Origin of the sequence: Eubacterium sp. 1001713B170207_170306_E7 (assembly GCF_015547515.1) — a bacterium.
Taxonomy (GTDB): Bacteria; Bacillota; Clostridia; order Eubacteriales; family Eubacteriaceae; genus Eubacterium.
The window spans coordinates 1-57,671 of the sequence record NZ_JADMVE010000012.1; the positions used below are offsets into that span (position 1 = coordinate 1).

At 51.1% G+C, this 57,671-nt stretch carries 55 protein-coding genes, 1 other RNA gene and 2 riboswitches (1 of these 58 running past the window's edge); of the genes, 51 read left to right on the forward strand and 5 right to left on the reverse strand.

The genetic code is table 11. From position 1 onward, the window contains the following. Positions 1-127 precede the first annotated feature (127 nt). From I2B62_RS19610 to I2B62_RS19660, 11 genes are all read left to right on the forward strand, one after another. Positions 128-979, forward strand: coding sequence for a class II fructose-bisphosphate aldolase (locus I2B62_RS19610; RefSeq protein WP_195270719.1), 852 nt, complete (start codon positions 128-130; stop codon positions 977-979). 11 nt (positions 980-990) lie between these two features. Next, a complete protein-coding gene (locus I2B62_RS19615) occupies positions 991-1,929 on the forward strand; it encodes a PHP domain-containing protein (protein ID WP_195270720.1) in 939 nt (312 codons plus the stop codon). A gap of 8 nt (positions 1,930-1,937) precedes the next feature. After that, positions 1,938-2,594, forward strand: coding sequence for an HAD-IA family hydrolase (locus I2B62_RS19620; protein ID WP_195270721.1), 657 nt, complete (start codon positions 1,938-1,940; stop codon positions 2,592-2,594). A 24-nt stretch (positions 2,595-2,618) separates the two neighbouring features. Next, the gene (gene deoC, locus I2B62_RS19625) at positions 2,619-3,338 is read left to right on the forward strand and encodes a deoxyribose-phosphate aldolase (RefSeq protein ID WP_195270722.1); all 720 of its coding nucleotides are present in this window, start codon (positions 2,619-2,621) and stop codon (positions 3,336-3,338) included. A gap of 37 nt (positions 3,339-3,375) precedes the next feature. Next, positions 3,376-4,095, forward strand: coding sequence for a deoxyribose-phosphate aldolase (gene deoC / locus I2B62_RS19630; RefSeq protein WP_195270723.1), 720 nt, complete (start codon positions 3,376-3,378; stop codon positions 4,093-4,095). 46 nt (positions 4,096-4,141) lie between these two features. Next, positions 4,142-4,861, forward strand: coding sequence for a deoxyribose-phosphate aldolase (gene deoC / locus I2B62_RS19635; protein ID WP_195270724.1), 720 nt, complete (start codon positions 4,142-4,144; stop codon positions 4,859-4,861). A gap of 34 nt (positions 4,862-4,895) precedes the next feature. Then, entirely contained in the window at positions 4,896-5,615 is a 720-nt protein-coding gene (gene deoC / locus I2B62_RS19640; RefSeq protein ID WP_195270725.1) for a deoxyribose-phosphate aldolase, read from the forward strand. A 91-nt stretch (positions 5,616-5,706) separates the two neighbouring features. Continuing rightward, positions 5,707-7,227 carry an FGGY family carbohydrate kinase gene (locus I2B62_RS19645; protein ID WP_195270726.1) on the forward strand — a complete coding sequence of 507 codons (1,521 nt, stop codon included), beginning with the start codon at positions 5,707-5,709 and terminating at the stop codon, positions 7,225-7,227. Positions 7,228-7,287: 60 nt separating this feature from the next. Next, complete coding sequence (locus I2B62_RS19650; RefSeq protein ID WP_195270727.1) at positions 7,288-8,652, forward strand: sn-glycerol-1-phosphate dehydrogenase; 1,365 nt, start codon at positions 7,288-7,290, stop codon at positions 8,650-8,652. Between the two features lie 122 nt (positions 8,653-8,774). Further along, positions 8,775-9,509, forward strand: a complete 735-nt coding sequence (locus tag I2B62_RS19655) for a GntR family transcriptional regulator (protein WP_195270728.1) — start codon at positions 8,775-8,777, stop codon at positions 9,507-9,509. Between the two features lie 150 nt (positions 9,510-9,659). Continuing rightward, complete coding sequence (locus I2B62_RS19660; RefSeq protein WP_195270729.1) at positions 9,660-10,883, forward strand: M20/M25/M40 family metallo-hydrolase; 1,224 nt, start codon at positions 9,660-9,662, stop codon at positions 10,881-10,883. A gap of 35 nt (positions 10,884-10,918) precedes the next feature. Here I2B62_RS19660 and I2B62_RS19665 read toward each other — a convergent pair whose 3' ends face one another. After that, positions 10,919-11,641, reverse strand: coding sequence for a DUF5131 family protein (locus I2B62_RS19665; RefSeq protein ID WP_195270730.1), 723 nt, complete (start codon positions 11,639-11,641; stop codon positions 10,919-10,921). A gap of 74 nt (positions 11,642-11,715) precedes the next feature. Further along, on the reverse strand, positions 11,716-13,377 hold the full coding sequence (locus I2B62_RS19670) for a L,D-transpeptidase family protein (RefSeq protein WP_195270731.1): 1,662 nt from the start codon (positions 13,375-13,377) through the stop codon (positions 11,716-11,718). A gap of 206 nt (positions 13,378-13,583) precedes the next feature. On the opposite strand from I2B62_RS19670, the gene I2B62_RS19675 reads away from it, so the two are divergent. Then, complete coding sequence (locus I2B62_RS19675; protein ID WP_195270732.1) at positions 13,584-14,258, forward strand: energy-coupled thiamine transporter ThiT; 675 nt, start codon at positions 13,584-13,586, stop codon at positions 14,256-14,258. Positions 14,259-14,477: 219 nt separating this feature from the next. Here I2B62_RS19675 and I2B62_RS19680 read toward each other — a convergent pair whose 3' ends face one another. After that, positions 14,478-14,798, reverse strand: a complete 321-nt coding sequence (locus tag I2B62_RS19680; protein WP_013382165.1) for an energy-coupling factor ABC transporter substrate-binding protein — start codon at positions 14,796-14,798, stop codon at positions 14,478-14,480. 1 nt (position 14,799) lies between these two features. Continuing rightward, positions 14,800-15,552, reverse strand: coding sequence for an energy-coupling factor ABC transporter permease (locus I2B62_RS19685; protein WP_195270733.1), 753 nt, complete (start codon positions 15,550-15,552; stop codon positions 14,800-14,802). A 165-nt stretch (positions 15,553-15,717) separates the two neighbouring features. Beyond that, positions 15,718-15,847, reverse strand: a riboswitch (cobalamin riboswitch). A gap of 419 nt (positions 15,848-16,266) precedes the next feature. Between I2B62_RS19685 and I2B62_RS19690 the strand changes: the two genes are divergently transcribed. The 23 genes from I2B62_RS19690 to I2B62_RS19800 all read left to right on the forward strand — a co-directional run bounded on the left by I2B62_RS19690 (position 16,267) and on the right by I2B62_RS19800 (position 48,531). Beyond that, entirely contained in the window at positions 16,267-17,112 is an 846-nt protein-coding gene (locus tag I2B62_RS19690) for a leucine-rich repeat domain-containing protein (RefSeq protein WP_195270734.1), read from the forward strand. 36 nt (positions 17,113-17,148) lie between these two features. Next, positions 17,149-17,311: riboswitch (cobalamin riboswitch) on the forward strand. 112 nt (positions 17,312-17,423) lie between these two features. Further along, complete coding sequence (locus tag I2B62_RS19695) at positions 17,424-18,104, forward strand: TetR/AcrR family transcriptional regulator (RefSeq protein ID WP_195270735.1); 681 nt, start codon at positions 17,424-17,426, stop codon at positions 18,102-18,104. A 643-nt stretch (positions 18,105-18,747) separates the two neighbouring features. Continuing rightward, positions 18,748-19,389, forward strand: coding sequence for a CpXC domain-containing protein (locus tag I2B62_RS19700; protein ID WP_195270736.1), 642 nt, complete (start codon positions 18,748-18,750; stop codon positions 19,387-19,389). Positions 19,390-19,702: 313 nt separating this feature from the next. Further along, positions 19,703-20,491 carry a hypothetical protein gene (locus I2B62_RS19705; RefSeq protein ID WP_195270737.1) on the forward strand — a complete coding sequence of 263 codons (789 nt, stop codon included), beginning with the start codon at positions 19,703-19,705 and terminating at the stop codon, positions 20,489-20,491. A gap of 71 nt (positions 20,492-20,562) precedes the next feature. Continuing rightward, positions 20,563-24,054: an FIVAR domain-containing protein gene (locus tag I2B62_RS19710; RefSeq protein WP_195270738.1), complete on the forward strand. Its 3,492-nt coding sequence runs from the start codon at positions 20,563-20,565 to the stop codon at positions 24,052-24,054. 123 nt (positions 24,055-24,177) lie between these two features. Further along, positions 24,178-27,300 carry a dockerin type I repeat-containing protein gene (locus I2B62_RS19715; protein WP_195270739.1) on the forward strand — a complete coding sequence of 1,041 codons (3,123 nt, stop codon included), beginning with the start codon at positions 24,178-24,180 and terminating at the stop codon, positions 27,298-27,300. Positions 27,301-27,317: 17 nt separating this feature from the next. Continuing rightward, on the forward strand, positions 27,318-29,489 hold the full coding sequence (locus I2B62_RS19720) for an FIVAR domain-containing protein (RefSeq protein ID WP_195270740.1): 2,172 nt from the start codon (positions 27,318-27,320) through the stop codon (positions 29,487-29,489). 86 nt (positions 29,490-29,575) lie between these two features. Further along, positions 29,576-33,604: an Ig-like domain-containing protein gene (locus I2B62_RS19725; protein WP_195270741.1), complete on the forward strand. Its 4,029-nt coding sequence runs from the start codon at positions 29,576-29,578 to the stop codon at positions 33,602-33,604. Then, positions 33,601-34,545, forward strand: a complete 945-nt coding sequence (locus I2B62_RS19730; RefSeq protein ID WP_243259632.1) for an ECF transporter S component — start codon at positions 33,601-33,603, stop codon at positions 34,543-34,545. The genes I2B62_RS19725 and I2B62_RS19730 overlap by 4 nt, the downstream gene beginning before the upstream one ends. Before the next feature lie 33 nt (positions 34,546-34,578). Then, positions 34,579-35,670, forward strand: coding sequence for a DUF4430 domain-containing protein (locus I2B62_RS19735; RefSeq protein ID WP_195270742.1), 1,092 nt, complete (start codon positions 34,579-34,581; stop codon positions 35,668-35,670). A gap of 345 nt (positions 35,671-36,015) precedes the next feature. After that, positions 36,016-36,954 carry an energy-coupling factor transporter transmembrane component T gene (locus I2B62_RS19740; protein ID WP_195270743.1) on the forward strand — a complete coding sequence of 313 codons (939 nt, stop codon included), beginning with the start codon at positions 36,016-36,018 and terminating at the stop codon, positions 36,952-36,954. Further along, positions 36,951-39,050: a leucine-rich repeat domain-containing protein gene (locus tag I2B62_RS19745; protein ID WP_195270744.1), complete on the forward strand. Its 2,100-nt coding sequence runs from the start codon at positions 36,951-36,953 to the stop codon at positions 39,048-39,050. The genes I2B62_RS19740 and I2B62_RS19745 overlap by 4 nt, the downstream gene beginning before the upstream one ends. A 23-nt stretch (positions 39,051-39,073) precedes the next feature. Further along, entirely contained in the window at positions 39,074-40,768 is a 1,695-nt protein-coding gene (locus tag I2B62_RS19750) for an ABC transporter ATP-binding protein (RefSeq protein ID WP_195270745.1), read from the forward strand. Next, positions 40,747-41,628 carry an ECF transporter S component gene (locus I2B62_RS19755; protein ID WP_195270746.1) on the forward strand — a complete coding sequence of 294 codons (882 nt, stop codon included), beginning with the start codon at positions 40,747-40,749 and terminating at the stop codon, positions 41,626-41,628. The genes I2B62_RS19750 and I2B62_RS19755 overlap by 22 nt, the downstream gene beginning before the upstream one ends. A gap of 201 nt (positions 41,629-41,829) precedes the next feature. Further along, a complete protein-coding gene (locus I2B62_RS19760; RefSeq protein WP_243259634.1) occupies positions 41,830-42,711 on the forward strand; it encodes a leucine-rich repeat domain-containing protein in 882 nt (293 codons plus the stop codon). 39 nt (positions 42,712-42,750) lie between these two features. Beyond that, positions 42,751-45,087 carry a preprotein translocase subunit SecA gene (gene secA / locus I2B62_RS19765; protein WP_195270747.1) on the forward strand — a complete coding sequence of 779 codons (2,337 nt, stop codon included), beginning with the start codon at positions 42,751-42,753 and terminating at the stop codon, positions 45,085-45,087. A 372-nt stretch (positions 45,088-45,459) separates the two neighbouring features. Next, positions 45,460-45,879, forward strand: a complete 420-nt coding sequence (locus I2B62_RS19770; RefSeq protein WP_243259636.1) for a hypothetical protein — start codon at positions 45,460-45,462, stop codon at positions 45,877-45,879. A gap of 132 nt (positions 45,880-46,011) precedes the next feature. Beyond that, positions 46,012-46,482: a phage antirepressor KilAC domain-containing protein gene (locus I2B62_RS19775; RefSeq protein ID WP_195270748.1), complete on the forward strand. Its 471-nt coding sequence runs from the start codon at positions 46,012-46,014 to the stop codon at positions 46,480-46,482. Then, a complete protein-coding gene (locus tag I2B62_RS19780; RefSeq protein WP_195270749.1) occupies positions 46,479-47,102 on the forward strand; it encodes a restriction endonuclease subunit S in 624 nt (207 codons plus the stop codon). The genes I2B62_RS19775 and I2B62_RS19780 overlap by 4 nt, the downstream gene beginning before the upstream one ends. After that, positions 47,099-47,299: a hypothetical protein gene (locus I2B62_RS19785; RefSeq protein WP_195270750.1), complete on the forward strand. Its 201-nt coding sequence runs from the start codon at positions 47,099-47,101 to the stop codon at positions 47,297-47,299. The genes I2B62_RS19780 and I2B62_RS19785 overlap by 4 nt, the downstream gene beginning before the upstream one ends. Positions 47,300-47,308: 9 nt before the next feature. Next, entirely contained in the window at positions 47,309-47,935 is a 627-nt protein-coding gene (locus tag I2B62_RS19790; RefSeq protein ID WP_195270751.1) for a sigma-70 family RNA polymerase sigma factor, read from the forward strand. A gap of 88 nt (positions 47,936-48,023) precedes the next feature. Further along, positions 48,024-48,248 (forward strand): hypothetical protein, encoded by a 225-nt coding sequence (locus I2B62_RS19795; RefSeq protein ID WP_195270752.1) that lies wholly within the window; start codon positions 48,024-48,026, stop codon positions 48,246-48,248. Positions 48,249-48,300: 52 nt separating this feature from the next. Further along, positions 48,301-48,531 (forward strand): DUF2922 domain-containing protein, encoded by a 231-nt coding sequence (locus I2B62_RS19800; RefSeq protein ID WP_195270753.1) that lies wholly within the window; start codon positions 48,301-48,303, stop codon positions 48,529-48,531. A 545-nt stretch (positions 48,532-49,076) separates the two neighbouring features. Here the strand turns inward: I2B62_RS19800 and I2B62_RS19805 are convergent. Further along, entirely contained in the window at positions 49,077-49,451 is a 375-nt protein-coding gene (locus tag I2B62_RS19805; RefSeq protein ID WP_195270754.1) for a helix-turn-helix transcriptional regulator, read from the reverse strand. A gap of 182 nt (positions 49,452-49,633) precedes the next feature. On the opposite strand from I2B62_RS19805, the gene I2B62_RS19810 reads away from it, so the two are divergent. The 16 genes from I2B62_RS19810 to terL form a co-directional block, all read left to right on the forward strand. Continuing rightward, entirely contained in the window at positions 49,634-49,846 is a 213-nt protein-coding gene (locus I2B62_RS19810; RefSeq protein ID WP_195270755.1) for a helix-turn-helix transcriptional regulator, read from the forward strand. Positions 49,847-49,859: 13 nt separating this feature from the next. After that, the gene (locus I2B62_RS19815; RefSeq protein ID WP_195270756.1) at positions 49,860-50,060 is read left to right on the forward strand and encodes a hypothetical protein; all 201 of its coding nucleotides are present in this window, start codon (positions 49,860-49,862) and stop codon (positions 50,058-50,060) included. Further along, an RNA gene (locus I2B62_RS19820) (hammerhead ribozyme type II) lies at positions 50,059-50,125 on the forward strand. The genes I2B62_RS19815 and I2B62_RS19820 overlap by 2 nt, the downstream gene beginning before the upstream one ends. Positions 50,126-50,142: 17 nt before the next feature. Then, the gene (locus I2B62_RS19825; protein WP_195270757.1) at positions 50,143-52,149 is read left to right on the forward strand and encodes a Mu transposase C-terminal domain-containing protein; all 2,007 of its coding nucleotides are present in this window, start codon (positions 50,143-50,145) and stop codon (positions 52,147-52,149) included. A 32-nt stretch (positions 52,150-52,181) separates the two neighbouring features. Next, on the forward strand, positions 52,182-53,102 hold the full coding sequence (locus I2B62_RS19830; protein WP_243259638.1) for an AAA family ATPase: 921 nt from the start codon (positions 52,182-52,184) through the stop codon (positions 53,100-53,102). 109 nt (positions 53,103-53,211) lie between these two features. Next, positions 53,212-53,463 carry an AbrB/MazE/SpoVT family DNA-binding domain-containing protein gene (locus tag I2B62_RS19835; RefSeq protein ID WP_195270758.1) on the forward strand — a complete coding sequence of 84 codons (252 nt, stop codon included), beginning with the start codon at positions 53,212-53,214 and terminating at the stop codon, positions 53,461-53,463. A gap of 1 nt (position 53,464) precedes the next feature. Further along, positions 53,465-54,115 carry a hypothetical protein gene (locus I2B62_RS19840; protein ID WP_195270759.1) on the forward strand — a complete coding sequence of 217 codons (651 nt, stop codon included), beginning with the start codon at positions 53,465-53,467 and terminating at the stop codon, positions 54,113-54,115. Further along, positions 54,108-54,239, forward strand: coding sequence for a hypothetical protein (locus I2B62_RS20745; protein WP_279354814.1), 132 nt, complete (start codon positions 54,108-54,110; stop codon positions 54,237-54,239). Before I2B62_RS19840 ends, I2B62_RS20745 begins: the two co-directional genes overlap by 8 nt. Then, a complete protein-coding gene (locus I2B62_RS19845; RefSeq protein ID WP_195270760.1) occupies positions 54,232-54,522 on the forward strand; it encodes a hypothetical protein in 291 nt (96 codons plus the stop codon). The genes I2B62_RS20745 and I2B62_RS19845 overlap by 8 nt, the downstream gene beginning before the upstream one ends. A gap of 22 nt (positions 54,523-54,544) precedes the next feature. Beyond that, complete coding sequence (locus I2B62_RS19850) at positions 54,545-55,057, forward strand: phage protein GemA/Gp16 family protein (RefSeq protein ID WP_195270761.1); 513 nt, start codon at positions 54,545-54,547, stop codon at positions 55,055-55,057. A 1-nt stretch (position 55,058) separates the two neighbouring features. Beyond that, entirely contained in the window at positions 55,059-55,370 is a 312-nt protein-coding gene (locus I2B62_RS19855) for a Mor transcription activator family protein (RefSeq protein ID WP_195270762.1), read from the forward strand. Positions 55,371-55,473: 103 nt separating this feature from the next. Beyond that, entirely contained in the window at positions 55,474-55,821 is a 348-nt protein-coding gene (locus I2B62_RS19860) for a hypothetical protein (RefSeq protein ID WP_195270763.1), read from the forward strand. After that, positions 55,814-56,140 carry a hypothetical protein gene (locus tag I2B62_RS19865; RefSeq protein ID WP_195270764.1) on the forward strand — a complete coding sequence of 109 codons (327 nt, stop codon included), beginning with the start codon at positions 55,814-55,816 and terminating at the stop codon, positions 56,138-56,140. The genes I2B62_RS19860 and I2B62_RS19865 overlap by 8 nt, the downstream gene beginning before the upstream one ends. A gap of 4 nt (positions 56,141-56,144) precedes the next feature. Further along, positions 56,145-56,693: a phage protein Gp27 family protein gene (locus I2B62_RS19870; protein ID WP_195270765.1), complete on the forward strand. Its 549-nt coding sequence runs from the start codon at positions 56,145-56,147 to the stop codon at positions 56,691-56,693. After that, the gene (locus tag I2B62_RS19875) at positions 56,690-57,181 is read left to right on the forward strand and encodes a transcription termination/antitermination NusG family protein (RefSeq protein ID WP_195270766.1); all 492 of its coding nucleotides are present in this window, start codon (positions 56,690-56,692) and stop codon (positions 57,179-57,181) included. Before I2B62_RS19870 ends, I2B62_RS19875 begins: the two co-directional genes overlap by 4 nt. A 391-nt stretch (positions 57,182-57,572) precedes the next feature. Continuing rightward, a protein-coding gene (gene terL, locus I2B62_RS19880) for a phage terminase large subunit (RefSeq protein ID WP_347707849.1) crosses the window boundary here: on the forward strand, positions 57,573-57,671 show its beginning. 1,311 nt of this gene lie beyond the right edge of the window; 99 of the gene's 1,410 nt are visible here — the first part of the coding sequence; its start codon is at positions 57,573-57,575; its stop codon lies off the right edge, out of view.

A 57,671-nucleotide genomic window follows, 5' to 3' on the forward strand; every position in this document is an offset into this window, starting at 1 on the left:
ATCACAGCAGAGCCAGCCTATCTGGCGCGCTTCACCTCCTGCAATCAGGTCATCAGCTATCAGCGCCGGTTTATGAATGCGGCCAACGGCGCACAATAAAAATCAGAATAAGAAATGAGGTCATGAAATGAGTTATGTAAACATGGAAAAAATATTGAAGGATGCCCGGAAAGGCGGGTACGCCGTGGGCGCCTTCAACATTGTCAATCAAATGACGGCAAAGGCAGCCGTAGAGGCCGCCGAAGAGCTCGAGTGCCCGATCATTCTTCAGACCTCGGTTAAGACCGTCAAGCAGTTTGGAATTGCAGAAATGATGCAGTTCTTAAGACCCATTGTGGAAAACGCCAAGGTCGACGTGGCAGTGCATCTGGACCATTCGACCGATGTTGACTTTACCATCGCTTGTATTGACGGCGGGTGGAGCTCTGTTATGTATGACGGCTCAAAGCTGCCCTTGATGGAAAATATCGCCAACACCAGAAAAATCGTAGAGACAGCCCATGCCAAAGATGTCACTGTCGAGGGTGAGCTCGGCGCCATTGTGGGCGTGGAGGACGATATTGTCGTGGACGAAGACCAGAGCGCTCTGGCCAACCCGGAGGACTGCAGGGTTTATCTTGACGAGACAAAAATCGATGCCTTTGCCCCGGCCATCGGAACCGCCCACGGCGTTTATAAGGGCGAGGTAAAAATTGATTACGACCTTTTTGAGAACATCAACAGCTTTTCATCCTGCCCTCTGGTGCTGCACGGCGGTACTGGCCTGAGCACCGGCACCTTTAAGCGGCTGATCGCTCTGGGGGCGGCCAAGGTCAATATTTCAACAGCCATCAAGATCGCTTACTGCGGTGCTATGAGAGATTACACAAAACTGCGTCCTGACGAAAACGATCCGCTGAAGCTCGATGCTTTTGTAAAAGAAAAAGTCAAAGAGGTCGTGCGAAACCACATCACGCTGTTCAGCTTATTAGAAGATTAGGAAGTGAGCATATGGACTACAAACCAAATTATCTCTGTGATCTGCACAGCCACACTACCCGCTCCGACGGCAACGATACCCCGAAGGAATTTCTGGATACCGCGGCGGCGCTGGGCATGAAGGTGGTTGCCATTACAGACCATGACGTGCTGCCGCCGGAAAAGATTGAGGTAGGCGGACTCATGGTTGATGTGGAGCGCTACGCTGAGAAAAAGGGCATGAAGGTTTTAAAGGGAATTGAGTTCTCCTGTGAAACAGAAGTGGAGGATGTACACCTGGTGGCCTTTGGCTGTGATTACTCGAGCCCTGAAATTCTGGCCATGAACCGGATCATCGTTCAGAGTAAGATTGACTCCTACCGGAGACTGACCGAGCTGCTGACCGAGAAAGGGTTTCCCATCAGCTGGGAGGAAGTGCTGAATTATAACGATATTCCGAGAAAGCCCGAGGATGTACAGAAAAAAATCATCTTTAACCTCATGGCCGAAAAGGGCTATACCGAAACCTGGAGCGACGCCAAGCTGATGATCCGAAATACGCCGGAATACAGTGTGAAGCGTGAAAAACCAGACCCCCTGGCCATCATTGATATCGTACACCGCGCGGGAGGGATTGTGATCCTGGCGCACCCCTACCTCATTGATGAAAGGGTTAAGACAAAATCCCTGGAATGCTCAAGAGCAGAATACATCGACCGCCTGATCAAGGGCGGGCTGGACGGCATCGAGGCCTCTTACACCTATGATAAAACAACCTACAATGGCCCGCTGACAAAGGAAGAAATCATCGAGCAGGTGCGCAGGGACTACAGCGGAAGAGTAGCGATCATTTCTGGCGGCTCAGACTATCACGCGGACTATAAGAAGTCCAGCAAAAAAGTCCGGAACATCGGTGAATGCGGCATTACGCCAGAATATTTTCACAGCAACGCGCTGTTGTCCAGATTGTAGGTGAGCAAATGGGAAAACATTATGATTTGATTATTTTTGACCTGGATGGCACACTGGTCGACTCCGCGGCTGATATTGTAGCCACGGTCCAGTACATCATCGAGAAGTATGGCTTTGAACCCAGGTCCGACACCTTTATCCGGGGCTGTATCGGCGGCGGAGCCCGCAATGTTCTGCTGAAGAGCCTCGGAGAGGATAAGGAGGCTTTAATCGACCGTGAAATCCTTCCTTTGTTTAAAGCTTATTATGAGGAAAACTGCGCTGTGTATACGGATTTGTATCCCGGCGTCAAGGACGTATTGGGGCATTACCGGAAAATGGGCAGGCCCATGGCTCTGGCAACCTATAAGATCAGAAGCGCCACAGAAAAAATCATGAAAACCCTGGCCTTTGACGAGTATTTTGACTATCTGGTGACCGCGGACGATGTTGAAAACCCAAAGCCTCACCCGGAATGTATAAAGAAAATACTCGCGCATTACCAGATGCGGCCCGAACAGGCTGTGCTGGTGGGCGACACCAAGACCGATTTTATGACAGGACATAACGCAGAGGTGGATGTGTGCGCAGTGACCTACGGGTATGGCAGCAGTGAAGTGCTGAGAGACCTGGGGCCGGCTTATATGGTGGATGGAATTGATGAAATAAAGGAACTGCTCCTTTAAAAATAAAAATTCAGGAGGAAAACGATGGTTGATTTATCGAAAATGGATAAGTGGTCGCTGGGAAAGTGCTTTGACCATTCCGTACTGCCCAAGGATACAACTGAAGAGGATATTCGCAGGGGCTGTCAGGAAGCAAAAGCCTATAACTGCGCAGCGTTTTATTCGGCCTCACCCTATTGGACGCCTGTGGTAAAGGAAGAGCTTGAGGGAACAGACATTCATATCGCGACAGGCCTGGATTTTCCCTTTGGCGCGTCAACGGTAAAGATGAAGGGGCTTGAGACCGAGGAGGCAGTCCGGCTCGGTTGTACAGCGCTGGATATGGTTATGAATATCGGCGCGCTTAAGGATAAGAACTACAAAGAGGTAAAGGCTGGACTGGACGCTTTCGTGAAAGCCGCTGAGGGAAACCTGACCAAATGTATTATGGATGTTAATTTCCTGACAGACGATGAAATTGTCGCAGGGTGTAACCTGATTGCCGAAGCGGGAATTGATTATGCGAAGACCTCGACCGGGCAGTTTGAAGGGCCGTCGATGGACCAGTTTTTACTCATGAAGCGAACACTAAAGGACGCGGATATTAAGCTGAAGGTTGCCGGAGTCAAATTTCCGAGACCGCAGAATGCCTACGCGTTTTTACTGGCAGGGGCAGATCTGATTGGAACCCGGGCAGCTGTGGCGATCATCGAGGCTCTGGACCAGATGCGTGAGATCGGCATTGTGCCGCCGCTTCAAAAATAAAGCAAGTGGATTCAACAGAATATACCAGGAGATAAAAATGATTGATTTAAAAAAATTGACCAAATGGGACGCCGGAAAACTGTTTGATTACGCGATTCTGCCAAAGGACACGAATGAGGAAGCCATCCGAAAGGGATGCCGGGAAGCAAAAGCCTATAACTGCGCGGCTTTCTATTCCTCCTCGCCCTACTGGACACCGGTGGTGGTGGAAGAGCTGGGCGATACAGACGTCAATATTGCGACCGGAATCAGCTTTCCCTTTGGGTCGCAGCCCTCAGCCGTAAAAGCGATGGAAACAGAGCTGGCTGTAAAAGCAGGCTGCACGTGCCTGGATATGGTCATCAATATCGGCGCATTAAAGGACAAAAAATACGATGTGGTGAAACAGGAGCTCGTCGATTTTAAGAATGCCGCTCAGGGCCGTATGACAAAAGGGATTCTGGATGTTGCCTTTCTGACGGACGATGAGATAAAGGCGGGGTGTGAGCTCATAAAGGAAGCCGGGCTTGACTACGCCAAATCGGCCACCGGGCAGTTTGAAGGGCCTACCATGGAGCAGGTTCTGATCATGAAGGAGACGATCGCAGACTCCAGCGTTAAGCTGAAGGTTTCGGGCGTGAAGTTCCCAAGACCACAGAACGCCTGGGCATTTATCATGGCCGGTGCCGAGCTCATCGGGACACGGTCCGCACCTGAGATCATTAACGCCATGGATCAGATGCGTGAGATTGGGTTACTGCCGCCTTATGAAGGATAAGGCAGCTGCTATACAAATTAAGGGATTACAGGACAAGGAGTAAAAAATGATTGATTTTTCAAAGATGACAAAAAAGGATGTTGGTAAATGTTTCGATTATTTCATTGGCCCAAAAGACACAACAGAGGCCATTATCCGCAAAGAGTGCAAAACAGCCATTGAATACAATGTGAAGGCTTTTTGTTTTTCCTCTTCTGTTTGGTCGTCTGTTGTCGCGGAAGAGCTCAAGGGCACCGATATTTTAGTAGGTGCAGGGATTGGCTTTCCCTTTGGGCAGCAGACCAGCGCGGTAAAATGCTTTGAAACAGAAGAAGCCGTAAGAATGGGCGCGACCGTTCTGGACAATGTCATGAACGTCGGCCTCATGAAGGATAAAAAATATGACCAGATTCTTCAGGAATTCAAGGACTATAAAAAGGCAGCAGGTCCGGCCATCACCAAAATGATCCTGGAAGTATGTATGCTGACCGATGAAGAAATCCGAATCGGCTGCGAGCTCATCGCCGAAGCTGGACTGGACTGGGCCAAATCATCAACAGGGCAGTGGGAAGGCCCAACGATGGAGCAGGTACGTCTTATGGCAAAGACCCTGGAAGGCAGCGACACAAAGGTAAAGGTATCCGGTGTTAAGTTCCCGAGGGCACAAAACGCTTACTGCTTCTTAATGGGCGGTGCAGAATTGATCGGTACCCGCCAGGCGCCGCAGATCATTGATTCCTTAGACATGATGCGCGAAATCGGCGTTGTTCCAAAATACGAAGGTTAAATTTAAAAATAATAACAAAGCAAAGGAGTAAGAGATGGTTGATTTATCAAAAATGACGAAACGTGACATGGGGAAGCTGATTGATTTTTCTGTTTTGGGAAAAGACTCAACAGAAGAGGATATCCGCAGAGGCTGCCGGACAGCGATTGAGTACAATTGTAAGGCCTTTTGTTTTTCCTCGTCCTACTGGACACCGGTGGTTGCAGAAGAACTGAAGGGAACAGACCTGCTGGTCGGTGCGGGAATCGGTTTTCCTTTCGGACAGCAGAGCAGCGCGGTAAAATGCTTTGAAGCAGAAGAAGCCGTTCGCTTAGGCGCCACTGTTTTAGACAACTGCATGAATGTCGGCGACTTTAAAGAAGGCAAATATGATAAGGTTTTACAGGAATTTAAGGACTATAAAAAAGCTGCGGGCCCGGCGATGACCAAAATGATCATTGAAACCTGCATGCTGACCAAGGAAGAAATTGTAACCGCTACCAAGCTGGTGGCCGAAGCCGGAATCGACTGGGTTAAGACCTCGACAGGACAGTACGCCGGACCAAGCGTTTCGGACGTTATCTTAATGGTAGACGCCCTTGAAGGCTCTGACACGAAGGTTAAGGTCGCAGGGGTCAAGGCGCCGCGCCCGCAGAATGCCTTTGCCTTTATTTTAGCCGGAGCAGAGCTGATCGGAACACAGGGCGGCAAGGAAATCTTAGACGGTGTTGATGATTTACGGAAAATTGGAATGATCCCCGCATACCAGGGATAAAACAAAAACATAAGGCTGAAATCAGAGTTGGGGGACTTTGATGAGGAATTTAATGGTTTAAATTAAAATTAATTTATAGAGGAGAAACAAAATGGGAAAATATTTAGTTGGTATGGACGCCGGAACAACCGGCTGTAAAGTATGCGTTTTTGACCTTGAAGGAAACCTTATCGGGAGCGATTACCGGGAATACCCATGCTATTATCCGCACGAAGGCTGGGTAGAACAGATTCCGGAGGACATGACACCAGCGCTGTTCAAAACCTGCAAGGAAGCCATCCGCAAGGCTCAGGTAGATCCAAAGGATATTCTGGCTGTGGGCCTTTCTTCCCAGGGGTCTGTCATCGGCCTTTTAGATGAAAATGGCGAATTGATCCGTCCCTTTGTAGGCTGGCAGGATCTGCGGGGCAGCGAGGAAGAAATCAAATGGATTACCAATCAGATTCCAAGAGAAGAATACTACCAGCTGACAGGGGACCCGCTGGGAATGTGCTTCAGTATCGCGAAGCTTGTATGGCTTAAACACCATGAACCGGAAAACTGGAACAAAACAGCCATGTTCTCCACACATCAGGATTACTTCCTCAAACAGCTTGGCGCAGACGGCTACTATACAGACTTTTCATCCGCAAGCCGTGAAGGGATGATGGACATCAACAACAAATGCTGGTCGCCCCGCATGCATGAAATGCTGGGGATTCCATTGGAAAAAAGAGCGGAGCTGGTAGATGAACCGGGCAAAGTTGTCGGCCATATTCCAAAAGATGTCGCTGAATTAACCGGTCTGGCCGAAGGCACACCGATTTGTATCGGGGCGCATGACCAGAACTGTAACACCTTTGGCTCAGGCGGCGTTGACGACGGAACCGCTGTTGTGGTCATGGGAACCTTTGGCTCATGCTTTATCGTAAGTGATGAACCCATCCGTGATCCCAAGGGCAGACTGGTCGTTAAGGGAAACCACGGCGTCGGCAATTATACCATCGAGGCCTTTTCCAATACATCCGCTTCAAGCTACCGCTGGTACCGGGATACCTTCTGTGATATTGAAAAGTTCTCGGCGGACCTGGTTAAAACAGACCCCTATGAGCTCATCAACGCACAGATCGCCGATGTACCGCCAGGAGCAAACGGCATAACCTTCCTGCCTTACCTGCAGGGGGCTTCAGGCTCAAAGATCAATGATAAAGCGCGCGGTGTTTTCATCGGAATGTCCCTTGGAACGAAAAAAGCCGACATGGCGAGAGCCGTCATGGAAGGCATCAGCTTTGAAGTTTATGATATTATCAACGCCGAGCTGGAAGCCGGAATCAATATCAACGCAATCCGCCTGACTGGCGGGGCCGCCAAGTCACCGATGTGGTGCCAGATGCTGGCCGATATCTTCAAGCTGCCGATTCAGCTGTTAAGCGCAAGCGAAACAGGCTGTCTGGGTGCGGCCCTGTATGCGGGCATTGGGGTTGACGCTTATAAAGACTGCCGGGACGCGGCCGAAAAGGCGGTTAAGCTGACAGAAGTTTACGAACCGAATCCGGAAAAATTCGCGGCATATGATAAAGCTTATCAGCGTTTTATCAATGTTTATAACGCCCTGGACAACCGTATATTCTAATAAAAAACATATACGCACTGGCCAGGTTAATACTGGCCAGTCTTTTATTTGGAGGAAAAAATGGATACGCAGAACCTCGGTTTTAATATTTATGAAAGGCATGATTTTGACTGTGAATGCGGGCGGCACCACAAGATGCCGATTGGAGAAGTCGTCATTGATTCGGGGGCGGCCAGAAAGCTGCCCCACTACGTCAAGGCGCTTCAGCTTGGCAAAAAAGGAATCCTCATAACCGACGAGATCATATTTGAGTCCATTGGCAGAGAAATCTACGCGCAGTGGCAGGAGCAGGGGCTTGAGATCGAATGCTATGTGCTTGAGGGACGGATACGCCCGGATGAGCACACCGTTGGAAATGTGATCTGCAATACGCCCTTTGACGCCGATTATATCGTATCCTTGGGAGGCGGAACGGTAACCGATGTGGTCCGTTATGCGGCAACGCGCCTGAAACTGGCGTGTGTGTCCATTCCATCGGCCATGACAATGGACGGCTTTTTTACCAATATGTCCATTATCATTGTGAATGGGCTGCAGGTGACCTATTACCTCAATTACCCCAGCTTGATTCTGGCCGATTCCGACATCATCGCCAAAGCCCCAAGCGTCATGAATGCCGCCGGTGTGGGTGAGGTGATCTCTAAAATAAGCGCGGGCATGGACTGGTATGCGGGAAAACTGATTAAGGATATCTACTATTGCGACCGGGTAGAGGCCATGATGGGCGAGTGTATTGCCGAGGGCACGGCAGAGGCGACAATCGAGGGCATTGTGCCCGGAGACAGAAAAGCCATCGAAAAGCTGACAGACGCCCTGTATAAGAGCGCTGTGGCCATGGCGTGGTATGATTCATCACCCTGCGGCTCCGGCGCAGAGCATCAGCTGAACCATTTCTGGATCAAATGCCAGGACGAAAAGGGTATGCCGCAGTCAATGCACGGCCAGGAGGTTGGCGTCGGGGCTGTGATCAACACCATGATCTGGGAAGAAATAATGGCCATTGATTTTGAGCGCTTCGATGTTGAGCAGGCAGTGGAAAAGACCTGGGACAAAGCCCAATGGGAAAAGGAAATACGGGCAGTATACGGTGATGGAGCAGACAGTATTCTGGCGTTGCAGGCAGAAAACCATTCCTTTGATAAAAGCGTGCGGCGCAGCGAAATCGAAAAGATCATCGAGCACCGGGAAGCATTGGCCAGACGGTTTGAGACAATGCCCTCCTCCGAAGCCCTTGCAGAAAAATTAAAAAAAGTGGGCGGCCCCTGGCATCCCAGACAGCTGCAGATCGATAAGGATGAGCTGGTAAAAAGCCTTTATTATGCAAAGGAGACACGCAGCGGGCGTTACAATGCGCTGTGGATGGCTGAGGCCCTCGGCATTATGGAAGATGTTTCGAGTAAAATAATAGAAAAACTGGAATTCTAAGGCCGTTCCAGTTTAAAACGAAAAAATCGGAAGGTTTACGTTATAACAAAGTGGTTTACGATATTGAAAAAGCGTTGAACATTATGGTATGATATAGACACACACTTTCAGGAGGATTAAAGATGAATAGTATTGAAAGAAATAATCCAAAGCCACTTTATGTTCAGTTGGAAGAACTGATCCGAAATAATATAGATACTGGCATTTGGAAACCACAAACCGCAATCCCCTCTGAAAGCGAGCTGAGCAAAGAGTATGATTTGAGCCGTATGACCATTCGGACAGCCTGCCAGAATCTGGTTCAGGAGGGCGTGCTCTACCGTGTCCCGGGTAAGGGTACCTTTGTATCGGAGCCAAAGATTATGACAGAATCCCTGGCGTACATGGGCTTTCGGGAGCAGCTCGAGCGTATGGGCTATGAGACCACCACAAAGCTGCTGGACTCTGCGATTATCCAGGCCTCCGGCAGTGTGTCGAGAAAGCTGCGGATCCCGGAGGCGGCGCCAGTCATGCTGATTGAGCGCATGCGTTATCTGAAGGGGCGGCCGATCAGCCTGCATTACTCTTATATCCCGGTGCAGCTGTGTGAGGGGATTGAAAAGCACGACCTTGTGGACGAGCAGCTCTGTATTATTCTTGAGAAAGAATACCAGCTTCTGCCAACACGTATCCAGGAGACCCTGGAATCTGTCAAGGCGTCCAAGAAAGAATCCCAGCTGTTCCGTGTGGAGGAGAGCTATCCCCTGCTGATTCTTGAGGATATTCTTTTTGCACAGGACGATATGCCTTACGAGTATTCAAAGGTGGTCTTCCGCGGCGATAAAATCAAACTAAAATATGAATTTCATAATTTATAAACGAGGTGAGACCAGCAGCTTCAAAAGCCTTACATAACCTGAATATTCTGCAATAGCAGGGCTTTCAGGCTTGAAGCGCTGGTCTTTTTATTTTGGATATTGTGAACCACCGACTGATAAGCGTAAACATAGATATCAGGAGGAAATCAAATGTCAGATAATTGTAAAATACAGGCTGAGTACATTCAGTTTTTAAAGGCATTAATCGAGATGCCGTCGCTTTCCGGAGAAGAAGGCAGGATCGCCGGATTTGTGCAGCAGGCCCTGGAGCAAATCGGGGTTACGCCGCAGGTCGATGAGGCGGGCAACGTTTATGGTGAAATCGCCTGCGGAGAGGGCCCGTCAGTGCTGCTGAACGGACATCTCGATGTGGTGCCCGGGGGGAATCTGGAGGCGTGGAAGCCCTACAGCCCTTTTAAAGCCGCTGTGGAGGGGGATGTGCTCATCGGAAGGGGAGCCAGCGACCTGAAAGCAGGACTGGCCGCCCAGTTTTTTGCATTTAAGCGGATTAAGCAGGCCCTGGATGCAGGCGCGTCTCTAAAGGGCAGGGTCATTTTTTCAGCGGTGGTTCATGAAGAAGCAGCGGAGATGCTGGGAATGCAGTACCTCATCGACCACACCTTAGCCGGTGAAAAGATCGACCTCTGTATTTTATGTGAGCCGAGCTCAGGAAAAATAGCGCTGGGACACCGGGGAAAGGTGGAGCTTGTGGTTAAGACAATGGGAAAAACCGCCCATTCTTCCCAGCCAAAGCAGGGCATCAACGCCCTTGAAAAAATGCTGCCGGTGATGCGCTACATTTTCGAGGAAATGCCCGAAACGCTCAAGGGTCACCCCGTTCTGGGCGATAATTCGGTTACCATAACCGATTGTATTGTGCGTCCGGGCGCCCAGAGCATTATCCCTGACGAATGTGAAATATCCATTGACCGGCGTTACTCGCCGGACGAGACGCTGGAGGATGTGGTGCGTCAGCTTAAGGTCGTGCTTGACGGCTTTGCGGAAAAAGACCCGGCGTTTCAGGCAGAGGTCTATCCGCGCGCGTATTGCGAAAAGACCTACACAGGTTATACCTGCGAGGTAAATAAATACCATCCGCCCTGGGCCACAGATCAGCAGATACCCATTGTGAAAAAAGCCCTGGACGCTCTGGAGAGCGCCGGTCAGAAACCGGAATGCTTTTACTGGAAGTTCGGCACAGACGGCGGCTATACGGCAGGCCTCCGGGGCATCCCGACCATTGGCTATTCCCATGCCGAAGAGAAATGGGCGCACCAGCCTAAAGAGCAGGTCAGCATTTCACAGATGATGAAAACCATTCAGGGGACAGAGGCCATGCTGGCAGCTGTACTCGATTTAAAAAAGGAAGTATAGAATCGCGTAAAAAAACCAGCCCTTGAGCTGGTTTTTTATGGTGTATAGTTAATCCCGGCCTTTCGCGCCTGGGAATGCTGGTCTTTGCGCCTGATCCGGTAGAGCTTATGGTCCTTTATCAGCCGGGCGCCGGTCTGCTGGAAATGAAAGGCCACCCCGGCGTCGACACACTGCCTGTGCAGGCTCAGGATCCAGTCATAATGGCATACCCGGGCGTTGAGTCCGGATTCTCCGCCAACGGTTACCTGGCACACCCAGGAGGGATCGAGCCAGGGGGTAAGGTCGATGGGGCCGAGCAGAGGCGAGCATACAATGCTTTTGTAACGGATGGGGGCTGCTTTAAACAGCGGCAGGCGGTAGTCTGTCATGGCCTGGTTTTCAACCGTACAGCAGATATGGACATTGGGGTAGCCGCTGCCCCAGTCCTCGGGGATGCACTCGGCAAAGCGGTGGATACGCTTTGTAATAAATAAGAAGCTTAAATCTGATCGCTCCCGCATCATCGCCCAGACCTCCGGCCGCCAGGCGTCGGCCGCGTCCAGAAAAAAGTCGGAGGTAAAGCAGGTATACACCATTTCGCCAGGCGGTACCTTCCAGCTGCCGTCCCGCTTTTTCTTCAGCAGCAGATCGAAACAGGCGTTTTTGGATACCTGCTGGCTGTTGCGGTCGTATCGCTCATCCATGCGGTAGACGTAGCAGTTCTGACACCCTGTGCTTATTTTCTGGCAGCCGTGCCAGGGATTCCAGGTGATCGACATAAGGGATTCCTCCTAAAATAATAAAAGGCGTTCCGTTTTGGAACGCCACAGGCGTTTTAAACGCCTCAATCGTATTAATAGACAATGACGGGAGTGCCGTCCTCGACACCATTATAAATGGCCTGAGCAGCTGCGTAGGGTGTGTTGACACAGCCGTGGGAGCCGCTGTTTACATAAATGCTGCCGCCGAAATCCGTCCGCCAGGAGGCGTCGTGAATACCGATGTCGCCAGCGTAGGGCATCCAGAAGGTAACCGGAGAGGCATAACCCTCGCCCTTTAAGGTGACATTCATCGCCTTATAATCAAGGCCGTAAACGCCGCTTGGTGTGGCGAAGCCTCCGCTCAGGCTGCCTGTAACAACCGGGGTGCCGACGACCAGGCTGCCGTTCTTATAGAACCACATGTATTGTCCGCCGAGGCTGATTTCCACATAGGTATTGCCGTAGTCCGGTGAGCCGTGGCTTGCGGCAGTCTGCGCGTAAACGGGTTCCCGGGTGACAGGCTGTCCGGCCTGGATAATCGGGATAAGGGCAGCGACCTCTTCGTCCTGGTCGATCAGCCAGCCGTAATCGCCGGAGGAAATGCTGACACTGCCGCCGCCGCTTGTCTGAAAGCTGCGCGTAATACCATAGGTATCGTACTTGTCGGACAGGTTTGCCACATAGGTGGTCATAAGGTCCTGGTTGAACTGGACGTCCATATTGTCGTCCACTGCCAGCCAGGTATTGATGGTGTTTTTATCCAGCACCTCTGTGGCGTCGCCAAAGGTATAGGTGACCGTGGCGTTCAGGTATTTGTTCATGGTGTCCATGGCCTCTTTAACTTTAGCGGACTCCTTAGTAAAGGAAGGCTTTTTATAGCAGTCGGCCGCTTCCAGATCCAGCTCAGTATCACCGGATAAGATAGCGTTTTTCACGGCTTCCTTGAGCTTGGCAGGATCCAGCTCGTTGCCGGTAACCTCAGGCTCGATGGCGTAGCTCGCGCCGTTAAATTTAGGATAGGCATTGGCGACCTTGACGACCTCGGCGCCGGATACGGCCTGAAGCTGGTTCAGGGCGCTGATGAGCTGGGCCTCGTCATAGCTGAAGGTTGCCTCCAGATCCTGACGGCCCGATGGAAGCAGTGACATCGGCCAGGTAAAAGCATTCTGGTCGTTTAGCATCTGGGAAATCTTGCCATCCGAAATGTAGCGCATGTTGACCTGATCCGCGGCAATGGTTTCGGTTTTTTCGCCGCGTTCTTTTAACGTTAAGGTGTGTGTGGCCGCGTTCTGCTGCATTTCTTCATCGACCTGGGCCGCAGTCTTTCCAGTGACGTTAAAGCCGTTCATGGTGGTGTTAAAATAAAAGCGGGTGCTGAAGTAAAAGCTTAAGCCAAGGTAAATGGCCAGAATAACGGCGGCACCAATGCCGATGCCAATCCAGACCTTTTTATGGCCTTTCTTTTCAGGCATATCCGGCGGCTCCCCGCCATCGCCTGAATCCTTGACCGTGGTGTCATCATCGTCGTCAAAGCTGAGAACCTCGCCGACATCAGGACCGGCATTTTCCGTCTCGCCCTCCGGCGGCTCCGGGGGATCAATGATGGTTTCCGCTTCTGCCTCCGGCGCTGCGGGCTCATCAATTATCACCTCATCCTCCGGGGGGACAGGACGCTCAAACAGAGAGGCGTTCTCAATTGCCTGCTCTTCGCGGGTACGCTCCTCGCGCTGATCTTGTAAATTCTTTTCATCCATAAGATTAAATCCTCTTTTTTTGCAGTATATAGTTGATTTTATCATTTTTTTGGGTAAAGGTAAATCTTTAATTTGTGAATATTAAGCCCTTCCCGAAACTTTAAGAATTATTTTATCCCCAGGTCTGGTTGACAGCCTGGCTTTGGGAAACGTATAATAAATACGCCTGAAACTTATAACGCTGTATCTTTGGAGGTAAGCAAATCATGCTTGAATTTTTTATAAAGCCCGTAGCGTCTGACGGCGGTATCACCTATCTGCCGACAACCGCGGGATACGCTGTGCTCATCGGTCTGATGGCAGTGGTGCTGGTGACCGCCTCGCTGGCTGCCGGGAAAACCGAACACCGTCAGATCAGTACCCGGCATCTGACCTTCTGCGCGGCGGCCATTGCGCTGGCAGTGGTGGCATCGAACATTAAAATCTTCCATTTGCCCACCGGCGGCTCTGTGACGCTGTTCAGCATGCTTTTCATTACGTTGACGGGCTATTGGTACGGCCCCAAAACAGGAATTCTGGCGGCCATCGCCTACGGTATTCTGCAGATGGTGATCGACCCCTTTATCTTATACCCCCTTCAGGTGCTGGTCGATTATGTGCTCGCCTTTGGTGCGCTGGGCTTATCCGGTTTCTTCAGCCAGTCGAAGCACGGGCTGATAAAGGGATACCTGGCCGGAATCTGCGGCCGCTACGTGTTCGCGGTGCTGTCCGGCTGGCTGTTTTTCGGCTCCATGGCCTGGGAGGGATGGGGTGCGCTGCCGTACTCAATGGTGTACAACGCGGTCTATATTTTCTCGGAGGGCGCGCTGACAATGATTCTGCTGGCTGTTCCATCGGTATCGAAGGGACTGGCCCGTGTGCGGGAGATTGCGGAAATTTAAAACGGATAATCTTGCTTAAGGCAGGATACCGCCGCAAAAAGAGAAAGAAATCACCACCCAGGCTGTGAAAACTCGTCACAGCTGCACTGTCCAGCGTCAAGCGTGTGGACAGTACCATTACTGGTGTAGCAGTAAAACAAAAGAGGCTTCAAAAAAATAAAACACGCCGTGTGAGCGTGTTTTATTTTTTTGATATCTATCGGTTTTTAGGCTGAGGGCTTACAGCTCGGCTTCTTCCTTGCCAAGCTTTTTCCGCTCAACCAGGCGGCCCATAAAGAAAGCCAGAATACCAACGCCAATCCCGGTCTGAAGGCAGAAAATCAGAGATTCTACCTCGCCAGGCAGTTCACCGTTGATCATGGTCTCAAGCACAGGGGTGAACCAGGGCTCGTATTCGCCGCCCTGAATTTCTTCAATCATTGTGCTGCCCGCGTCGTCAGAACCGCCAAATTCAGCGCCCTGAAGGGCAAAAAGTGGTACGACCACCAGTAAAGCCACAATCACCAGGAGAACGATCACTAATTTTTTGTTTTTGCTCATTTTACACTTCCTCCGATGCTAAGAAGCCAATGGATTTGAGTTCCGGGCTTGCGTAGGTTTCTAAAGCGATAACGATAATAACCGTTAAAATCCCTTCGATGATGGCCAGCGGCAGCTGAGTCGGGGCAAAGACACCCAGGAATTTTACAGCCGATGCGGCCACACCGCCCTGTTCAGAAGGATAAGCCAAAGCCAGCTGGAAACTGGTAATACAGTAGGTGAACAAATCCCCAAGCGCGGCGGCAAGAAAAACGCCAACCTTGCGGTTAACCTTCAGCTTCTGGCAGAGCTTGTAGATGCCAAAAGACACAAAGGGGCCGGCAATGGCCATTGAAAAGGTGTTTGCGCCAAGGGTGGTTAAGCCGCCGTGCGCCAGCAGGATGGCCTGGAATAATAAGACGATGATGCCAAGAATACTGACCGCGCTTGGTCCAAATAAGATGGCCCCAAGACCTGTACCCGTCATGTGGGAACAACTGCCTGTTACAGAAGGGATCTTGAGTGATGAAATAACGAAAATGAAAGCGCCAGCCATGGCCAGAAGCGTAATGGATCTTCTGTTGCCCGTCAGGGTTTTCTTAATTGAGAAAAACCCGGCAGCTAAAAAGGGAATACAGATAACGCCCCATGCAATGCAGTACCCCACAGGAAGATAGCCCTCCATAATATGCATTGCGTTTGCGGCGGGTACAATCCCGAATACAAGCGCCCACGCGCCCAGCAGTGTGACAAACTTTCTTTGGTTCTTTGTCATTTTTACCTCCTCCAAAAATGAATTTTACCGGGCTACGATTCAATCAACAGGACAGCAGGGCGAAAAAAAACCGCTTACCAGACGGATAAGCAGTGAAAGTACGAAATAACGAATCCTAAAACCTTATAATTTCGTCCTGACACTCAGTTATCTCCTCGTAACCAAATGTATTGCAGTTTTAATGATCAGCATCCTGACTTGACTTGCGTCTCACAGTGGCGGGACCGTTTGGGATTTACACCCAATTATGCTTTAACCATCGTTTGTGATGGAAACCATTAAAGTGCGCCGGTGTACCGGCTACGCTTTTAATTATAGCACCTTGTTCCATAATGTCAATAAGAAAAGTTGAATTTTTTTAAAAAAGAGCAGAAATAATTATACACATACCCCCTATATGTATTTTGAGCGTTCAAGTTAAGAGTATAAGAAAAAAATATGGATAATCTTAAATGCTTTTTGATTATTTGACAAAATCGTAAAAATAAACTACAATAGGTTCTGAAATTGACTTTCAAAACTTTTTATATATAATTAATGCGTTAAAATAAATATAAGAAACAAAACAGCCGTTTGAAGAATAAAACCATTATATGGAAATAAAAGAAACATTTCGGAAGTTTTATTGTTTTGACTTATGAAAAGTTCCTGCCGCAAGGATAAGAGCAATGCGGCTGAAAGTCCAGTCAGAAGAAGAAATTTTGGAGGAAACAGATGAGTGAGAGCGCAAAACGTATCGAGGCTTTTTCAAAAAAAGACCTGCCAAAGACAAATATCAAACGTGTCAATATTCCGGAAGGCTTTGAACGGATTGGCGTAAACGCGTTTAAAAACCTGACAAAGCTGAAGGAGGTTAGAATCGCAGAATCCGTGAAGGAGATATGCGGTCATGCCTTCGAGGGATGCACCATGCTTTCCGCCGTCAGTCTGCCCTCAAGCCTGAAGCTTTTGGGAGAGGCCGCCTTTATGGAGTGCCGCCGAATACAGTCGCTTGAAATACCCGGGGGCGTCCAGTCCATCAAGGACCGCACCTTTAAATTCTGCCGCGGCCTGGAAAGCATCACCCTGCCGGACAGGCTTGCCCGGATCGGCGAGAATGCTTTTTACAACTGTGATAAGCTGGCGCGCATCGAGCTGCCAGATACCATCGAAAGACTGCCCTTCAGAACCTTTTACATGTGCAAAAGCCTGGAATCCATCCGGTTTTCGCAAAATCTAAAATATATCGGTAAAGAAGCCTTTGTGAATTGCAGCTTTCAGCAGCTGGAGCTGCCCGAGAGCCTGGAAGTTATTGAAGAATCCGGATTTTTGAAATGCAAGAAGCTCACAGCCCTTAAGCTGCCCAAAAACGTTAAGACCATTGGAAAATGGGCGTTTCATGGCTGCCCCAACCTCAAGAAGGTTGAGATAAGGCACGATCCCGATGAAGTGGGCGAGTGGATCTTTAACCGGAACGATGTGACCGTATATTGCTACGAGGGCTCCAAAATAGACGTCTATTGCAGGCAGTACGATTATAAGGTCCACTATATCCAGCCGGATTTTCGATGTAATTCTTGACAAAAAGCATTTGAAAAGCTATGATGAAAACAATTAAATAAAGATTTTATCCTGTGTAATGGGAAAAGGGTGGGAGACCCTTGCTGTAATCGCAGCTGTAATACAAAAAGCCAGTCCGGAAACCACTGCCAGTGCGGCGGGAAGGGGATGTGGATGATATTGTAAAGCCAGAAGACCAGCACAGAGATATGTTTTAAACTCCGATTTAGAGTGACAAGACAATTCCAGAGCCCTCCTTAGACGGCCGCTGTTTTCCTTCTCTGAATCCGAGGAGGTTTTTTAATTGCGAAGCAAAAAAGGAGAGAACCGCTATGGCGATAAATCTGGAAGCACCGGAAGGAAAAAAGGAACGGACCAAAAAGGGGAAACAGACCCATGAAAACATCCTGCACCAGGCCAAGGAGCTGTTTTATACCCGCGGCTATAACAATACCGGAATGACAGACATAGCTGCCAACGCCCAGGTGGGCCTCGGCACCCTGACCTATTACTTTAACCGAAAAGAGGACATTGTCGACGAGATCATCAACACCTATTTTATGCGGCTCTATGATTTTGTGGGCGAAAACTCAGATAAGGCAAAGCTGCAGTATGTTAAGTACTGTACGGCCATGATTCTTTTTTACACCGGCATTGTGGAAGACCCTCATGTCATGAAATTCTATTACGAAATCACACTTCGGGACTGCAATAAAATAAAGCGCCTGATGGTTTTAAAGCTGTTCAGCCGATCCGCTTTAGAGTATTTTAATAAAACCTATACCGAGGAAGACATGGAGGCCTATACACTGGCTTTTTACGGCGCCCAAAAAGAAATTTTCATCCGATACTACGAGCGAGAGCTGCCCTTCAAGGCTAAAAAGCTGGTAAAATCAATCGTGTACCACATGTTCCGGCTCCTCGATGTTGATAATGATACGTTAAAAAACAGCATGAAAGACGGCTTTGTTTTTCTCGGTGCTTATCGGAATACACTGCCCCAGATATTATAAGATGAGGGTAAAAAAGTAATAGTTCCTTAATTGCGAATCGCACCCTCCAGCGAAGATCTTTAAAAATAAAAAACGCTGAAACAGCCCGGAAAATGGTACTTTTAGCAACTGTATTTAAAAAAAATCAAAAATAGAGGTTGCAAAAAATAAATTATAATGCTAGAATAAGGCTTGTAAACGAGATGACAACAAATTGTATCAATTGCAGCTATTCTTTAAAGAACGACTCGTTTGCATAATTTAATAACAACTGTAATGAATTGCCGCATGATAATCATTCTGGTTATATGCAGCTAGGGTGTTTTTGAGAGTTTCTCAAGACGCCTGAGGGAAGTAGGTGTGAATCCTAGTACAGAGCCGCTATCGTGATGCTTGCCGGAAACCACTGGTAAAGACGAGTCGGAAACCTGTTTGTTACAGTCTTGATGTAAGTAATCCTCGTCACTAGGGTTATTCATCGAAAACATAGACGCTCTACGGCTATTCTGGGGCTTCTATCACAGATATTCATAATCAAAAATATTGTACCGATCAAAACAGCAATGGTTTTGGTGGCGTATGGTTTATTTGAATTGGATTTCTATGATAGGAGCCCCTTTTTGTATACAAAATTTTTGAGAAGGAACAGAGAGGAGGCCATATCATGGCCAAAACAAAAACCATTACCATCGAGTGTCCGAAGTGCCGCGAAGCCTTTGAGGTTAAAGGATATGAAACCATAAACGCCAGTCTGGATGAGGAGCTGAAGGCAAAGCTCATTAAGACAGAGCTGTTCAGGCACACCTGTCCAGCGTGCGGTGCGATTTTTTCAGAGCCCTATTCGTTAAAATATCAGGACATGGAAAAAGAATACATGGTGATCCTGGATATGGGCGGTGTTGATACAGCGGCGGCAGCGGAGGAGGTTCTGGAGATGTTTCCCAATTACCGGCTCCGCATTGTGAAGGATGTGATGGACCTTCTGGAAAAGATTCATATTTTTGAGTCCAACCTGAATGATAAGATCATCACCTATCTGGATCATAAGATATACGAGGACGTATCCGCAAAGCTGAGGGCTGAAAACTCGCCCATCGCCATTGACAAGGTGCTGTTTGGCAGTTTTGAGTTTCAGAAGAAAAAAGTGGTGTTCGGGGCGATCAACAACGCTGGAAAGCAGATTTTTATCGATACTCCCTTTGCCGACTACAAAGCCCTGGCCAATTCGCCGAGGCTGGTGCCCTGCTTTAAGGAAAAAGAGGGCGAGTACGTGATTGATAAAGCCTGGGCGGAAGCGCTGGCGTAGCAAGGTTTACAATGCTTGCTCCATAGTGGAGCACAGCAGAAAGATAGATGGTAATATTTCAAAAATATTATGCTGTGAGAATGGGAAAGGAGTGAGCTTTATCGAAGAAGGTAAAAGTGTGAAGGAGGCACCTGCCCGCCGTTAAAAGGGCAGGAAAAAGGACCGCTGGAAGGCCTAATTTCCAAACGGTCCCATGAAGTCTGATATTTCCTATAGACTTCATAATTATATCTCATTTACGGCCCTTGGGCAATCCCTTTAAGAAAAGCCCGATTCAAAAACAAAAAAATAAATTTTAAAGGAGATTTTAATTATGGCATTTGCAAAATCAGCAAAAAGAGGTTTAGCACTTTTAGGTTCAGCAGCAATGATGGTAGGATTTGCAGCTCCGACATTCGCAGCGGAAGTACAGGCAGCAGACGCTTCAACAAACACTTATTATGTACAGGTGGACCAAAATCTGCTGGGCACCATTAAGGGCAGCAGCAACTATGGCGTGATCTACGGACCGACCAAGGTAACCGCAGCTCAGGTACAGACTGCAACGGGTGTAGCACCAGCAGACCAGACTGTACTGGATGTATTGAAAACAGCTTGCGGCGCAGACAATGTTATTTCTGGCAGCTGGGGCGCTTCCGGCAGCTTTTTGACAGGCTTTAATAAAGCAGGGTTAAAGAAACCAGCTTCCATTAGTCAAGCTGAATATATTAGTAAAGGTTTTGCCACCACCAGCAATGTTGGCGTAATGTTCAGCAATGTTAATGCAGGCGCAAAGAATTCCTTAAGCACAGCTGAATATGCGGGCACCGGCGGATGGATGTTCACGGTCAATAATGAGTCGGCTCCAAAAGTTTCACCATATTATTACTCAGTAGATGATAAGGTAGCGGATACCAGCAAGGGTTATGGTGACAAAGCGGTTATCCGTTTTGAATACTCCTTAAGCGGCGGCGCAGACATTGGCATTTCTGACAGCTATGTACCACAGTCCTTAAACCCTGACGGTTCCTTCAACTGGAATGACACAGCGGTTATCTCCAAGGATATCGTACAGCGTGTTGATTTAACCCAGTCGATCAGAGACGCGGCCAACGCTCAGTAAGCAGCTTGTGAAACAGAAGCAAAGAGAGAAATAAGTTTTCTCTCTTTGCTTTGTTTACAGAAAGAGGAGCTATGGAAAAAAAAGCAACAAGAATTGGATTGAATTTACTGGCTTTGCTGTTGGTGTTTTGCATGGGATTTGGTTTTCTTTCCGCCAGTACTGTTAAGGCAGAGGGTTTAAAGGATACCAGCGAAATCCAGAATACCTTCAACAAAGAAGATGAGCAGATTAAAATCAGCACACCCGAAGATTTAAAAGCCCTGCGTGAATACGTAAAGTCCGGCAAAGTAAAGCCGGGACAGAGTGTTTTGTTAATGAAGGACATCGATCTCAATGGGTTTGACCTTGGAGAATATAGCAGCGGTACAGCCTGGACGCTGAGTTTTGACGGCCAGGGACATACCATTACAGGTTTTAGTGAAACAGAGTACGGGCTTTTCGGAAGTCATTTTTCTGCTGGAAAAGATAAGAGTGGCAGTTTGGTAGATACAGTCATAAAGAATCTGCATTTAAACATTAATGTGGACATACCCAATGCCGCCTATATGGATGGAAGAAATAATTTTTTCTATGGCGCCTTTGCCAATAACACCAACTCGAACGGCGGCTATTCCATTGAAAACTGTGTGGTCTCTGGCTCCATTGATCTGAAGGTGCCCCAGGATGAGGAGCCTTACTTTTATTGTGGGACTTTTTTAGGGGACTTAGGCAGTGGCGTTAAGAAACCTGTTATGAAAAATTGTATGTCGATGGTAGAAATGACGATTGACAACAAGGGCTCTTATGAAGAGTGGGAGGAAGCGCCAGAGTTAGCAGGCTTAGCGATAGACCGCTCAGGCAGGGCTTACGCAGTGAACTGTCTGTCACTTTCAAAAATTACGGTTACCGAGGGGTCGGACCGCTGCCATGTTTATGGGACATCTTCGAACGCCCAGGAGAGCTACTATAACAGCGACCTTGTCAAGGCGACTGAGGATATTGCCGGTGCAAATACCGGGGCCAAGACAACAGCAGAGCTGAAAACAGCCGAAACCTATACCGGCTGGGATACCAGTGTATGGACTGTGAAAGAAGGCCAGTACCCGGCATTGGTACAGTTCGCGGGAACCTCTCAGGACTTTACGGCGCTCAAGGCGCTCATCGCGAAAGCGAAAGAAATTAAGAATGACGATAGTAAATATACGCCGGCAAGCTTCCAAACGCTTCAGGATGCCATTGCGAATGCGGAAAAGGCATTGACCGCAGAGCCGGTGCTAAAGGATACCGAGTATATTCAGACCGCAGCGCTGCAAAGCGCCATGGACAGCCTTGTGCCGCAGGGCGAGTGGAAAACAGCAGTAGAGGCATTGGAACAGGCGCTGAAGAATGCAGAGACAGTCTCCGACACCATTGTTTACACCTCCAGCAGCCAGAAAGCCTTTGACCAGGCCCTGGAATCCGCCCAGAAAATGAGCGCGGATAAAAGCAAGGCCAGCGCAAAAGAGATTAGCGATGCGGCAGGCCTTCTGTCTGAAGCGCAGAAAAACCTGACTGAGAACGCAGATACCACAAAATATTATTCGGTGAAGGATAAAGCGCTTAGTATAACAAACCGGGACTATATCTATACAAGCGACAGCTGGGAAAAATACGAGCCTGTTTTTAAGGTTTATAATTTATTAAAACCTAAAGACACGCCAAAGTCGGATCAGGCCAAGCTTGACGATGCGGCGGACGATCTGGCGGAGGCCTATACCTGGCTGGTCAAAAACGCGGATTTTACCGCCATGAGAGCAGCCATCGTAGACGCCGGAATGCAGGATGAAGAGGACTACACGGCCGCTACCTGGGAAGCCCAGAAAAAAGCGCTGGATGCAGCCAATCAGTTCGATCAGACAAATACACCGGTCGATGATCAGGAAAAGGTTGATGGGGCTACCAAAGCCCTTGAAGCGGCTACCGCCAAACTGGTGTTAAAGACAGACTGGGAAGCCCTGCAGGCCGCGTTAAAGAACGCCGCGGATCTAGAAGCGCAGAAGGAAGCCTACACCACCAATAGCTGGACGGCCTTTAAAACAGCTTTGGATACTGCAAAGGGCATTGAGGAAACCAATACGACCACCCAGGCAGTTGCCGGAGCGGCAAAAGCATTAACCGACGCCCAGGCAGCTCTGGTCAAAAAAGCCGACAGCACTGCGCTGAACAGCGCCATCGCCGAAGCGGATAAGCTAAAGGAAGCAGACTACACCAGCGCAAGCTGGTCGGCTTTTGCCGAAGCGCTGGCAAACGCCAGAGCAGTGGATCAGAACAACGCCACCCAGACAGCCGTGGACGCGGCCAGGGAAGGCTTAGAGCTGGCCCAGAGCAGGCTCATCGAAAAAACAAGCTTCGCAGGCCTGAATGAAGCCATCCAGGCAGCCGAAGCTTTAAAGGAAACAGATTATACGAAGGATTCCTGGGAAGCAGCCGATGTGGCAGCGGCTCTGGCAGAAGCCAAAGCCATCGAGCAGGATCCGGAAAACACCCCGCAGGCCGATGTGAACGCCGCCGTGCAGAAGCTGGCAGACGCCATGGAACAGCTGGTGAAAAAGGGTGATCCCAAAGCCCTGGACGAAGCCGTTAAATCGGCCGAAGCCCTGAAGGCCGAGGACTACACCACCAGCACCTGGACGGCCCTCCAGGCAGCCCTGGCCGAGGCCAAAGCCCTGGACCGCGATAACGCGGATCAGACAGCGGTCAACACCCAGACCGAAAAACTGGTGGCCGCTATGGACGCGCTGGTCAAGGCAGCCGACAAAGCAGCCCTAACCGAGGCCTGTGACACGGCAGATGCCAAGGACAGTGGGATTTATACCCAGGCCACTTACGCGCCGCTGCAGACAGCCCTGGCAGAAGCCAGGACAGTTCTGGATAACGGCGACGCGGCCCAGCAGGAAGTGGATAAGGCTCTGGAAGGCTTGAACAAAGCCCTGGCGGGCCTGATCAAAGTTGAAAAGGCTGAAGCGGAGGGCTATCAGGTCACCGCTGAAATTCCAGACAACGCAGAGCTGAACATCACAAAACAGGATGAACAGAAAACCGAAGCAGCGCAGAAAAACATCCGTAAAGATTACCAGGATGCTGAGCTGCTGGCGCTTTTCGACATCAACCTGGGAGATTACCAGCTGGGTACGGGCGAAAGCGTGAAAATCACCATCGCATTGCCGGAAGCCGCCTGGGGCTATGACAGCTACAAGGTTTACCATGAAAAGGAAGACGGCAGCATCGAGTATTTCGACGCAGTTTATGATGCAGCAAGCCATACCCTTACCTTTACAGCGGGCAGCTTTTCCGATTTTGGCGTCGTTGGCTTTAAGAACGCCAGCGCCGACAACCCGAATGGAAACAGCGGCTCAAACGGTAACGGCACCGGCGGAGGCAGCAGCCAGAATGGCAGCGGCACAGCCCAGGGCAGCGGTACAGGCGCAGGCGTCAGCACAGGCATCACAGCCGACAGCTTGGGCGCTGTTCCCGCAGCGGCCGCGCTGCTGGCAGCAGCCGGGCTGGCAGTCTTCCTGGTTTACCGCAGAAAAACAACTAAATAACCTCGACTTTTAGAAAGCACTGGATTTTCTATCAGGTCACAACAGGCTCTCCCCAAAAGGGAGAGCCTTAGGCGTAAATAGAAATAGTATGCAGTAAAAATATATAAAATAAGGATAAAAAATATGAAACTAAAAAAATGGAAGCGTGTGCTGGGGCTTTTTCTGGTGCTTCTGCTGCTGGCGGGAAGCCTGCCGCTGTCTGCTTTGGCAGAGGAAATGCCCGAAGGACTTCACCAGCTGGATAAAGTCGGAGATACTTACGCAGCAAGCAGCAGACAGACCGAGGCGACAGAGAATGCCGGAACAACAGAGGAAAGGCCCGATGGACCTTACGACCCTGAGGTCATTGATGTAATCTACCGAGGAGGAGAGCCCTCGCTGACCCAGGATGAAGCAGGCAATTATCTGGTAGGCAATGTCAATGACCTTAATACCCTGAGGATGGATCTGGCAAAGCATGTGGATTACAGCAATACTACGGTTATTATGACCAATGATATTGACGCTGGAGGTTTAACGCCCTATCCGGTCCACCGCCTGTACAGCGATGGCAGCACCAGCACAATGGATACGACAGAGTATGTCTATGTATTTGACGGAACCTTTAATGGTATGGGCCATACCATTAAAAACTACACAGACAGCACATCGGGTTTGTTTGACGTCCTAGGGCCGAATGCGCAGATCGGAAATCTGCACATGGTGGTTGATCAAAGAATCAGCGAGGCAGCCGGCTCATTGAACATCGTTCGACCTCCGGATAACAAAATGAGCAGATCCATCGGCATCCTGGCCAATGGAACCCTTGGCGCTTATGTTACGCGCTGCAGCGCCGAGGGTGAGGTTTCACTCAGTATGGATAAAACCACAGAGTGGACATCCGTAGGAATGGTTGCGGCTGCCAGTGGCGGCGGTTACCTCAGCAGCGTCTGGAAGGCGGAAGAAGCGCTGTCGGAGGACTGCTGGTCCAGGGTGAACTATAAAAACCTCAATAGCTATGACGCATTCAGTTTTAGCCTTCTATCCCCTTCCAAAAATAAAAACTGTTATTACGCCGGTGCTTTATCGGGAATAGGGAGTGATAGTTCACAAACAACACCCTTTAACCCCTATCGTGAAAATACTGACTGCTACTATGACAGCAGCATTCTGGGGCTTGATAAAATAAGTTCTGCGGGAACCGGTGAGCGGACGGCCGCGATGAAAAAGAAAGGGACCTTTAAAAACTGGGATTTTGATAAGGTATGGACAATCGAAGAGGGAAAAAGCTACCCCACCCTCAACCGGGAAAATACAAAGCTGAAAAACCGCGTTGTGCTTGAACTGGAGGTTCAGCTGGAGCCAGTTGTGCTGAATTACGATAAGCTTGACCTGTCCGGCGGAAAGATGCCCGTTATCCGCACCAATGTCAGCGGTATTGCCATAAAGAACGTGGAGGGCGCCCCCTACAATCTTAAGGTCGAGTATGAGGATGCTGTAAAAAATGGAGCGGAATATGTCGGCGTTTTAGGAGACCACGCAGAGGGAATCGCCCGTTTTAAAAATGCCGACGCCATCCGGATAAGCTATGATAATAATGAGGAAGTAGACTATCTTTTGCCGACAAACCTCTACAACAGAACCGGTTATCTCTCGAACCAGGATAAAAAGAATGGTTATAAGGCGCTCAAGGCCTGGGGATCCTTAAGCATCAAAACCGATCCGGCAGTTTTGACAGAGGAGCGCAAGGCAGAGCTGAGCCAGAAGGTAACTGAGGCCTGCGACATTCTTCTTCTGGATGAGAAATTTTTTGGGTCAGAGGGCCCAAGTGCCGAAAAGAGCTATGACCCTTATATGGTGTTTGACCTGATCCGGTCAGGATCTTCGATTGTGGACGAAAGTTTTTATGATGAATACTATAAAAATATTATTCTGAAAAAATATGAAGGCTACCGTGATACTGGAGTTACCAGTGGATTCATCACAACCGATACCTCCAAGGATGTGATGCTGATTACAGCGATGGGGTATGATCCGCGTAATGTCGCGGGGTATGATTTGATCGATATTATTACCGATGAAAATTTATATGATGACAATAAGGCTTATATGGCAACGCCAACCCGTGCTCTGGCCTATGGGTGCTATGATTTTTCAAATGATAACGGTTATGAACTCTCAAAGGTAATCCACGCCATGGCGGAACAAAAAACAGACGCGACCGGTGTTATACAAGCCTCGGATGCCAATGACGTGAACGATATGTGGTCGATGAGCATTCAGCCGATGTTCCAGTATTATGATCCAAATGCACAGCCGGGTGACGAATATTATGATGTGAAAGTACGGGTAGACAATGAGATTCTACCGCGTTTTCAGAGAAGCCAGACTTATCTCGGCAGTTTCTGGGGTAGCTTTTTACTGCAATTCACGGATCCGGATTACGGCCATGCAGATCTCCAGAATGCCTGGACGAACGCCCAGACAAATATTTGCCTGGGGATGGCAGGGATCAATGCTTTTGATCCGAGATTTGTGGTGGGTAAGGTTACCGTTTACGACAACATTATCAATCGGGTTGATTTTGAAAATAAGGTAGGAGACATATCGCTGACATCCGGCATTGGCCCGGAACAGATCATCCGCGGCGTCACTGCCTTAAAACGCGCCGAAGAAGAAAAAACCGGTATCTACGACTGCCGTGACGTTAAGGGAACCGCTTATGTCAAAAACCTTATTGACAGCATGGACACCAATGATCAAGAAGCCGTGGGCGCTGTGTGGAGCGCTTACCAGGCACTGAGCGACGGCAAGAAGGCCAGCATGAACCAGGAGGATGTCAAGAAATTGACGAACGCTGTCAACGGCCAGGGGAAAGCCCTGCTCCAGACGCAGCTGGAAAAAGCCAACGCGCTAAAGGAAACCGGCTATACCGAAGAAACCTGGAAGCCCTTTAAGGAGGCCCGGGACAGCGCCAGCGCTGTATATACCAAGCCAGACGCCACCGACGCGGAATGCCTGACTGCTTACGCCAGCCTGAAGAATACCATGGACGCGCTGGAAATGAGCTTTATTCTTGGTGACGCCAATGGTGACGGCGAGGTAACAGCCCGTGATGCTCTAATGGTAATGCGCGCCGTTAATGGAAAAGTAAACTTGACAGAAACGCAGAAAAAAGCAGCGGATGTCGTTGCTGATGGTGAGATTACAGCCCGTGACGCTTTGATGATTCAAAAAGTTGTCAATGGAAAAGCATCGTTTAAATAAAAATTAAGGAGAAATTGATGAGAAAAATGATTCAAAAGCTAACCACGGCTATCGTTACCCTCGCATTAGCCTTTGGTAGTGTGGTACCGTCGGTGGCAATGGCGGCAGGTACAACAGAAACAGAAATATTAACATTGCAGGCAGATAAAACACAAGTCGCTCCCGGAGAAACGGTAACCCTTTCTTTGCAGCTTTCTGAAAATTCTGATTTTGTTGCAGGAACATTTGGAATAAGCTATGACAGCAGTAAGGTAACCTATGTTGCAGGAAGCGCAAAATGTGGCTTTACAACAGGCAGTTCAGACGTTGCAGATACGCAGTTTCCAGGGAAAATACAGCTGACCTATTTTATTGATGGAAAGGTAGCGGGAAACCCGGCGCTTACGGCGTCTTTTACCGTAAATGACGGCGTGACAGGAGCACTGGATTTTGCTGTTTATAACAAGGAATTTGCTGTGGATGACGTGAATGATCCTTCTGGAAAGGTTATAACGCCCACCATTATTAATGATACAACCGGGCTCGTTTCTAAGCTCCCGCCAACAGACATCACCGAGCTTACCAACAAAATCGCCGAAGCGGAAGCCGTTGACAGCAGCCTGTACACCGCGGCAAGCTATCAAAACCTGGAAGCAGCCATTGCGGCGGCAAAGGAAATAACCACTGAAAATACAAAAGACGAAGTTGCAGCGCAGGTCAACGCGCTGGATGACGCCATAAAGCAGCTGGTTAAAGCGGTTGACAAAACGGATTTAAAAGGAGTCGTCGCTGAAGCCAAAACCTATGATAAAGCCCTGTACACGCCGGACAGCTACGCGGCCCTGACTAAAGCGGTCGCCGACGCCCAGAGCGTGTTGGACGCGGATCTCGCGGATAATGCGGAAAACCAGAAAACCGTGGCGGACGCGGCTCAGGCGGTTAAGACCGCCATTGCGGCCCTGAGCGCCAAGGGTGACCAGGCGGCGCTGGCGGCCAGCATCCAGGCGGCAGAAGCAGCGCTTGCGCGCGAAGATGTCACCTATATGGATGAAACCAAGGCAAATGTGCAGACAGCCCTGAACGCGGCAAAAGCACTGGTCGGCCAGGAAAACGCCACAGATGCTGAGGTTTCCGCAGCGGTTAAAAACCTGAATGACGCGGTCGCCAAGCTGGTGATTGCAGCAGACGAAAACGCCTTTAACGCAGCGGTTGCGCAGGTGCGCGAAGCCTTCAAGGAAGAAGCTTACACCACCAGCAGCTGGAAAGCGGTAGCGGAAGCCCTCAAAAATGCGGATGCCATGGCAGGTCGGCTGGCAGAAGGCCAGGTGCCGGCAGCAGAAGCGGACAAGGTATTGACCGACTTGCAGAATGCGACAAAGGGTTTAATGGAAAAGGCAACAAAAACCGAAGACCTGACCAAAGCGGTTGAAACAGCTAAAAAATTAGATGAAAGTCATTACACAGCGGACAGCTTTGCCGTTGTAAAGGAAGCCTTAGCCGCAGCCGAAAAGGTTGCCGGAAACCTGAACGACAGCACACAGCAGCAGGTAGATACTGTGGTCACGAATTTGAATGCCGCCGTCTCTAAGCTGGTGACCGTCACAACGGATGAAAAGACCGGTGTTGTGGTCAATGGGCTTCAGCCTGGCGAAGGCATCAGGGTTGACGATAAGTCAAAGGATAAGGACACCGTTGCGGGTGTTGATGAAGCCATCAAGAATGCCGGCGAATTTGCAAACGCGAAGGAAACAAAAATTCTTTTCCTGGCAGATATTACGCCGGAAGTAACAGAAAATGCGGACGGCAGCTTCACGGTTACGATTCCGTTAAAAGCGGATCAGCTTAAATATGACGCCTACTTTGTAAGCCATAAAGGAGCCGACGGAAGCTTTACCTGGCAGGCGGTAACCCCAGACGCTGATGGAAAGGTTACTTTTACCACCAAGAGCTTCTCCGAGTTCACCGTTGTGGGAATGAACAGGCAGGAGGAAAGCCCGAATACGGACAATAATCAAACATCAAACAGCGGAAATACGGGCAGTGATAACAATACCAAAAACGCATCCGGCGGCACCATCAATCCGGTGACTGGGGTGCCCTATACCGAGGAAGAAATTGGCAATGGCGCCTTGCAGGCAGCAGGAATGCTGGCACTTATGGGACTCTGTGGAATAGCTTTCTACCGCAGACAGCGAAAAGCAGAACATTAATTTTAAGCTAAAGGGTATCAGCCCCTGCCCCCTGATCAGGGGGCAGTAACAGGTATCTTTGAAATAAAAAAGAGGAGAAACAAAACGTGGAAGGATTAAGGAGAAAAGTTAACGGCTTAATGTGTATTTTACTGGCAGCAGCGGTGCTGCTGCTGATCGGCTCGGGAAAGGCAGAGGCTTCCGGTGCGCAGACAGGCACCATTACCTTTAGTGTAGAGCGTTTTACAATAGGGCAGGGTTATTTTGTCGAGCCGGTTGAAGTGCCGATTTATGAGGGGGACACCGCCAAGGATGTTCTTGACCAGATGCTGGCGCCAACTGGCGGCTATACACAGAAGGAAGGCTCAGAAAGCTTTTATGTTACTGCCCTGAAAAACGCCGATTCAGGACAGCTTGATATTCCCTACTATATCACAGATATGAGCGGCCATAAGATTACCAATACCAGTAATGACGGGAATGCAAAGTATCCGGACCTGGGTGAGTTTTCCTACACAGAGCATTCGGGATGGATGTATTCTGTCAACAGTATTTTTCCCAATTATGGGATGGATAGCTATACCCTGAAGGATGGCGACGTGATGCGTGTCCAGTTTACCATGTGGGGGATTGGCGCGGATGTAGGTGAACCCTATAATGCCGGACAATATGGGTTTGAAATACCAAACAGGGATAATCTGACAAAAGCAGTTGCAGCGTTTAACGGGCGGACAGATAAAGAGGCACTGCTCAAAGTCTCTTTCATAGCGGATGCTTACAGCCATGCCATGGAGACCCTTGAAACCATTGATCCTGGCATTACCGATCAGAATGATCTTGATCAGGCGCAGGCGTATCTGGAAGCTGCCATAGAGTCGAAAAACCTGCAGGCCATCACCCTCAATCAGGATCAATTAAACCTCAGCTACGGCGGTGAGGATCAATTGAGCGTCGGCTATATTCCTGAAAATTGCCGGGTGGATGAGGGCGTTAAATGGACCAGCAGCGACAGGGATTGTGTTTATGTCGAACAGGACGGAAGAATCTATGGCGACAGCGTCGGCACCGCCACCATCACCGCCACCCTCGGCGATTTCACCGCCAGCTGCGAGGTCACCGTAAGTGAGGAGAGCGCTGAAAAGCCCCTGCAGAGTATCAGCCTGAATCCGTCTGAGGTTAGCCTGGGCAAGGGTAAGACCACCGCGCTCAAGGTCAGCTATAACCCGGCGGACACCACGGATGACAAAACCGTTACCTGGCGCTCAGACAACGAACAGGTGGCGGCTGTGGACGCCAATGGCCGCATTACAGCGGTGGCCAGGGGCGAGGCCGTGATCACGGCGCAGGTGGGCCGTTTTACCGCGGAGTGCCGGGTTACCGTCACAGAGGACGACCCGGTCGATCCGCCGGACATTACCGATGAGGACATTGCCGCCGCCAAGGAAGTGGTCCGGCTGGCCGCGATTCTGAACACCAATGCCAGTCCCTCGCTGGACGAGGTAAGGGTGCTTGAGGAGGCTTACAACAGCCTGACAAGCGCGCAGCAGTCGCTTTTAACGCCAGAGCAGGACGCCAATATACAGATTGCCATTAACAGTGGCTACAGCAAGGTGCTGTCCGGGGTGGTCGCTGTGTGCGAGCCCGCGGCAGCGGCGGTGCAGGCCGTCATCGATAGCGGTGGAAAGCCCGACGACCAGAGTCTTTACGACCTGGTGCAGGCCGAAAGGGCTTTGAAGACCATCGGCGCTTACGATGGATTTTTGACCCAGGATCAGGAAATCTATGATCAGGCTGAAAAGAAAATGAAAAAAGTGACGGACGCTTTAACGGAGTTCAACGCATCGGATAACGGCGTTACCGTTAAGGGACGTTCCCTGACCCTGCCCTGGACCGTGCAGGTGGTGGCGCAGGCGGTTGAGGTCACGGCAGAGCAGCAGGCTGCCCTTGAGGCGGACGCCCAGTATCTGGAGCCGGCCGTTGAGAGCCAGTATGAAATCAGGCTGAGGGATTTTGCCGCTGCCGAAAGCGCGGACGCCATACCGGAATACGATACGGAGGGCAAGGGCTTTAAAATCACGATGCCCTCCGGCGGTTACACGGCTCCGGGGCTTGGCGAGCACGGCCAGCTGACCCTCCTGCATAACGGCGAGCGCGTCGGCATTCAGGATGAGAAGGGAAACGCGCTGGTCACCTACGATGCTCAGAATAAGCGCTTCAGCTTTTCGACAGACACTTTTTCAACCTTTACGGTGGTATCGGACAGCCGTGTCGCTGTTGAGAGCTTTGTGCTGAGCGATACGGAGAAAACGCTGCTGCTGGACATTGCGAACCCCAGCTTTGAGCTGAGTGTGCTGAGCTATAAGCCCTATGATACAACGGATAAAAACAGATTGACCTATACCTCGTCGGACCCGTCTGTGGCCAGCGTGGACGATAAGGGCATTGTCACCGGGCATGTCAAGGGGACAGCGGTGATTACCGCGGAGGTCTGCGGCGTCAAGAACCAGTGCACGGTAACGGTGAAGATGAACCGCTATGTGGATTTTGAGAGCTACTGGCCCACCTTCAGGAAGAACAACAGTAACATGGCCATTGTGGACGCCAGCCTGCCAAACGCGGGAAATAATCTGACGGAAAAGTGGATAAACAGCGACATCAACGTGGGGGGCAAGCAGATGACCGCCGGCACCCCGCTGGTGGTGGACAATTATATTTTTGTCGCTACCCAGAACAACAAGCTCTACAAGCTGGATAAAAACACCGGCGCCATTGTTAAAGAGGCAAAGCTCGCGAAAAAAATCGAGTTTTTCTCCTATGCCACCTACGGCGACGGCATGATCTTCGTGCCTGAGGAGGAGGGCACCATCGAGGCCTTTAACGCCGACACCCTGGATTCGCTCTGGCGTACCGAAAGCTTTGGCGGGCAGAGCAACTGCCAGGTTACCTATGCCGACGGCTTTATCTACTCGGGTACCTGGAGCGGCTCGACGGACAAGGGAACCTTTTTCTGTATCGACACCACGAGTAACGGCGAAATTTACCAGACCAACGGGATCCGCCGCGCGCGGTGGGTTTCGGACGATGACGGCGGCTATTACTGGAGCGGTGCCACTGTGGTTGGCGACGCGGTAATCTTCGGCGGGGACTCTGGCGTGGTGCAGTCCCGTAACAAATCGACGGGCGTGCTCATTGACCGGTACGCCACTGGCGGCGTTATCCGTTCGTGTATCGCTTATGACGCTGGAACCAGCGCCCTTTATTTTACAGCGGGCGGCGGCGCCACTGCCAACGGGATCACCGGCGGCGGCAAATGCTTTAAGCTCGGCGTGACTGGCGACGGGCATTACACAGGGGCTAAAGTTGCCGATCTGCCGGCAGCTTCAACCACATCGCCGGTGGTTTACAATGGCCGCGTGTATGTCACCACCCAAAAGGTAAATGGCTCGGGCCATGAGGAGGATTATAACAAGGCCACGGTCATTGACCAGGGCAATACGGAAAATGGAAAGCTGGCGGTTCTGGATGCTGGCTCTCTCGGCATGATCTACCAGGCCGATATCGGAGGCCCGTCCAAGGCGTCACCGCTGCTCACCACCGCCTATACGGCGGACGGCCAGGAGACGGTTTACCTTTATATTACGGTAAATAACCACGACGGCGCCATTGTCCGGGTAAAGGACTGGGCCGGCAACACCACCCCTCAGGCCGAGGTGATCTACCGCGCGGAGGGTGACGAGCAGGAGTATACCACCACCAGTCTCAACTGTGATGCGGACGGAACCATCTATTACCGGAATGACCGGGGACATCTTATGGCACTGACCGGCACCTCGGAGCCAGTCAGAGAGGCGGCGCCCGTGGAGGGCCGCCTGGGAATGCAGAAAGGCAATAAAGCAGACAGCGGCGGCATGACAGCCAGGGCTTCCGGCAAGGCCGCTGCTGCCTCCGAGGATGAATTTAAGCCCTGGGATTTTAGCGGGGCCATGCTGCCATACAGCAAAAGTGTATCCAAAACGCCGTCGGGGCTGGAGCAGCTGAAAAAGGCCAGCATTGTTCTGGCCTGTACAGCCGTGGCCATGGCGGCAATGTATATAACCGGATGCGCGCTTTGGCCGAAGCTGGGGAAAAAGCCATGATGATGGATAAAACAGCCGCGGATCCCCGCGCGCAAAGGGCAAAGCGAAAGCGGACAGTGGTTTCTGCGCTCATCATTCTCCTGCTGATTCCCCTGACCATCTGGTTTGGTATTCGGTTTCTGGATGACCGGAGATACCTGTTTATCAGCCTGCTGATTATTCTTTACACGTCTATTCCCTTTGTCATGCGGTTTGAGGGCCGCCGGCCCGACGCCCGGGAGATTGTTCTGATCGCCGTGATGGCGGCCATTGCGGCAGGCGGCAATCTGGCGTTCTTTATGCTGGGGCCATTCCAGGCAGGCACGGCGCTGGTCATCATCGCCGGGATATGCCTGGGGCCTGAGGAGGGCTTTCTGACAGGCGCCATGGCAAGACTGGCCATCAATATGTTTGCCAGCCAGGGGCCCTGGACGCCCTGGCAGATGTTTTGCTGGGGGCTTCTGGGCTTTCTCGGCGGGCTCTGCTTTAACAGGGATCAGGAGTTTACAAGGAAGGAAGTCAATTTTAAGGTGGTCATGGGGCCGCTCATCTGTATTGTCATATCGCTGGCGCTGGGCTTTGGCATCTGGATTGTCTCAGACGCCCAGGGGCCCTTTGTGGGCTGGTGGCTTTACGGCTTTGGGGCCATTGGCCTGCTGGCCGGGGTGCTGCTCCAGCGCCGCCGCCTGCCCGTGGACCGGCTGACGCTGGCCGTCTTTGGCTTTCTGGCCACCTTTATTATCTACGGCGGTATTATGAACATCGCCGCGCTGGTCATGTCGGCCGGGGTTTCCGGCTCTGGCGTGGGCCTTGACTGGGGCTCCATGAAGCTGCTCTATATTTCCGGCGTGCCCTACGACGCCGTGCACGGGCTGGGCACCGCCTTCTTCGGGGCACTGCTTGGGCCAGTGATGATTGAGAAGCTGGAGCGGGTTAAGATTAAATTTGGCCTTTATTATTAAAGCGGCCAAAACAATAAAAGAAAGGGAGAAAAAATGAAAAGAGGTATTCAGAAAAAGGGAATTTTATTACTGGCAATGCTTTTGCTGGCCGTGCTCACACTGGCCGGGTGTAAGGATCCCATCAGCGGCCTGACCGAGGGCAGCTCTGGGGAGGAGGTTGTCCAGCTGGCAGACGCGAATCCGCTGCCGGAAAACGGCGTTGTGACCGCCGCGCAGTTCCGCTCCATCCAGGGGCAGGACAAGGTGGTGACCTTTGACGGCAGCACCATGAACGGAATCCAGTATACCTGGAGCTTTAACGGAAAGGATATCCACAATCCAGAGGACCAGAACCTCAAGGTCGATTTTACGACAGAGGGGAATACGCTCAACAATGTCAAGGCTGCGGCCGGCGGCGCCGCCTACGGCCTTGGGATCACCCTGACCGGCAATAAGGGGCTTATCACCGTGCCCCAGCTCACCATTACGCTGCCGGAAAAATGGGACGCGGACACGGCTGTTTTCTGCAAGCTGAACAACGGCCAGCCGGCCAAAATGAGCAATGTCACCTTTGACAACAGCGCAGAAACGACAAAGATGACCGTGAACATCGTGGAAACCGGCGGCGATTATTACATTGTAGCCGGGAAGACCATCGCGCCGGTCCCTACTACGACGGCTGAAAACAATGACGGGACAACAGGTGATAATGGAAGTACGGCGTCGGGCGGCTCCGGCGGCAACCGCTGTACCATCTCCATCAGCTGCTCGTCCATTCTCAACAACATGGGCAACCTGAAAAGCGGCAAGGAAAGCTTTGTGCCCTCGGACGGTTGGATTCTGAGTCCGACCACGGTTGAGTTCAACGAGGGTGAAACTGTCCATGATGTGCTGCGGCGGGTATGCCGTGACAAGGGGATTCATATGGAATCCAGCTTTACGCCAGCCTACAATTCGGCCTATGTGGAGGGCATTAACCAGCTCTATGAATTTGACTGCGGCGAGCTCTCCGGATGGATGTATAACGTCAACGGCTGGTTCCCGAACTATGGGTGCAGCCAGTATACCGTCGAAAACGGCGATGAGATTAACTGGGTTTATACCTGCGATCTTGGCCGTGACGTCGGCGACAACAGCATGTGGTAAAACCAAAAGACAGGTGACGGAGGGGGCAGTCTGCCCCCTCTGCCGCCGGCCTTTGGGAGAGTGTCTTTTTAAGGGCTTGCGGACGAGCCTTTAAAAAGGCGCTTAGAGGAGCTTTCGCATACAGCCTGCTCCTTTAGGGCCTTGTCATCCCTATCTTTTCTATGTTGGGTGAAGCGGTGAAATCGTACGGGCAGCATTCGGGCACGCGCCCGCACCGCTTCATTCAGAAACCAGCGTTCTTGATTATTACACAAATAAGAACAAAGGATGTGATGGCACGCGGCGGGAGCGGGCCACCTCCACTTCCGCCCGCAATTATCTTATAACAATCGAGGGGAGATTGATATGGAAGATTCTTTTTCCGGTTATCATCCGGTCATTAATTTCAGTTATTTTGTCGCGGTGCTTCTTTTTAGCATGTTTATACTTCACCCGGTGTTTTTGCTGGTATCGCTCTTTGCTGCCTTTGTCTATTCAGGCATCCTGAAGGGATGGCTTAAGGCGTTGAAGTCTGCCTTGCTCTGCCTGCCGGTGATCATCATCGTGATGCTGATCAACCCCCTGTTTAACCACTACGGCGTTACGATTCTCTTCTATCTTAACAATGGCAACCCCATCACCATGGAATCCATTGTCTACGGGATATTCATGGGCATAACGCTGATCACGGTTTTCATCTGGTTTTCCTGCTACAGCAAGGTCATGACCTCGGATAAGTTTATCTTTTTATTCGGGCGCATCATTCCCGCCCTGTCCCTGATCCTTTCGATGGTGCTGCGCTTTGTGCCAAAATTCATCACAGAGATCAAGGTGATCAGCAATGGTCAGAAATGTATCGGGCGTGACCTGAGCAATGGCAATATCTTTGAGCGGGCCCGGCACGGTGTGACCATTTTGTCGATTATGATTACCTGGGCGCTGGAAAACGCCATCGAGACAGCGGACAGCATGAAGGCAAGGGGCTATGGCCTTAAAGGCCGGACCGCCTTTTCCATTTACCGCTTTGACCGCCGCGACGCAGTGGCAGCGGCCGCTATGCTGGCCGTTTTGGCCTGTGTGATCGCCGGGGTGTCCCAGGGCTTTGCCTTTGCGCAGTATAACCCGCAGATTAAGATGTCCGGGCTTCAGCCATTATCGCCGGGCAGCTTTTTCACCTACCTGTTTTATTTTATCTTTTGCATGATGCCGGCCATCATTGACGGTATCGCAGAGCTCAGGTGGTGGTGGCTCAGGAGGAGCGTTCCTGAGGCGCCGGAGCGCCGTGAAGGAGTTGAGGCAATTTGATCCGGCAGACAGTAGAGATCGGCTTTGGGCGCAGCGCGCCCAGGGCTGTTCTGAGAAGAAGCTATGTGCTCAACAATCATCTGAGCGGGGACATCGTTATCCCCAACGGTTTTACAGATATTGAGGTGTCGGCCTTTAAGGATATGAAAAACATTACCCGGATCGTCCTGCCCAAGACCCTCCGTCACATTGACGAGCGGGCCTTTTGGGGCTGCGAGGCCCTTGAGGAGATCGTGCTGCCCGATGGGGTGGAGTCCATCGGGGACGGTGCCTTCTGCGGGTGCAGGGCGCTGGAAAGGGTGCGGCTGCCCCTGGGCCTGACCGTCGTTGCGAGGGAGCTGTTTAAAAACTGTCTTGGGCTCAAGGCGGTGACGGGGCTCCGGCATGTGCGGCGCGTTGAGGACAGCGCGTTCTGGAACTGCCGCTCCCTGACAGAAGTCGAATTTGGCAGAAGCCTTGAAACCCTTGGTCTCTACGCCTTTTACCGGTGCGAGAGCCTGGAGCGGCTGCGTGTCAGAGAGCCGGTGAAATGCCTGGAGAGCCATTGCTTTGACGGCGCCGGGCTCAGAGAGCTGCTCCTGCCCGAGGGGCTTGAGCAGATCCGGGACGGAGCCTTTCTGCACTGCGGCAGGCTGCGCCGTCTGGTTTTGCCAAAATCCCTTTTGGCCATCGGCAGCTACGCCTTTGCGGGCTGTGCGCATTTAACAAAAATATTATTTCAGGGCGGGGTTCCAGAGTTTGGACCGGCCGCCTTCCCTTCAAACGCACGGGTTGTTTGTCGTTGGAACCAGGATTCCCGGCTTCGGATAGAAGCCCGGGGATTTAAGCTGTGCCGAAAACAGGACGGCTTCGCGCTCTATCTGTACCGCCGCCCGGAAGAAGCAGTTCTGGAATTTGAGGCATACCCGAAGGACACCTTTACGCTGGTCTTTGGTGTCGCGGAAATACCGCCCAGGGCCTACTGTGGCCGTGAAAAGCTTAAGAAGGTGCTCATCGGCGAGGGCGTGAAGTGTATCGGGCAGAAAGCCTTTGCGGACTGTAAAAATCTGTCCGAGGTCGTTCTTCCCAAAAGCCTGAAAACCGTGTGTGAGGGGGCCTTTATGGGCTGCCCGGTACAGGCGCTGACCCTTCCGGAAAACACGGCGTGTATTGAGCGCTTCAGCTTCCGGGACACAAAGCGCCTGAGACGCGTCGATTTTCTTGGGAAGGTCGAGCTGGACAATCAGGTTTTTGCGGGCAGTGCCGTCAAGGCGCTTTACCTGCACCGCGGCATGGCGCTCAGACCCTTTCTCATGCAGGCGGTCACGCTGCTTTGCCGGCCGGAGGAGGAGGAGATGATCGATTTTTTCAAAAGCATGGGCTACGCAGTATCCGATGTCGGAGACTGGAAAGCCTTAAGGCTCACGCACCACCGTCAGGTGGTCAGCGTTCCCCCGCCCGGCGCGCTGGTGGAGCCGTCGGTGCGGCATATCGGAAGGCAGGTTGAAAGCTTTCAGTATGCCGGCCAGAGCCAGCTTCGCAAAATCGTGATCGCAGAGGGCACAGAGACAATCGGGGCGGGCGCGTTCTTTAACTGTGACGCGCTGGAGGAGGTGGTGCTTCCGGACAGCTTAAGGCATCTGGAGCACAGCTGCTTCGCGAACTGCCGGAGCCTGGAAAGAATCCGGCTGCCAGAGGGGCTCACCGTTCTGCCGGCTCGGGCTTTTCGGGACTGCAGGCGCTTAAAGGCCGTGCGCCTACCGGAAAGCCTCAGAGTCATTGACCAGGGCTGCTTCCAGAACTGTGAGCGGCTGGAGCAGGTCAACTGGCCCGGCGGGCTGCTGAGGATCAATGAATACGCCTTTTACGGCTGTCAGGCGCTGCCCTCATTCGGTCTGCCGGATGGCGTTTCGATTATTGAAAAAAATGCTTTTACCAACTGTAAGAAGCTTAAATATGTCAGAACTGGCGGCAGTGTGGCGTATTTTTCACCCCAGAGCTTTGCCGCGCGGACGGTTTTGGAGTGCCCGGAAAACTCGGTCACCTTAAAAATGGCCCGTGAGGCAGGGCTCAAGACCATGGCGTCAACGCTGTACAAAAAAATAAAGGAGGCTTAGGCAGCAGGGCTGCTTAAAATGATATGGCAGAAGTAGAAATCAGAGATTTGATGTTCACGTATCCGGAGATGGAGAAGCCGGCGCTTCGCAGCATCAATCTGGAGATAAAGGAAGGGGCGTTTGTCGTTTTGTGCGGCAAGAGCGGCTGCGGCAAAAGCACGCTGCTCCGGCACTTTAAAACAGTGCTCACGCCCCACGGAACACGGACAGGGCAGATCTGCTTTAAAGGGCAGGAGCTCTCAACGGTGGATATCCGGACACAGAGCTCGGAGATCGGTTTTGTGCTGCAAAACCCCGATAACCAGATCGTGACGGACAAGGTGTGGCATGAGCTGGCCTTTGGCCTTGAGAGCCTGGGCTATGACACGCCGACCATCCGGCTGAGGGTGTCGGAGATGGCCTCTTATTTTGGGATTCAGGCATGGTTCAGGCGGAACGTGAACGAGCTGTCCGGCGGGCAGAAGCAGCTGCTGAATCTGGCGGCCATCATGGCTATGAACCCGTCGCTGCTGATTCTGGACGAGCCGACCTCGCAGCTGGACCCCATCGCGGCCTCGGACTTTCTGGAAACCGTCAAAAAGATCAACCGGGACCTGGGCACCACCATTATCATGACAGAGCACCGCCTTGAGGATATTTTTCCGGCGGCGGACAAGGTCATCGTCATGGATCAGGGCGCGGTCATCGCCCAGGGGACGCCGCGGCAGATCGGAAAAGAGCTGCGGGGCATGGGGCATGATATGTTTTTGTCTATGCCCGCGCCCATGCAGATTTACGCCGGAATCGAAAATGAAATGCCCTGCCCGCTGACCGTGCGGGAGGGAAGACAGTGGCTGTCGGAGCTGTTTGAGGGAAAGGCTGTTGAGAAAAAAAGCATCCCCATCGAGCAGGATCATTATGCAGCGGCCGAAACAGTTGTCGAGCTTCGGGATGTCTGGTTCCGGTATGATAAAAACCTTCCCGATGTCGTGCGCGACCTGTCGCTGGAGATCAAGCGGGGCCAGCTGTATGCCCTGGTAGGCGGCAACGGTACCGGAAAAACCACCACCCTGTCGCTGATCTCGGGCGTTCAGCGCCCTTACCGCGGAAAGGTTAAGCTTGAGGGAAAGGAAGTGCGGAAATACTCGGATAAGGAGCTGTTCCGCGGCTTTCTGGGCGTTTTACCCCAGAATCCCCAGAGCCTCTTTGTCAAAAAGACAGTGGAGCTGGACCTCTTTGAGGCCATTGGCGGCACCAATGAGCGCAGGCGCTCCGAATTTGACAGCGCCATGGATAAACGCACGGCCGTTGAGGGCATGGCAGAGCTCATGCATATCGGGCACCTCCTGGGGCAGCACCCCTACGACCTCTCCGGCGGCGAGCAGCAGCGTCTGGCGCTGGCGAAGATTATGCTGCTGAAGCCCCGTATACTGCTGATGGATGAGCCGACAAAGGGGCTGGACAACCACTTTAAGCGGGAGCTGGCCGAAATTCTCAAGCGCCTCCAGGAGCATGGGGTGACCATTGTGATGGTTTCCCATGATGTGGAGTTCTGCGCCCAATACGCTGACACCTGCGGCCTGTTCTTCGAGGGCAGTATAGTGACGGCCAACACCCCGAGAGCCTTTTTTTCGGGAAACAGCTTTTATACGACCTCGGCCAACCGCCTGTCCCGGCATTTGTTTGACAATGCCATTACCGTTAAGGATGTGATCACATGCTGCCAAATGAATCTTTAGACCGGTTCCTGGATGATTTCCTGGAAGGCGGCAAGCCAAAGGAAAAGCACGCGGTAAAAAAAAGAGAGGACGCGGCCCCGGTCCGGAGTGACCGGGAGCTGTGGGCGCCGCCGGCCGACGGCAGCCTGGTGGAAAAGCCCGAGAGCAGGAAGCTTTCAAAACGGACCTGGGCCGCCCTGCTGATGATTTTTGTGCTGATCCCCCTTACGATTTTTATCGGTATCCGCATCGGGGACCGCAAGTATTTCTTCATCAGTATGATGATCATGATATATTCCATGGTGCCCTTTGTGATGGTTTTTGAGGGGCGGAGGCCCCAGGCCCGGGAGCTGGTCATCCTGGCCCTGCTGGCAGCCATTGCGGTGGCGGGGCGCGCGGCGTTTTTCATGCTGCCCCAGTTTAAGCCCGTCATTGCCGTCGTTATTGTAGCGGGGATATGCTTTGGCGCGGAGTCCGGCTTTTTGGTGGGTGCAATGTCCATGTTTGCCTCCAATTTTTTCCTGACCCAGGGCCCCTGGACGCCCTGGCAGATGTTCGCCACGGGCATCATTGGTTTTTTGGCCGGCCTGCTGTTTAAAAAAGGAAGGCTCACAATAAAGAAGGGGCCCCTCTGTCTTTTCGGGTTTCTGTCGACTTTTTTTATCTATGGCTTTTTGATGGATACGGCCAGTGTGTTCATGTACCAGAGTGCGGTGACCTGGTGGTCGGCGCTGCCCTTATATTTTTCAGGCGCGCCCTTTAACTTGATTTACGGCTGTTCTACCGTTATTTTTCTGTTTTTCGGCGCCAGACCTCTGATCACAAAGCTGGAACGGATCAAGGTGAAATACGGCCTGATCGAAAACGGATCAATCCGCTGATACTTTAAGAGAGGAAAGTTATGGATTGATCCCATCCCCCTGCCGCGGGCTTGTATGGCAGCGCTGCTTTGAGGGCTGTACCGTGTTGGAGACGGTACAAAGCCCGAAAAAGCAGCGCAAAGCCCCGTATAAAGGGCGGGAAAACAGGCAGCATTGCCGGAGCGTAAAAAATACACATTACACACAGAGGAAGGAAATGAAATGGCAGAAAACATCAAATGCACCAATCAAAGGGAGTACACAAACCACCGGCGGCCCCCTGAGCCAAACAGCCAGAACCGGGGCGTCTACACAACGGCCATTGCCAGGCAGAACAAGGTCAGGCATCTGGTCATTGGCGGTGAGTACCGCGCCATCGGGCCAAAGGCCTGCATGAATATCACAAAAATCCACCGGCTGGAGCTCGCGCCCTCGGTGCTGTCCATCGGAGAAAACGCTTTTCGGGGCTGTACACAGCTGGTGTCGGTCAAGATGCCCGGCAGTGTGCGGGAAATCGGCGAGGCAGCCTTTATGGAGTGCCGCAAGCTGCGTGAGATCAATCTTCCAAAAAAGCTGCGGGTGATCCGGCCAAGGACCTTTAAGCTGTGCCGGGGGCTCAAGACCATTGAGCTGCCAGAGGCCCTTGAGGAAATCGGCGAGAACGCTTTTATCGACTGTGACAGCCTCCAGACGGTGACCATTCCCGGGCAGATCGAGATGATCGCCTTCCGCACCTTTTACGGCTGCAAGCAGCTGCAGCAGGCCACCCTGCCGCCAGGGCTGAAAATCGTTGGCCGGGAAGCCTTTGTGGGCTGCTGCTTTAAATCGGTAACCCTGCCAGAGGGGCTGGTGACCATCGGGGACAGCGCGTTTTTGAAGTGCAAGTTTCTCGAGAGCATCCATATTCCCGAAAGCGTCAGGCGCATTGAGAAGTGGGCCTTTCACGGCTGTCCAAGGCTGAAAAAGGTGGTGCTGCTCCATGATCCCGAGGTCATGGGCGACTGGCTTTTTAACAGAGGCAACACGGTGGTATACTGCAAAAGAAACTCAAAGGTTGACGCCTACTGCAAAGAATTTCAATACAAAACCGAGTATGTAGACTGACCGGTAAAAAAGAATCACAATTGACAAAGGAGACGTATTTTGGCAGCTTTAAATCAGATTTTCGACCCATCCAGGCGTGATGTAAAAAGGCTTCAGAAAACAGCAGACAGGATCCTGGCCCTGGAGGACGCCATGGCCGCCCTCAGCGACAGCGCCCTCAGAGATAAGACCGCCTTGTTCAGGAAAAGGCTTAAGGACGGAGAGCCCCTGGATCATTTGACCGCCGAGGCCTTTGCGGTGGTCAGAGAGGCCGCGTACCGGGCCATCGGCCTGAAGCCCTTTCCGGTTCAGCTCATCGGCGGGCTCGTCCTGCACGAGGGCAATATCGCGGAAATGAAAACCGGTGAGGGAAAAACCCTGGTGGCGGCCCTGCCCACCTACCTCAACGCCCTGGAGGGCAAGGGCGTTTTCGTGGTGACCGTCAACGATTATCTGGCCAGGCGGGACCGGGAGCTCATGGGGAAGATCCACGAGTTTCTGGGCCTTCGGGTCGGCCTTGTCGTCAGCGGGCAGCCGCCGGAGGAAAAGAAAGCCGCCTATGCGGCCGATGTGGTCTACGGAACGAACAATGAGTTCGGCTTTGACTATCTGCGGGACAACATGGCACTCAGCCTCGACGGCCAGGTTCAGCGGAGCCTCCATTATGCCATCATCGACGAGGTGGACAGCGTGCTCATCGACGAGGCCCGGACACCGCTCATTATCGCAGGGCCGGGCGGCCCCGAGAGCAAGCTTTACCGCCTGTCCAACCGTTTTGTGAAGCTGCTGGGGCCGGAGGATTACGAGAAGGATGAAAAGCTGAAAGCCGTCCAGCTGACCGAAAAGGGCATCCAGCGGGCAGAGATGTTTTTCAGCGTGGATAACCTTGCCGATATTGTCAACATGGAGCTTTTTCACTGTATTAACAAGGCCCTCTACGCCCATAAGCTGATGCAGCGGGACAAGGATTATATCGTGGCCGGCGAAGAAGTGGTGATTGTGGATGAGTTTACAGGCCGCACCATGCCGGGCCGCCGGTTTTCAGACGGCCTGCACCAGGCCATCGAGGCCAAGGAAAATGTCCCGGTCAACGCCGAGACACAGACCATTGCCACCGTCACCTTTCAGAACTACTTCCGTATGTTCGATAAGCTCGCGGGCATGACCGGCACAGCCAAAACAGAGGAGGACGAGTTCTCCTCCATTTACAATCTGAACGTGGTCACCATCCCCACCAATAAGCCCATGATCCGGACCGATCATGAGGATGCGGTCTACGCGACCGAGGCGGCGAAATTTGAGGCAGTGACCCAGGACGTCCGGAAACGCCATGAAAAGGGCCAGCCGGTTCTCATCGGCACCGTGTCCATTGAAAAGTCCGAGGCCCTCAGCGGCTATCTTCAAAGAGAAGGCATTGAGCACACCGTGCTGAATGCCAAATACCATGAGCAGGAGGCTGAGATCATCTCAAAGGCCGGCCAGGCCGGCGCGGTCACCATCTCGACCAACATGGCCGGCCGCGGCACAGACATTGGCCTGGGCGAAGGGGTTCAGTCGCTAGGAGGCTTATACGTGATCGGGACAGAAAGACATGAGAGCCGCCGCATCGACAATCAGCTGAGAGGGCGTTCGGGCCGTCAGGGCGATCCGGGAGAGTCCCGCTTTTATTTATCCCTGGAGGACCCGCTGCTGAGGATCTTCGGCGATGAGCGGATGAAAAAGCTCAGCGAGGTCATCGACCTTCAGGAGGGCGAGGCCATCACCAGCAAAATCCTGACAAAGGGCATTGAAAACGCACAGAAAAAAATGGAAAGCAAGAATTTTGACGACCGTAAAAACGTTTTGAAATATGACAATGTGATGAACCGGCAGCGTGAGATCATCTACAAGCAGCGCCAGCAGGTTCTGGACGGCGAGGATATACACGGCCAGATCCTCTCGATGGGGCAGCGTATTTTTGAATCCGTGATCGATGTTTTTATGAGCGGTCCGGTGGCCGGCGACTGGGACCTCGGGGGACTGAAAGAGGCCCTGGGCAAATCCTTTTTTCCAGAGACCGATTTTAAGTTTGTCGATACGCTGGAGAGCCGGGAGGCGCTGGAGCAGGCCCTCGGCAGTCTTTTCAGCCGCCATCTCGAAAAGCTTTCGTCCAAAATCGGCCGGGAAACACGGGACGCCCTTGAGAGAGAGGTACTTTTAAAAGCCGTGGACATGGCCTGGATGGACCATATCGACAACATGGACCAGCTGAAGCAGGGAATCGGCCTCAGAAGCTACGGGCAGAACGACCCCGTAAAGGAATATACCAAAGAGGGCTTTGCCATGTTTGACGAAATGGTTCAGGAAATCCAGGAAAACACCATCAGGACGCTGCTGCGCTGCCAGGCAGACAACTAGCACTAAAAGGCCCTCAGGCGTGTTACAGAACGCTTGAGGGCCTTTTTGGCGGGTGATAGAAAAGGTTTGCATTTTTGATTGAAAACGGTTATAATTATACTGAAAGAAGAAATTTACTCCCCGAACAGTTGGCGCGGTTCATAGGGAGACAGGACAATTAAATAAAAAACAGGGACACTTGCTGTCACCCTGAATAAAAAACACTGAAGGCTCATTGGAGCTTTTGGTGTTTTTTTTGTTTGGTCTTATGGAGAGGAGTCCAGAAGGAAAAAGAGAATTACGGCAAAGGCACTGGCAAAGTATATTGAGAAGCACCCCGAGGATTTTGAGGAGGTCGATACCGGATACCGGAGCAGGAACGGCGAAAAGCCTGTGAAAGAGTGGATTTATCACGGCCATAAAAAGCATGTCTGCATACACTGCGGCGGTAAGCTTGCGGAAAAAACCCTTTCCGTAAAGGAAAAGGACGGGCGGCTTAAAATCGTCAATGGCTTTTATAAGGAGGTCGAAACCGAGGATGGAACCCTCTATCTTTTCTGGGTATGCAGCAAAACCTGCCTGGAATGTGACCGTAACCAGCGGGTGTTCCCCTTTTTTATTGTGCGCTGGATGCGCGTGCTCCTGTATACCGTAGCCAAAGTGCTGCATACCCTTTTTACCAGAGAGGAGCTGCGCAGCCCGGGCCGGCTGCCGCCCAGACGTGGCCGCCCCTGGCACGAGGTGCCCTTTTATGGCGAATACTCCACAGTTTACCGGTGGCGGAAACACTATTTTAAAAATCTATATTGTTAAATAAATAACTATCAAATTCTATTTTCGTGCTTTGTAAAAGTAAAAAATTTGTTTTAGAATGATACCTGTAAGATAAAGAACGGTACCGAGCGTACCGGAAACAAAATCATTTTAATTTACAGGAGGTTTACAATGAATCGTAAACAAATGCACGAAAGAAACAGAGATACGGCCAAAAAAGCAGGGGCAGGCAGGTGTGCTTCGTGCGCCCAAAAATTCCAGGCCCCGGCACAGGTCACGGTCGGTGGGGCTGCCGGGCACATCGTGGTGGATATCCGCCTGGCCGCCAATCCGGAAAGAACCCCCGGGCAGTGGTATCTGGGCATGGAGCCGCTTACCGAAACCAGCGCCTTTTTAAGAAGAATGCAGGCAGAGGGGATCATCATGGGCAAGCACGATTTTTTCCGCTGGCTGCGCGCCAGAGGCTACCTGAGAAAGAACGCCCCCGGCACCCTAAACCAGGTGACTCAAAAGGCATCGGCCATGGGAATCCTCAGAATCGGAAACCAGACAGCAGACTGTCCGGGGCGCAGGCTTTATCTGACGCCGGCCGGCTGTGTCTATTTTGCAGACAGGCTTAAAAGGGCGGCGGTGTCCGCATGAACTACCTGACCGAGCTGCTCGCCTTTTTCCGCTGGCTGGAACAGCAGCGCCTGAGCCCTCTGCTCCAGGCCTTCTGGCATTACCTCATGTACTTTAATAACCGCGCCGCCATAAAGGGCGCCGACGGCTTCTGGTACTGGCCGGTGGAATTCCGGGTGCCCAACAAGCTGTTTCAGGACGCCCTGGGCCTTAAAAACCGCCAGGCCCTCTGGACACAAAGGCAGACGCTGATCCGGAAGCAGCGCGTGGCGTATACCCCCGACGCGGGAAACCGGGCGGGACAATACCGCCTGATCCCCTTTGACAAAGGCCTGGCCCCGGCCAGCATCGCCGCCGGAGAGCGTCAGGAGCCGACGCTCGTATGGACACAAACCGCCACAGAAAGCGGACACGGGGCCCAACCGTATATAAATAATATAAACCCTAAACAGGCGTCTCTGTTCTATTATAATCAGGAGGAGCCGCCCAATACCCACAGCATCCACGGCTTTAACCTGCTCCCGCCGCTCACCGAATCCGAAAAAGCCGCCATCCAGGCCCTGTATCCCGGTGACGGCGTGGCAGCCTTTAACGCCATGTGGGCCGCGAGAGAGGCAAAGCAGAAAGGAGAAACCACATGAACCGATACGGCACCGGACCCGGTCTGGTCCGCAGGAGAAGAAGCTACATGGTCGAGGCCGAATGTGTTATGAAAGCAGGCTTTTACGCCCGCAGCGCCGAGGAGGCCGAGGACCTGTTTAACGACCTCAGCGCCGCCGTCGAGGACCGCTTTCCCGGCATTGTGCTTGAGATTATAGACGTCTATGAGGACGAATAGGAGGCTTATTTGAACCATTACAGGGAGATTGACGATTTGGTAAAGGCCTGTAAAAACGGGCAGGAATATCCGGACGGCAGCCCGGAAAGAGAAAGCGGCAGTACCGCGGGCCAGCTGCTGGTCATGGCCTTCAGGCCGCTGATACTGGCCACCCTCAGCCGCTCAGGGATCCATGACGACCAGTTCGAGGACGCCTTTCAGGACGGCGTCATCGCCTTTATGGAGGGCCTGAAAAAGTTTGACCCCAGGCGTGGCGCCAGCTTTAACGCCTTTATCCAGGTGCACCTGCGCCAGTATTACAGAAAGTGGCAGCACGGCCAGTTTAACCATTCCGTCAAACCCGATACAACCCTTGACGATCAGGTGCCGGGGAGACAGGGCCTAACCTATGCCGAGGTGCTGCCCGACAAAGGCGTAAACATCGAGGCCGATTACATTGAGCAGGAGGAAGAAAACGCCGGCCAGAGGGTGGCAAAGGGGCTGAGCCGCCTGAAGCCCAGCTACCGCAGCGTGCTGGAAAAGCACTATTACAAGGGCATGACCCAGACAGAAATCGCCCAGACAGAGGGCATCAGCATCCAGGCGGTAAACCAGCGCCACGACCGCGCCTTAAAAAAATTAAAAAAAGTTTTGTGAAAAGCGTTGATATTTTCAAAAAAAAAGTATGTATATAGTGTAGGGCAAAACGCCACACAAAATACAAACCCAAAAAGGAGAAATACACATGGCAGTCGAAGAAATCCTGAAAGACACAAAACTCAGAGTCAAGGTAAATTACGGCGAGGTAGGAGGCAAGATCGAGCGTGGCAGCAAAACCTACGGCGACGTCAGGCATGACGCCACCAAGGAACAGCTCGAGAGTGCCTACGGACACATCATTTCCTTGCAGGAGCCCATTGGCGAGGGCTGCGAGCGCACAACCGCCAGCGACATCGTAAAAACATCGTAGAAAAAAAGACGGCCCGGCAGATGAAAGCATTCATAAAAAAGGAGAATAACCCATGGCATCAACCACCAAAAAAGACCTGAACCTGGTATTTATAACCGAAGGCGGCAAGGAGTACCGCATGACCATCCCCGATTATCGGGAAGACATCACCGATGAGCAGATACGAACCGCGGCAGCCGGCATCGTAGCAGACGACATCTTCGCGCCCGACGGCTTCGGGCTGGCCAAGCTGTCCGGCGCCAAGCGCGTGGACACCAAGACAACCGACGTGGCAATGGAATAAAAAGAAACAGAAAAAGGGGCGCAAGTGTTAATTTACATGCAGAACACAAAACCGGGAAAAGGCGTGAAAAAGAGTGAGGAAACGTGGAAAGGCTGAATTTAGGCGGGTTTAGAGCGTGAAGGAAAGTGAAAAAGTGGGAGAAGTGAAAAGGGAGATTGTAAAAAATGGCGAGCATTTGAACGGTCAAGAAATTGGCCGATTTTTTATTTTTTGCAAAGTGTTTAAATAGTGTTTAAATAATCATAAAAAAACGCTGAAACGTTGTTAAAATGGGAAAGTATAGAATGTAAGATAAGCCAATGATGTTAAAATTCTAATAAAGATCATTATTAAAACCAACAATATGCACCGGAAATAGAAAAAACTTGATTTTTCTAAGCATAAAACCGTTCAAAAGCCCTTAAATTGACGTTTAAGGGCTTTTGACAAACGTTAAAAATAATGGCGAAACCAAGCAATTAAAAGCAAAATATCAAACAACTGGTTGCGCGTTCATACTTATGAACAAAATATCAAAAAAAATTATTTGTTTGGGTTAAAGCATATTATTCGGCCACCATGAAATTTTCATATTCATAACTTGAAGTTTTATCGCGTAACAGTTTATAAAGGTCACCTTTTAAGATAACTTTATCTTCATAGGACAGCTTTCTCCATTGAGTAATAATTTCTCTTTCCTCAGCACTTAAAGAGAAGCCGATATCGGTAGTCTTGCTGTCATCCTCACCAAAAAGAAGAAAATTTGGCGATACTGCGAAAATATCGCACAGCTGCATTATTTGTTCCAATGTAGGTTTTGATTTATTATTTTTCCAATCTGTTAAAGGACTTTTTTTCAAATTTAAGAGAGTACCCAGCTCCTTTCCGGTCATTTTCCTTTCATCTATTAAATTCAAAATTCTGTTAATAATTTCATTCAATATTAAAACCTCCTAGATGCGAATAATACGCAAATACAGCTTGACATTGCGAAAATATCGCATTATAATATAGTCATACTAATGAACTGTTAAATTCATTATACCGAATTTTCTAAGAAATGTATATGAAAACAAAATGAAAGGTAGGCAGATTTAAGGCTGCCAGTTAGGGAGGTGTTAGGATGCCGAAATCAACCAATCAATTAACTGATTTTGGAAAATGGGTCAAAAAGGTCTTAATTGACAAAGAAATGACTGTTTCAGAGCTTGCAAAAGCCATAGGGTATTCTCAAACAATGGTTTCTAAGGTGATTCATGGAGAACGTCCAGGGCATCGTTGTCGTGCGGAAATTACGAAATATTTATCTTCTTTAGATGTTGACAAAGTGTCATGAAGGGAGGGAGAACATGAAGGGAAAAACAATTTTTACAAGTCTCGTTCTTGGTTTAATTCTTTGGATACCAGCAGTACAGTACGCATGTAATCACAGAGCCGTTTTTGGCATCGGCTCAGAAATCCTCCTGCCTTTCATGTTCGTGGGTGGGGCTTATTTTATGCTTGATGTTTTTGAGACGGTGAAGGATTGGTATTACCGAAAAAAGAAGTAGTCGAAACGGCGGGAAACCGCCGTCTGCCGAGGGCTGACCACCCGGTACTGATGAGACAGGTCGATGAAAGGCGGGTGATATAGTGGAATATTTAACTGTTAAGCAAGTTGCAGATATTAAAGGCTGTTCACAACAATATATTAGAAAAATAGTCGGACAAGGGAAAATCATTGCTACTGAAGCTGAAGAGCCGATTAACCATCGTATTCAATATTTGATTCCCATTGAAACACTGCCCGAAGATCTTCGCCAGAAATACTATGCCAGTATCGCCACGGATGGCCCGCCGGTTCCAAAAGAAAAGGCGGAAAAGAAGGAGAAGCCCAAAGCGTATAAGCCTTTTGAAGCCTATAACCAGAAAGAGCGTGAGGAAATTATGCAGTGGTGTGAGATTCTGGAAATATGGCAGCAAAAGCGCAATCACTTTGAATCAAAGGTAGAGGGGGATCGAAACGTGGTCGGGTACCTGAAATGTGAGTATCCGGACAAGCAGATTTCTATCGACATTCTCTACCGGAAATATGCGGCGTACAAAGCCGGTGACTTCGGCGGTCTTCTGGATGGCCGGGGCGGCTGGAACCGGGGCAAGAGTGCGGTGCCCGGCATCCTTTTTGACCAGTTTCTCTGGTATTACCTGGATGACCGGCAGCCTTCCGTGAGCGTGTGTTACCGTGCTGCCATCGATGCTGCCAGGGAGTTTTACCCTGAACTGGTTGCCCAGGTTCCCAGTGAGCAGAGTTTCCGGCGCAAGCTGAAAAAGGAAGTGCCGGAGGCGGTTGTGAAATATCTGCGTAAGGGTGAAAAGGCCTGTTTTGACAGCAGTGCGCCATACATCGAGCGCCTGTATGACCAGATCGAAGCCAATGATGTCTGGATCGCGGATAACCACACCTGGGATGTGATGGTGATGCGGGATGATGGCAGCGAGGTCGTGCATCGCATGTACCTGACGGCCTTTCTGGATGCAAAGAGCGGTGTCCTGACCGGCTGGAACGTGACCGACAATCCTTGCTCGGACAGTACGATCTTTGCCCTGCGGCACGGAATACTGCGTCACGGCATCCCCAAGGTCTGCTACTTTGACAACGGAACCGAGTTCCTGACCTACGACATCGCAGGCCGGGGCCATCGGACCCGCAAAAGCCAGAGGGATGTGCCGAAGCCGGAAACCATTCTGGCAAAGCTGGGCATTGAGATGAAAAACGCCATTGTCCGAAACGCCAAGGCCAAGCCCATTGAACGGACCTTCTACACCTTGAAGGAACATATTTCCAAGCTGATGACCGGATACTGCGGCGGAAAACCATCGGAACGGCCTGAAAGCCTGAAGCGTCAACTGAAAAATGGCAGTATCCCGGTTGACAGCGAGTTCCGAAAAGACATTGACGCTTTGATCGAAGGCCAGTACAATCAGGAAGCTTATGGCGGCAGCGAGCAGAAATACAAGGGCATGACCCGACTGGAGGTCTGGAACGAGAGCATTCAGAACACGATCCAGCGCATTGCCAGCGAGGATGATTTGAACCTGATGCTCATGCGGACCACGAGATACCAGAAGGTCAAACGGAACGGCGTCTGCATTGAGATCGCCGGAGAAAAACTCTGGTACAGCAACGCAGATACCTGGCAGCATGTCGGGGATGAAGTCTATGTCCGGTATGATCCGACCGATCTGAAAACCGTCCGGGTCTATGATGTCGAGGATCGTTTTCTTTACACCTGTCAGGTTGAACCAGCATTGCTGCTCAACTTTATTGAAGATGACAAAGCGGCATTGGCCGATGCCAATGAAATTGTTCGTTCTAGAAAGAAAGCTATCCGGAACTATGCTAAAGGCATTACAGACCGGCTGCCAGCCGAGTACAAGATAGACATGCTTGATCTGAGCATCCGTAAGGCCAAACTTGCACGCGAAGGTGTGAACATCGCACAGTCCAGCGTGATTGAACCCATCCGGATTGATCCGGCTAAGGAAACGGACCATGCACAGGAGCTGCCCATGGCCTCCGGTGCGGACAACGTGGTATCCATTGATATCGAGCGCATGAACGCCCGGGCAGAAATGCGAAAAAGAAATAAAAGAAGATAATCGGCGGGGGTGCCGAAATGAAAGGAGCAACAATGAAACCACTGAGTGAGGAACAAAAAAAGGTATTGGAACAATTTGACCAGCTTGCAAAAATTGAGGGCAGCCAGAACAAGGCCTGCCAGAAGGTCGGCATCAGCAGTGCCATTATTTCCGGTATCCGCAGCGGCAAGTATGAGGGCGATGCGGATAAGCAGATACAAAAGCTGCAAGACTATTTTTCCGTGAAAGATGAAGCCGTGGAAAGCTACGTGAACAGCGGCTACGTGGAAACCAGCATCAGTAAGAAGGTATATGGGTATATCCGAAATGCCCAGATTAAAGGCGGCCTGATCGCCCTCTCCGGGGATGCCGGGATTGGAAAGACCCAGGCGATCCGGAAGTATGTGCACGACCATCCCTATGATACCATCTGGATTACCGCAAACCCCTGTTTAAATAGCGTTAAACCTGTTTTAAAAGCCCTTTGTCGGGAGTTGAATGTCATCGCGAGAACCAACGATGACATGTTTATTGGCATCCAGGACAAGCTCCGGGACGGGATGGTGCTGGTATTTGATGAGGCCCAGCATCTGCACCTGAAGACCATTGAGGTGCTGCGAGGTTTCTCAGACTATTTTAGTGATAACGGCATGACCCTGGGGATTATCTTTATCGGCAATGTTGAGACCATCAATAAATTCGGCGGCAAGCAGGAGGCCGTATTCCATCAGATCAGCAACCGCACCAAACAGAAACCCGTGCTCAAGGCCACGGACATCACTCGGGGAGACATTGAGCAGCTTTTTCCAGAGATTGCGGCGGAAGCGTCCTCCGTGGATTTTCTCTGGGGCATTGCCCAGAGCGCCCAGGCGATTCGCGGGGCCACCAACCTGTACAGCAACGCCTTTGACAATGGGGATACCAGCTACGAAGGGCTGGTTGCCATGGCGAAACATATGGAAATGCGCTTATAACGGATGGGGCTTCGGCCCCACCCCTATCAAATGCAGGCAAGGCCGGTCACAACCCCGGAAAAATGCAGAGTGGATAGAGGTCTTTAAAAATAGAATAGGAGGTGCAAAAATGACGATGCACAAAAAAGTAAACAGTAAGGGCGGTCTGACCATTCCGAGAGAAGCAAGGGCGGAGCTTGGGCTTTTTCCAGGCCAGGCGATGGACCTGGAGATTGATCAGGATCGCCTGGTGCTGAAAAAGCACATAAAGACCTGTCGCTTCTGCGGTAGCCCCGAGGATGTCCGGACAGCGATGGGGATTGATTTCTGCCGGTCCTGCGGTCTTGAACTGATGGCCGCTATTTCCGAATCGGGGGCTTGACATGGAAGATATAGCAAACATTATTGATCAGCTGGTACAGGTTAAACGGATGATTTCCAGGTTAAATGAAAAGAAAACACTTCTGGAAGCTGAAATTTTAGCACAGGCTGAGCAGGACCTGAAAAACACCAAGTATAAAACCGTACACTACAACGGCACGATGGGGGATCGGGTGACCGCCACCAAGACGTCCAGCATAAAAGTGATCTATCCCAGCTATCTGGCCTCCATTTTTGGAGATGCCTACAAGGACGTTGTGAAAGAGGAAACCAGCTACAAGTTGTCCGAACCGGCCAAGCGTATGATGGCAGGGCTGTATCTGAATGAGTATTCCGAACTGTCCATTGAGGATGTGCTCCGGGATATCGAAGCGCCGCCGGAAAAGAAGGAGCTGCTGAAAAAGAAGATCAAGGGCCAGCGCTTCGCGACCGACAAGAAAAATCTGATGGACATCGCAGAGCTGGATGAGAAAAATGCTGAGATTTTCGCCTACTTTGCCGCAGAGGCGGCCGTTTGGAATGACTTCCTGAAATTGATGGCCGTGAACGGCAAGAACGATCCAGCCAGCATTGACCGGGCGCTGGAACTGATCGACAGCGCCGTGATGGTAGATGAAAGCACCAAAATTGCCGTGGAGGTCCGGGATGCTTGAGATGATCCGGACCTTTTCGTTGGCATTGTGGGTTTCTGAACCGCTGCAGGCCATTGTGACCATGCTCACCATTGGTCTGGTCTGCGCGATCTGCATTGATGGAAAGGATGAAAAACATGGATGAAACCGAAGTAAAGGCCGCGGAGACCGCCATGCGGGATAAACGCCGGGGCATTAAAGGGAAGGAAAAATGGGGCGAAAGCGCCTATACTACTGCGATTAAAGCTCTTGAAAAACAAATGCCGGTAGAAGCAACGGTACAGCTAAGTTCCTATGGGGTGTTTGAACCGCATTGCCCAGTGTGCAGCTGCCGTCTGGAAGATTATGGCTATTCGGAAAATTCCGAAGAAAGTGATCTGCGATATTGCCCGGAATGCGGGCAGCGGTTGGAAATTAAAGAAGGATAAAACAAAGCAAGGGGGTGTAACAATGCCTGAACTTTCTAAAAATATGACCAAGCGTATCTACGCGCTGGCGGCAGTAACCGGGGTGCTGGAGTCCGGCAACAAGAACGATCTGCTGCACAACCTGGTCCGCGGCATTTCCGGTAAGGATTCCGTGAAAGCGCTGACCGGCGAGGAGGCCCTGAAGGTGATCCGAAAGCTGGAGCAGCTTCCGAAAAAGCCCAGAAAGAAGCAAAAAAAGGTCGAGCCGCCTTATCCTGGGGCACAGCCGGGGATGATGTCCATACCAATGCAGGAAAAGGCCTGGGCTTTGATCTATGAGCTGATCGATCTGGATAAAAAGGATGGCGTGCCCAGCCGGGGCACTGCCGGTGAGCGCATGGCCGGTGCCATCCGAAAAATCCTGCACATGGACGTGGAGCTGTCCGATCCTTTCCGCTGGATCGACGATGAACAGGCCTGGCTCTTGATCGAACAATTGAAACGGTACGTGTCCTCCAGGGAAGCCCAAAGCCGGAAAAGGCAAAAGGGAGACTGACATGGATCTGATGGACAAGCTGGTACTGGAGGACCTGACGGAGGAGCAGCGTCAGATGGCCGAGCTGATCGGGCTAGAGAACTACAAAAAGCTTGTCCATGTATTCGGCGGCAGCAGCGTGTATATTTTCAAGGAGAGCACGCTGATCAAGACCCTGCGGGACAAGGAAATTAAGGATAAGTTCAATGGTAGAAACATTACCGAGCTGGCACAAAGGTACGATCTCTCAACCAAGCAGGTGCGCAACATCTTAAACGGTGTGGATGCGGTCGATTCGGGTCAGCTCTACATCACCGATTTTTTTAATGGATGAAATCATCTTCCGAAATACTTCATTAGAAGACCAGAATAATAATAAGGTATCATTGTGACAACGATGATGCCTTATTTTTTATGGCATGGTAACGGAGCTAAACATGACCACAGGAATATCCCCCCAAGTAATCAGTGTTTTTTTATCAATTGGAACATTGATACTGGGTGTTATTGGCTATTTTTTACGAAGGACCATCAGTGACGCCGATGCCTGCCGGGCAGACATCAACGAAATGAAAGAAAAATTTGCTACCAAAGCGTCTGTGGAAAAGTTTCAGGAAGATGTTTCCGGGAAGCTGGATATTATCCAGCGTGATTTAAATCAAGTTCAATTAAATTACATACCTAAAGATGATTTTTTTAAAGAAATGTCAAAAATAGATAATAAAATTGATCGCATTCAGGATTTGATTATTGAGAATATCAAGGGAGAAAAAAGGAATGACTAAAGATGAACTCGAAATGAAGCGCCGCCTCGAGGTGGGCAATTTTGCCAGAGACAATGGCCGCGTAATCCGGGCCATCAACGTGCTGCAGGGCAAATGGGTATCCCTGGGCTCTGTTAGAGAGGCACTGGATGAGGTTGAGAACCTGGAGCGCTCTCTGATTTACCTGGAGCGGGCCGAGTATATGGTGTGTCGGCATGCCGAAACCAAGGAGCACGTTGAGATCGAGGACGCCGATGATCAGAGCTGTGAAGTGACCCTGACTCACAAGGGCATCCAGCTGGCGCTTTACTTCATTGAGGACCCTGCAGTAAAGGTGTGATTATATGGCAAAGAAAAATCGAAAACACAGCAAAATTGATAAACTCCCCGCCGACATCAAAGAGACTGTTGAACAGATGATGCAGGCGGATTTTACGTATGCAGAAATCGCGGACTACATCCGGGACTGTGGTTTCGAGATTTCCGTGACCAGTGTCTGGCGGCATGCCACCAACCTGAATGCCACCGTGGAGACCCTGCGCATGGCCCAGGAGAATTTTCGTGTCATTATGGATGAGATCGCGCGTTACCCGCAGCTGGACACCAGCGAGGGGATTATCCGGCTGCTGTCTCACCATGTGCTGGAAGCCATCAATAACATGGATGAAACACAATGGCAGAACATTGATCCAATTAAACTGATTAACCAGAGTAACGCGCTGATCCGCGCCGCCAGCTACAAGAATAACATGGATCTGAAAAACAAGGATATCATGGAGGCAGGCATGGAACAGGTGAAAACCCTGGTCTTTGAAGCCATGGCAAGAGAGAACCCCAAGCTGTACGCCGAGGTCACCAAGTTCCTTTCCGAAAAGCAGGAGGATCTGAAATGAGAGAAATCTATGTGCTGCACGTGATGAGCGGCATGGAGATGGCGGTGCAGGAGCGCCTGAAGCGTGAAGGACTGACAGAAACCATTATTCCCATGGAGGAGCGCCTGGAGCGCTGCCGGGGTGATTGGACTACACGCAAGCGCCTGCTCATGCCCGGATACGTGTTTGTCTATCTGGATATGAATACTAAAGAATACTATAAAGCCTGGAACATTCCAGGTGTGATCCAGTTTCTGGGTGCAGAAAGGCCCAGTGCACTTTCTGAAGATGAGAAAATGCAGATGTTTTGGCTGTATGGTGACGGCGGCTTGTTCAAGCCCTCCACCATTCGTGGAAAACCAGGCGGGCAGATCGAAGTCACGGATGGCCCGCTGGTGGGCCATGAAAAAGACATTGTGAAGCTTGACCGCCACCGGAAAAAGGCCAAGGTGCGGATGACCTTTTCCGGTGAGCCCGTTGAACTGACGGTATCCGCATATTTTGTATAGGTGTTCTGGCCGTTTTTTCTACCTTTTTCGGCCTTAACATAAAGCTACACCCCCCATTCTTACTTTTGCAAGGGGAACCCGATTGATGCGTCTCGGGTTCTTCTTTGCAGAATGACATACGAACCCGGAACAGTCTTTTTTAAAAAAGTCTGAATGGCGAAGCATGCCCTGAACCAGGTGGGCGGTGTGCGCTGATAGTGTTCAAAAACGTTAAAACGACGTTTAAAAATGTTCAAGAAATAAAATTCGATACGATATTTAGGTACAAGGCCAAAGCCCCGATACGGGGCAATTTGAGCCTTATTTTTGATGGAAGGAGGCATGGCCTGTGATCAACACCCAAAAGAAAAGCATCGAAGCCCTGAGTAACGCCATTTCCGGGGTGCGAACCGTGAAGGATGATGCCCTGGATACACAGATTGAGCTGGCGCGAAAGGAATTTTTCTGGTACTGCAATCTGCGGGCACCGAAGTTCTACAAACGGGACCGG

What these genes read in the sequence shown, in the direction of transcription:
- I2B62_RS19610 (WP_195270719.1), top strand. Translation starts at nt 128, where the DNA reads ATGAGTTATGTAAACATGGAAAAAATATTGAAGGATGCCCGGAAAGGC.
- I2B62_RS19615 (WP_195270720.1), top strand. Translation starts at nt 991, where the DNA reads ATGGACTACAAACCAAATTATCTCTGTGATCTGCACAGCCACACTACC.
- I2B62_RS19620 (WP_195270721.1), top strand. Translation starts at nt 1,938, where the DNA reads ATGGGAAAACATTATGATTTGATTATTTTTGACCTGGATGGCACACTG.
- deoC (WP_195270722.1), top strand. Translation starts at nt 2,619, where the DNA reads ATGGTTGATTTATCGAAAATGGATAAGTGGTCGCTGGGAAAGTGCTTT.
- deoC (WP_195270723.1), top strand. Translation starts at nt 3,376, where the DNA reads ATGATTGATTTAAAAAAATTGACCAAATGGGACGCCGGAAAACTGTTT.
- deoC (WP_195270724.1), top strand. Translation starts at nt 4,142, where the DNA reads ATGATTGATTTTTCAAAGATGACAAAAAAGGATGTTGGTAAATGTTTC.
- deoC (WP_195270725.1), top strand. Translation starts at nt 4,896, where the DNA reads ATGGTTGATTTATCAAAAATGACGAAACGTGACATGGGGAAGCTGATT.
- I2B62_RS19645 (WP_195270726.1), top strand. Translation starts at nt 5,707, where the DNA reads ATGGGAAAATATTTAGTTGGTATGGACGCCGGAACAACCGGCTGTAAA.
- I2B62_RS19650 (WP_195270727.1), top strand. Translation starts at nt 7,288, where the DNA reads ATGGATACGCAGAACCTCGGTTTTAATATTTATGAAAGGCATGATTTT.
- I2B62_RS19655 (WP_195270728.1), top strand. Translation starts at nt 8,775, where the DNA reads ATGAATAGTATTGAAAGAAATAATCCAAAGCCACTTTATGTTCAGTTG.
- I2B62_RS19660 (WP_195270729.1), top strand. Translation starts at nt 9,660, where the DNA reads ATGTCAGATAATTGTAAAATACAGGCTGAGTACATTCAGTTTTTAAAG.
- I2B62_RS19665 (WP_195270730.1), bottom strand. Translation starts at nt 11,641, where the DNA reads ATGTCGATCACCTGGAATCCCTGGCACGGCTGCCAGAAAATAAGCACA.
- I2B62_RS19670 (WP_195270731.1), bottom strand. Translation starts at nt 13,377, where the DNA reads ATGGATGAAAAGAATTTACAAGATCAGCGCGAGGAGCGTACCCGCGAA.
- I2B62_RS19675 (WP_195270732.1), top strand. Translation starts at nt 13,584, where the DNA reads ATGCTTGAATTTTTTATAAAGCCCGTAGCGTCTGACGGCGGTATCACC.
- I2B62_RS19680 (WP_013382165.1), bottom strand. Translation starts at nt 14,798, where the DNA reads ATGAGCAAAAACAAAAAATTAGTGATCGTTCTCCTGGTGATTGTGGCT.
- I2B62_RS19685 (WP_195270733.1), bottom strand. Translation starts at nt 15,552, where the DNA reads ATGACAAAGAACCAAAGAAAGTTTGTCACACTGCTGGGCGCGTGGGCG.
- I2B62_RS19690 (WP_195270734.1), top strand. Translation starts at nt 16,267, where the DNA reads ATGAGTGAGAGCGCAAAACGTATCGAGGCTTTTTCAAAAAAAGACCTG.
- I2B62_RS19695 (WP_195270735.1), top strand. Translation starts at nt 17,424, where the DNA reads ATGGCGATAAATCTGGAAGCACCGGAAGGAAAAAAGGAACGGACCAAA.
- I2B62_RS19700 (WP_195270736.1), top strand. Translation starts at nt 18,748, where the DNA reads ATGGCCAAAACAAAAACCATTACCATCGAGTGTCCGAAGTGCCGCGAA.
- I2B62_RS19705 (WP_195270737.1), top strand. Translation starts at nt 19,703, where the DNA reads ATGGCATTTGCAAAATCAGCAAAAAGAGGTTTAGCACTTTTAGGTTCA.
- I2B62_RS19710 (WP_195270738.1), top strand. Translation starts at nt 20,563, where the DNA reads ATGGAAAAAAAAGCAACAAGAATTGGATTGAATTTACTGGCTTTGCTG.
- I2B62_RS19715 (WP_195270739.1), top strand. Translation starts at nt 24,178, where the DNA reads ATGAAACTAAAAAAATGGAAGCGTGTGCTGGGGCTTTTTCTGGTGCTT.
- I2B62_RS19720 (WP_195270740.1), top strand. Translation starts at nt 27,318, where the DNA reads ATGAGAAAAATGATTCAAAAGCTAACCACGGCTATCGTTACCCTCGCA.
- I2B62_RS19730 (WP_243259632.1), top strand. Translation starts at nt 33,601, where the DNA reads ATGATGATGGATAAAACAGCCGCGGATCCCCGCGCGCAAAGGGCAAAG.
- I2B62_RS19735 (WP_195270742.1), top strand. Translation starts at nt 34,579, where the DNA reads ATGAAAAGAGGTATTCAGAAAAAGGGAATTTTATTACTGGCAATGCTT.
- I2B62_RS19740 (WP_195270743.1), top strand. Translation starts at nt 36,016, where the DNA reads ATGGAAGATTCTTTTTCCGGTTATCATCCGGTCATTAATTTCAGTTAT.
- I2B62_RS19750 (WP_195270745.1), top strand. Translation starts at nt 39,074, where the DNA reads ATGGCAGAAGTAGAAATCAGAGATTTGATGTTCACGTATCCGGAGATG.
- I2B62_RS19755 (WP_195270746.1), top strand. Translation starts at nt 40,747, where the DNA reads ATGCTGCCAAATGAATCTTTAGACCGGTTCCTGGATGATTTCCTGGAA.
- I2B62_RS19760 (WP_243259634.1), top strand. Translation starts at nt 41,830, where the DNA reads ATGGCAGAAAACATCAAATGCACCAATCAAAGGGAGTACACAAACCAC.
- I2B62_RS19775 (WP_195270748.1), top strand. Translation starts at nt 46,012, where the DNA reads ATGAATCGTAAACAAATGCACGAAAGAAACAGAGATACGGCCAAAAAA.
- I2B62_RS19780 (WP_195270749.1), top strand. Translation starts at nt 46,479, where the DNA reads ATGAACTACCTGACCGAGCTGCTCGCCTTTTTCCGCTGGCTGGAACAG.
- I2B62_RS19785 (WP_195270750.1), top strand. Translation starts at nt 47,099, where the DNA reads ATGAACCGATACGGCACCGGACCCGGTCTGGTCCGCAGGAGAAGAAGC.
- I2B62_RS19795 (WP_195270752.1), top strand. Translation starts at nt 48,024, where the DNA reads ATGGCAGTCGAAGAAATCCTGAAAGACACAAAACTCAGAGTCAAGGTA.
- I2B62_RS19800 (WP_195270753.1), top strand. Translation starts at nt 48,301, where the DNA reads ATGGCATCAACCACCAAAAAAGACCTGAACCTGGTATTTATAACCGAA.
- I2B62_RS19810 (WP_195270755.1), top strand. Translation starts at nt 49,634, where the DNA reads ATGCCGAAATCAACCAATCAATTAACTGATTTTGGAAAATGGGTCAAA.
- I2B62_RS19815 (WP_195270756.1), top strand. Translation starts at nt 49,860, where the DNA reads ATGAAGGGAAAAACAATTTTTACAAGTCTCGTTCTTGGTTTAATTCTT.
- I2B62_RS19830 (WP_243259638.1), top strand. Translation starts at nt 52,182, where the DNA reads ATGAAACCACTGAGTGAGGAACAAAAAAAGGTATTGGAACAATTTGAC.
- I2B62_RS19835 (WP_195270758.1), top strand. Translation starts at nt 53,212, where the DNA reads ATGACGATGCACAAAAAAGTAAACAGTAAGGGCGGTCTGACCATTCCG.
- I2B62_RS19840 (WP_195270759.1), top strand. Translation starts at nt 53,465, where the DNA reads ATGGAAGATATAGCAAACATTATTGATCAGCTGGTACAGGTTAAACGG.
- I2B62_RS20745 (WP_279354814.1), top strand. Translation starts at nt 54,108, where the DNA reads ATGCTTGAGATGATCCGGACCTTTTCGTTGGCATTGTGGGTTTCTGAA.
- I2B62_RS19845 (WP_195270760.1), top strand. Translation starts at nt 54,232, where the DNA reads ATGGATGAAACCGAAGTAAAGGCCGCGGAGACCGCCATGCGGGATAAA.
- I2B62_RS19850 (WP_195270761.1), top strand. Translation starts at nt 54,545, where the DNA reads ATGCCTGAACTTTCTAAAAATATGACCAAGCGTATCTACGCGCTGGCG.
- I2B62_RS19855 (WP_195270762.1), top strand. Translation starts at nt 55,059, where the DNA reads ATGGATCTGATGGACAAGCTGGTACTGGAGGACCTGACGGAGGAGCAG.
- I2B62_RS19860 (WP_195270763.1), top strand. Translation starts at nt 55,474, where the DNA reads ATGACCACAGGAATATCCCCCCAAGTAATCAGTGTTTTTTTATCAATT.
- I2B62_RS19865 (WP_195270764.1), top strand. Translation starts at nt 55,814, where the DNA reads ATGACTAAAGATGAACTCGAAATGAAGCGCCGCCTCGAGGTGGGCAAT.
- I2B62_RS19870 (WP_195270765.1), top strand. Translation starts at nt 56,145, where the DNA reads ATGGCAAAGAAAAATCGAAAACACAGCAAAATTGATAAACTCCCCGCC.
- I2B62_RS19875 (WP_195270766.1), top strand. Translation starts at nt 56,690, where the DNA reads ATGAGAGAAATCTATGTGCTGCACGTGATGAGCGGCATGGAGATGGCG.